The organism is Nostoc sp. T09, from assembly GCF_002154695.1.
Classification (GTDB): Bacteria; Cyanobacteriota; Cyanobacteriia; order Cyanobacteriales; family Nostocaceae; genus Aulosira.
Genome location: NZ_MTAV01000201.1, coordinates 1 through 46,273 on the forward strand (window position 1 = coordinate 1; position 46,273 = coordinate 46,273).

36 protein-coding genes, 1 tRNA gene and 2 pseudogenes are annotated in these 46,273 nt (G+C 43.3%); 26 read left to right on the forward strand and 13 right to left on the reverse strand.

Annotated elements, in window-relative coordinates:
* Positions 1 to 2,303 (reverse strand): annotated as a pseudogene (locus tag BV372_RS30920) (hypothetical protein); the annotation flags it as partial.
* 260 nt (positions 2,304 to 2,563) lie between these two features.
* Between BV372_RS30920 and BV372_RS30925 the strand changes: the two are divergent.
* From BV372_RS30925 to BV372_RS30935, 3 genes are all read left to right on the forward strand, one after another.
* Positions 2,564 to 4,435 (forward strand): ArsA family ATPase, encoded by a 1,872-nt coding sequence (locus BV372_RS30925; RefSeq protein ID WP_086690756.1) that lies wholly within the window; start codon positions 2,564 to 2,566, stop codon positions 4,433 to 4,435.
* A 45-nt stretch (positions 4,436 to 4,480) separates the two neighbouring features.
* Entirely contained in the window at positions 4,481 to 4,765 is a 285-nt protein-coding gene (locus BV372_RS30930; protein WP_143845402.1) for a hypothetical protein, read from the forward strand.
* A 127-nt stretch (positions 4,766 to 4,892) separates the two neighbouring features.
* Positions 4,893 to 5,480: a DUF1877 family protein gene (locus BV372_RS30935; protein WP_086690760.1), complete on the forward strand. Its 588-nt coding sequence runs from the start codon at positions 4,893 to 4,895 to the stop codon at positions 5,478 to 5,480.
* Positions 5,481 to 5,673: 193 nt separating this feature from the next.
* On the opposite strand, the gene BV372_RS30940 is transcribed toward BV372_RS30935, so the two are convergent.
* The 3 genes from BV372_RS30940 to BV372_RS30950 form a co-directional block, all read right to left on the reverse strand.
* Positions 5,674 to 6,075 (reverse strand): hypothetical protein, encoded by a 402-nt coding sequence (locus tag BV372_RS30940; protein ID WP_086690762.1) that lies wholly within the window; start codon positions 6,073 to 6,075, stop codon positions 5,674 to 5,676.
* 12 nt (positions 6,076 to 6,087) lie between these two features.
* Positions 6,088 to 6,396 carry a hypothetical protein gene (locus BV372_RS30945; RefSeq protein ID WP_086690764.1) on the reverse strand — a complete coding sequence of 103 codons (309 nt, stop codon included), beginning with the start codon at positions 6,394 to 6,396 and terminating at the stop codon, positions 6,088 to 6,090.
* Between the two features lie 87 nt (positions 6,397 to 6,483).
* Positions 6,484 to 6,732 (reverse strand): gas vesicle protein GvpG, encoded by a 249-nt coding sequence (locus tag BV372_RS30950; RefSeq protein ID WP_086690766.1) that lies wholly within the window; start codon positions 6,730 to 6,732, stop codon positions 6,484 to 6,486.
* 212 nt (positions 6,733 to 6,944) lie between these two features.
* On the opposite strand from BV372_RS30950, the gene gvpN reads away from it, so the two are divergent.
* The 19 genes and pseudogenes from gvpN (at position 6,945) to BV372_RS38025 (ending at position 31,008) form a co-directional block, all read left to right on the forward strand.
* Positions 6,945 to 8,114: a gas vesicle protein GvpN gene (gene gvpN / locus BV372_RS30955; protein WP_086690768.1), complete on the forward strand. Its 1,170-nt coding sequence runs from the start codon at positions 6,945 to 6,947 to the stop codon at positions 8,112 to 8,114.
* Positions 8,111 to 8,458 (forward strand): gas vesicle protein, encoded by a 348-nt coding sequence (locus BV372_RS30960; protein WP_086690770.1) that lies wholly within the window; start codon positions 8,111 to 8,113, stop codon positions 8,456 to 8,458. The genes gvpN and BV372_RS30960 overlap by 4 nt, the downstream gene beginning before the upstream one ends.
* The gene (locus BV372_RS30965) at positions 8,445 to 8,879 is read left to right on the forward strand and encodes a gas vesicle protein K (protein WP_086690772.1); all 435 of its coding nucleotides are present in this window, start codon (positions 8,445 to 8,447) and stop codon (positions 8,877 to 8,879) included. Before BV372_RS30960 ends, BV372_RS30965 begins: the two co-directional genes overlap by 14 nt.
* Before the next feature lie 41 nt (positions 8,880 to 8,920).
* On the forward strand, positions 8,921 to 9,691 hold the full coding sequence (locus BV372_RS30970; protein ID WP_086690774.1) for a GvpL/GvpF family gas vesicle protein: 771 nt from the start codon (positions 8,921 to 8,923) through the stop codon (positions 9,689 to 9,691).
* A gap of 222 nt (positions 9,692 to 9,913) precedes the next feature.
* The gene (locus tag BV372_RS30975; protein WP_086690775.1) at positions 9,914 to 11,737 is read left to right on the forward strand and encodes an AAA family ATPase; all 1,824 of its coding nucleotides are present in this window, start codon (positions 9,914 to 9,916) and stop codon (positions 11,735 to 11,737) included.
* Positions 11,738 to 11,870: 133 nt separating this feature from the next.
* A complete protein-coding gene (locus BV372_RS30980; RefSeq protein WP_086690777.1) occupies positions 11,871 to 12,560 on the forward strand; it encodes a GvpL/GvpF family gas vesicle protein in 690 nt (229 codons plus the stop codon).
* Between the two features lie 241 nt (positions 12,561 to 12,801).
* Positions 12,802 to 13,023, forward strand: coding sequence for a gas vesicle structural protein GvpA (gene gvpA, locus BV372_RS30985; protein ID WP_073640805.1), 222 nt, complete (start codon positions 12,802 to 12,804; stop codon positions 13,021 to 13,023).
* 208 nt (positions 13,024 to 13,231) lie between these two features.
* Positions 13,232 to 13,912, forward strand: a complete 681-nt coding sequence (locus BV372_RS30990; RefSeq protein ID WP_086690779.1) for a gas vesicle protein GvpC — start codon at positions 13,232 to 13,234, stop codon at positions 13,910 to 13,912.
* A gap of 445 nt (positions 13,913 to 14,357) precedes the next feature.
* Positions 14,358 to 15,569: a response regulator gene (locus tag BV372_RS30995; RefSeq protein ID WP_086690780.1), complete on the forward strand. Its 1,212-nt coding sequence runs from the start codon at positions 14,358 to 14,360 to the stop codon at positions 15,567 to 15,569.
* Between the two features lie 190 nt (positions 15,570 to 15,759).
* A complete protein-coding gene (locus tag BV372_RS31000; protein ID WP_086690782.1) occupies positions 15,760 to 16,122 on the forward strand; it encodes a response regulator transcription factor in 363 nt (120 codons plus the stop codon).
* A gap of 14 nt (positions 16,123 to 16,136) precedes the next feature.
* Positions 16,137 to 16,670: a chemotaxis protein CheW gene (locus tag BV372_RS31005; RefSeq protein ID WP_086690784.1), complete on the forward strand. Its 534-nt coding sequence runs from the start codon at positions 16,137 to 16,139 to the stop codon at positions 16,668 to 16,670.
* A 51-nt stretch (positions 16,671 to 16,721) separates the two neighbouring features.
* Entirely contained in the window at positions 16,722 to 21,968 is a 5,247-nt protein-coding gene (locus tag BV372_RS31010) for a GAF domain-containing protein (protein WP_086690786.1), read from the forward strand.
* A gap of 15 nt (positions 21,969 to 21,983) precedes the next feature.
* The gene (locus BV372_RS31015; RefSeq protein ID WP_086690788.1) at positions 21,984 to 25,136 is read left to right on the forward strand and encodes a hybrid sensor histidine kinase/response regulator; all 3,153 of its coding nucleotides are present in this window, start codon (positions 21,984 to 21,986) and stop codon (positions 25,134 to 25,136) included.
* Between the two features lie 39 nt (positions 25,137 to 25,175).
* On the forward strand, positions 25,176 to 25,553 hold the full coding sequence (locus BV372_RS31020; protein WP_086690790.1) for a four helix bundle protein: 378 nt from the start codon (positions 25,176 to 25,178) through the stop codon (positions 25,551 to 25,553).
* A 96-nt stretch (positions 25,554 to 25,649) separates the two neighbouring features.
* Positions 25,650 to 26,663 (forward strand): chemotaxis protein CheW, encoded by a 1,014-nt coding sequence (locus tag BV372_RS31025; protein WP_086690792.1) that lies wholly within the window; start codon positions 25,650 to 25,652, stop codon positions 26,661 to 26,663.
* Positions 26,664 to 26,692: 29 nt separating this feature from the next.
* Positions 26,693 to 27,937 carry a GAF domain-containing protein gene (locus tag BV372_RS31030; protein ID WP_086690794.1) on the forward strand — a complete coding sequence of 415 codons (1,245 nt, stop codon included), beginning with the start codon at positions 26,693 to 26,695 and terminating at the stop codon, positions 27,935 to 27,937.
* Positions 27,938 to 28,086: 149 nt separating this feature from the next.
* The gene (locus BV372_RS31035; protein ID WP_086690796.1) at positions 28,087 to 30,324 is read left to right on the forward strand and encodes a hypothetical protein; all 2,238 of its coding nucleotides are present in this window, start codon (positions 28,087 to 28,089) and stop codon (positions 30,322 to 30,324) included.
* An 81-nt stretch (positions 30,325 to 30,405) separates the two neighbouring features.
* Positions 30,406 to 30,684 (forward strand): annotated as a pseudogene (locus BV372_RS31040) (TCP-1/cpn60 chaperonin family protein); the annotation flags it as partial.
* Positions 30,685 to 30,885: 201 nt separating this feature from the next.
* Entirely contained in the window at positions 30,886 to 31,008 is a 123-nt protein-coding gene (locus BV372_RS38025) for a hypothetical protein (protein WP_256973566.1), read from the forward strand.
* Here the strand turns inward: BV372_RS38025 and BV372_RS31045 are convergent.
* The 4 genes from BV372_RS31045 to BV372_RS31060 all read right to left on the reverse strand — a co-directional run bounded on the left by BV372_RS31045 (position 31,005) and on the right by BV372_RS31060 (position 33,424).
* On the reverse strand, positions 31,005 to 31,187 hold the full coding sequence (locus BV372_RS31045; RefSeq protein WP_086690798.1) for a hypothetical protein: 183 nt from the start codon (positions 31,185 to 31,187) through the stop codon (positions 31,005 to 31,007). The two genes, BV372_RS38025 and BV372_RS31045, sit on opposite strands and share 4 nt — an antisense overlap.
* Positions 31,188 to 31,190: 3 nt before the next feature.
* Positions 31,191 to 31,721, reverse strand: coding sequence for an isoprenylcysteine carboxylmethyltransferase family protein (locus BV372_RS31050; protein WP_218776791.1), 531 nt, complete (start codon positions 31,719 to 31,721; stop codon positions 31,191 to 31,193).
* A gap of 85 nt (positions 31,722 to 31,806) precedes the next feature.
* Positions 31,807 to 33,039: an RNA polymerase sigma factor gene (locus BV372_RS31055; protein ID WP_086690802.1), complete on the reverse strand. Its 1,233-nt coding sequence runs from the start codon at positions 33,037 to 33,039 to the stop codon at positions 31,807 to 31,809.
* Between the two features lie 25 nt (positions 33,040 to 33,064).
* Positions 33,065 to 33,424 carry a YciI family protein gene (locus tag BV372_RS31060; protein ID WP_086690804.1) on the reverse strand — a complete coding sequence of 120 codons (360 nt, stop codon included), beginning with the start codon at positions 33,422 to 33,424 and terminating at the stop codon, positions 33,065 to 33,067.
* 200 nt (positions 33,425 to 33,624) lie between these two features.
* On the opposite strand from BV372_RS31060, the gene BV372_RS36815 reads away from it, so the two are divergent.
* Positions 33,625 to 33,771, forward strand: a complete 147-nt coding sequence (locus BV372_RS36815; protein WP_179198295.1) for a hypothetical protein — start codon at positions 33,625 to 33,627, stop codon at positions 33,769 to 33,771.
* 52 nt (positions 33,772 to 33,823) lie between these two features.
* On the opposite strand, the gene BV372_RS31065 is transcribed toward BV372_RS36815, so the two are convergent.
* Positions 33,824 to 35,152: a hypothetical protein gene (locus tag BV372_RS31065; protein ID WP_086690805.1), complete on the reverse strand. Its 1,329-nt coding sequence runs from the start codon at positions 35,150 to 35,152 to the stop codon at positions 33,824 to 33,826.
* Positions 35,153 to 35,312: 160 nt separating this feature from the next.
* Here BV372_RS31065 and BV372_RS31070 point away from each other — a divergent pair, with 160 nt between their 5' ends.
* The 3 genes from BV372_RS31070 to BV372_RS31080 all read left to right on the forward strand — a co-directional run bounded on the left by BV372_RS31070 (position 35,313) and on the right by BV372_RS31080 (position 39,822).
* The gene (locus tag BV372_RS31070; RefSeq protein WP_086690806.1) at positions 35,313 to 35,687 is read left to right on the forward strand and encodes a hypothetical protein; all 375 of its coding nucleotides are present in this window, start codon (positions 35,313 to 35,315) and stop codon (positions 35,685 to 35,687) included.
* A 24-nt stretch (positions 35,688 to 35,711) separates the two neighbouring features.
* The gene (locus BV372_RS31075) at positions 35,712 to 36,608 is read left to right on the forward strand and encodes an alpha/beta fold hydrolase (RefSeq protein ID WP_086690808.1); all 897 of its coding nucleotides are present in this window, start codon (positions 35,712 to 35,714) and stop codon (positions 36,606 to 36,608) included.
* Between the two features lie 724 nt (positions 36,609 to 37,332).
* On the forward strand, positions 37,333 to 39,822 hold the full coding sequence (locus tag BV372_RS31080; RefSeq protein WP_086690810.1) for a tetratricopeptide repeat protein: 2,490 nt from the start codon (positions 37,333 to 37,335) through the stop codon (positions 39,820 to 39,822).
* A gap of 98 nt (positions 39,823 to 39,920) precedes the next feature.
* Here the strand turns inward: BV372_RS31080 and BV372_RS31085 are convergent, their stop codons facing one another.
* The 4 genes from BV372_RS31085 to BV372_RS31100 all read right to left on the reverse strand — a co-directional run bounded on the left by BV372_RS31085 (position 39,921) and on the right by BV372_RS31100 (position 45,642).
* Positions 39,921 to 40,421, reverse strand: a complete 501-nt coding sequence (locus BV372_RS31085) for a hypothetical protein (protein WP_086690811.1) — start codon at positions 40,419 to 40,421, stop codon at positions 39,921 to 39,923.
* Positions 40,422 to 40,690: 269 nt separating this feature from the next.
* Positions 40,691 to 40,762 (reverse strand) — tRNA-Gly (locus BV372_RS31090).
* A gap of 64 nt (positions 40,763 to 40,826) precedes the next feature.
* On the reverse strand, positions 40,827 to 44,057 hold the full coding sequence (locus tag BV372_RS31095) for an efflux RND transporter permease subunit (RefSeq protein WP_086690812.1): 3,231 nt from the start codon (positions 44,055 to 44,057) through the stop codon (positions 40,827 to 40,829).
* Between the two features lie 91 nt (positions 44,058 to 44,148).
* Entirely contained in the window at positions 44,149 to 45,642 is a 1,494-nt protein-coding gene (locus BV372_RS31100) for an efflux RND transporter periplasmic adaptor subunit (protein WP_256973568.1), read from the reverse strand.
* Positions 45,643 to 46,273: the final 631 nt, after the last annotated feature.

Here is a 46,273-nt window from a genome sequence, read left to right on the forward strand (position 1 = left end):
CCATCAGGGCTAAAGGCGACAGAATTGATTTCTTTTTCATGCCCGCGCCAAGGTTGACCGATGGGGTTACCTTCCATATCCCACAAGCGGACTGTCGAATCATTGCTGGCACTGACAATCCACTTGCCATCAGGGCTAAAGGCGACAGAATTGACCCAATTCTCATATTTGCGCTGTGATCGCCCGATGACCCGCTCTTGTAGTATTTGATTTAGCTCCCACAAACGCACAGTTTTATCGCCACCACTGACAATCAGCTTGCTATCGGGGCTAAAGGCTAAGGAATTAACCTGTCCTTCATGTCCCCGCCAAGGTTGAGTGATGGGGTTGCCTTCAATATTCCACAAGCGTATTGTGCGATCGCAGCTACCACTAATAATAAACTTACCATCAGGGCTAAACGCTACAGAATTTACACGTCCTTCATGCCCACGCCAAGGTTGACCGATGGGATTACCTTGGATGTCCCACAACCGCACTGTAGAATCACTACTACCACTAACAATAAACTTGCGATCGGGGCTAAAGGCGACGCAAATAATTTTTGCCTCATGTCCGTGCCAGGGTTGAGCGATGGTGTTACCTTCTAGATCCCATAAACACACCGTTCCGTCAAAACCTACACTGATAATGCGCTCGCTATTTGGACTAAAGGCGACGGAAATAATTCCTTCCTTATGTCCGCGCCAAGGTTGAGTAATGGCGTTACCTTGTAAATCCCACAAACACACTGTTCCGTCAAAACCAACACTGACAATGCGTACCCCGGAGGGGTTGGCGCAGCCATCGCCATTGGGGTTAAAGGTGACGGAAATAATTCCTTCCTCATGTCCCTGCCACGGTTGAGTAATGAGATTACCTTGTAGATCCCATAAACACAAAATTCCGTCAATACTACCACTAACAATAAACTTGCTATCAGGACTAAAAGCTACACAATTAACCTCTTGCTCGTGTCCCAACAATAATTGAGCAGTGGGATTGCCAATGATATTCCACAAGCACACCGTAGAATCACTACTGCCACTGGCAATAAACTTGCCATCAGGACTAAAGGCTAGACAATTAACCTCTTGCTCGTGTCCACGCAAGCAATTTGCCTCTATAGGTGTGTTCGTTGCTTCCTTTAAGCTTCCCAAAACAGAAGCTAGAAGCTGGTTTGGGTATTTCTCTAGATTCTCACCCATTGTTTGAATTGCCAGCACCAAACCCTCTAGCGGTTGGACAGGAAGTAAATCCAAAACCTTGGCAGATTGTTCGCGCAGTTTTAATTCAGTTAGTGCAAGGTTTAACTTTTGAATCTCTTGTTCCTTTTCTCTCAAATGGCGATCGTGCCATCCAAGACTAGGATGAATAAATTGATTAGTTTGTTTGCTTAAATAACCAAATAATATTTGCTCTTTTAGTTCTTTATAAGTCTTTATTTTCAGAACCCGGTTTTGAATATTTTCGCTTTTCCACAGTAAATCCAGAGTATATTCCAGAAGTGGTAAAGAATCATCTTGTTGGTGAAAATTATCAATAATTTGCTCAATTAGTCCTTGTTCAAAGGTAACGCCATTTCTAGCAGCAGGTTTAGCGATCGCTAACTTTAATTCATCATCGCTCATTCTAGTGAGAATACAACTATAGCGGTCGTGGAGCTTCGCAAGTTGCGTATACTCACTAAATCTATCCAAAAAATTAGATCGCATTGTTAAAACAATTTTGACAGAGCTATCCTGTTGCTCGATCAGTCGAAAGAGACTAGCAACAAATTTGTCACGTTCCGGCTTTTGAGTTTCCGTAAACAGTTCTTCAAATTGGTCAATAAAAATCAGAACATACTGATAATTTTGTTTGATAAATCTGACAATTTTAATTAGTGTATCTTCTTTGATATCTCGACTGCTATCCGCTATTTTTGATTGTTTTTCATAGTTAAAATTAAGACTCTCATAAAGAGATGTAAAAGGATTTTTATTTGGTTGAAAATTTATGCTAATTAAGGAATTTTTACAAAATACTAAATAAGGAATTAAACCTGCCAGAATCAATGATGATTTGCCACTGTATGCTCCTCCCAAAAGCAAGAGTACATCATCTTGTTTTAAGCGATCGCTAATCTCAGCGATCCACTTCTCCCGGCCAAAAAATTTGTCTTTATCTTTAATTTCAAAAGTTTTTAATCCTAAGTAGGGAGAGTCTATTTTTAGTGGACGACGATAAATGTCCTCAAACTTACTGTCAGAAAACAAGTTGTATTCAGAAATACCTTGGACATGAGATCCAATATTTATATCGCCTTCAGAACTGTTAACCATCTTATCTCCTGACCTTTGGACACCCCTGGCTAATTCTTTCCCTCAGTTATAGTTCCTCGACTAATCTTTGTAAGTACCTCAACAAAATTAATTACACATTCTCTTGTGAAGCTTTTCCTGTCGCCGCCGTATATAGAAGTTTTGTAAATCCCATCTGCGAAAAATTAAGGTTTTAAATATATTTATTCAGCGAAATTACATAAGGCACTTTTAAAAATATGTAGTAAATTTATCCTAAAACGCCGGAAATGACAAACGGGATGGAACTTTTTGATAACCTACACCTTGCTATGTTTAGCGGCAAAGGTGGAGTCGGAAAAACAACAATCTCCTGCACCTTTGCATGTCGTTGGGCGCAGAAATTTGTCAACGAGCAAATTCTTTTAATCTCAACCGATCCGGCTCACTCTCTTGGAGATGTCTTACAAGTTAGCGTTGATGACATTCCTCGTCCCATAGCGGAACTACCTAATCTACTAGTAAGGGCGTTGGATGCAAAGCTTCTGCTACAAGAGTTTAAAGAACGTTATGGTCAGGTGTTAGAACTGCTAGTGGAGCGAGGTAGTTTTGTTGAGGGAGAAGACTTGCATCCAGTTTGGGATTTAAATTGGCCTGGTCTGGACGAGTTGATGGGCTTGTTAGAGATCCAACGTCTTTTCAACGAGCAGCAGGTTGATCGAGTAGTAGTTGATATGGCTCCTAGCGGTCATACTCTCAACTTGTTTGGATTGATGGATTTTTTAGACACTTTCCTCCACTCTCTGGAACTGTTTCAAGAAAAGCATCGGTATATTAGCAAAACCTTCGCTGGGAGCTACACACGCGATCGCGCTGACGAATTTTTGCAAACCCTGAAAGCTGAACTATCGCAAGGTCGTCGTCTACTTCAAGATCCTACCCATACTGCTTGTTTGTTAGTTGCGATCGCCGAACCAATGAGTTGGTTGGAGTCAAAACGATTCCTAGAAGCCTTACAAACCATGCAGGTTCCTTGCGGAGGGTTGTTTGTTAACCAAGTTCTTGCCAGTGCGACTGACCCAGATCGTTACCAAGAACAACAACCACTGATCGGTCAGTATACGGCTCTTGCTAACGGAAAGCCGATTTTTATCGTGCCACAGCAATCTCAGGAGCCTTTGGGAATTGTAGCCCTCAGCCATCTGATCGACCAAATCCATGTTCCTCAGCTTGAACCGCTATCTCGTATTGATCTACTCCCAGTTCAATGGCCTGAAACAATTCCTCCTAGCTTTGGAGATTTTCTCAACCAAGGTCGCCGCCTGTTACTAATTGGCGGTAAAGGTGGAGTAGGAAAGACTACAGTAGCAGCTGCCATTGGTTGGGCGATGGCTCAACAACATCCCGATCGCAAAATTCGCATGGTTTCCATCGATCCTGCTCATTCCTTGGGTGATGCCTTTGGTCTGAGTTTAGGACACGAACCGTATCAAATAACTGCCAATCTTCGAGGTCAGGAAGTAGATAGCGATCGCATTCTCGATCGATTCAGAGCCGATTACCTGTGGGAACTGGCCGAAATGATGAGTGGCGAAACCCAAACAAGCGAAGCTATTGAAATGGCATACGCTCCTGTTGCGTGGCGCAAAATTGTCGAGCAAGCTTTACCAGGGATTGATGAAATGCTTTCCCTGTTAACAGTAATGGAATTGCTAGAGCAACAAGAAGAAGACTTGATTATTTTAGACACTGCTCCTACAGGTCATCTTCTGCGTTTTCTAGAAATGCCAACTGCACTAGCAGACTGGTTAGCTTGGATTTTCAAACTCTGGATCAAGTATCAAAATGTTCTTGGTCGTACAGAGTTTATGGGGCGTTTACGAACTTTGCGACAGCGCGTAGTCAAAGCCCAAAAAGTGCTAAAAGACCCACAGCAAGCAGAGTTCATAGGGGTTACACTTAACCAAGCTAGCGTACTTGCCGAACAACAACGCCTGTTCAAATCTCTGCAAGAAATAGGTGTAAGCCAGAATTACCTTGTTCTCAACCGCTTTACTTCTACAGCAACCATTAATTGCGATTTTCCAGGTTTGACAATGGTTCGCTTACCAGTGCTTCCTCGCTCAGTTCAGCCTTTAGAACGCATCCAAGCAGCCGCCTCCTGTTTATTTTAAGTGCTAATTAAACTAAATACTTTCATACCCAAAGAGAAATTTATTATGCATCGCACTCCAAATCGCGGACAAATTCAAGCCAAACTTAGCTCAATGCCTCCTCAACGTTCACAAGCAAGAGTTTACTTAAATGCTTACAAAATGATGTTGGAAAAAGAGCGTTTAGAGCAGGAATTACAGAAACTCGAAGCACGCCGACATCAGATTCAGCAGCGCCTTGCTATTTTAAATAGTCAAATCATTGCTGAAGAAGACATCACCCATCAGCAAGCAAATACTGATTTAGAGGAAAATACACCAAAATTCAACACCATAACATTGGAATATTAAGTACTAAGATTTGAGATGCCTATTCTTTGCAACTTCCTTGCGCGATAGCCGGGAATATGGGGGAAGATGACATTGGGGTAACATTGCTTAAATTTAAACATTCAGCTTTTAGTATTTAAGAGGATTAATGTCTATTGAACTAAGTCTTCTAAAAATTGATTATGACAAACTCAACGACATTGAATCAAAATTGATTCAATGGGATGAGAATTATGAGGGTGAAGCCGATGACTCCTTTAGTCTTGAAAATGGTCTGACAGAGGTATTATATTTTCTGCTTACTGGTTTAACAGACTTTTCAGCAGCATGGTTCAGTGAGTCCAAGTTCTTAGTTGACGAAATAGCAATACCCAACTATGGAAACGTGCTGCTAGTTGATGCTTTAGCTGGCGGAACATGGTTGAAATCATTACGTTCTCATGGACTCATAGCATCTTTTTTGACAGTTGAACAGGTTAAGGAAGTTGCTCAGGCTTTGTCTCAAATTGCCCAAGAAGATTTAGTATCACGTTGGGATGCTTTGACACAATTCGCTAGTGCAGAGCGCCGTAAAATCATTGGTGGTTTGGAGAAATTGCAACCAAACTTTAGGAGATTGGAACAGGCTGTGGAGAATGTTAACGAGTTCTCAGAAGATTTTGTCAATGAGTTTGTTGCCTATTATATTGATGCTGCTGAAAATAATATGCCAATTGTAATTATTGACTGTACTTAGCTTTTGTTTTGTAGTGGGACTATCGGCAGAGAGTTCTTAGTGCATTACTGCGGTTATAGTTTGGAATTTCAATCTTTGCGATACCCCAAAGGTGAGCAACAAAGCCTACCTCAAACCCTTAGATATTCAGCTTTGCGCTAGGCACGAAAATTCGTTGCTTAGTTATTTCTTACTTCTACTTAATTCCCTAAAATTATCCAGATCGCTTCACAAGTAATGGAGAATCGACATCTAAAAGCCAATTCTCATCAATAAATTCTAGATTTTCATCATAAACAAGAACCAATTCACCAAGTTTTTGAGCATTGCTACTTGTAGTTTTCGTATTATCAACAGCATCAGCTATGAGCAAAAACTTTAGTTGTAAAAAACGTTCTTGGTGAGTAACGCCTATTGAACTGCTAACTAATTCAGTTTCTAGGGTACGAGGTAACGTAATTTGCTCATAATATTCATCTTGTTCATCCCAATAGCCACACACTTTATAATCACACTGATCAAGATGTTCTTGAACAAGAAGATTAGCATCTAAACTTTGTAATATTTCAGTTAAATCTTGCCAAACTTGATGATTTTTTAGTTCGAGCCTTGTCATAGTTGTGTGTGTTTAATGTTCTGTTACCAAACCAGGGAAGTGCAATATACCATCAATAAATTTTGCATGAAATCGGCGGTCGCCACCTTTACCTAAGACTTTAGATTTCAAATCGTAGCCAGATTCTTGGGAAGCCACCAACCCAACATTACTGCGAGGAGGTACAAGCCCTTTCTCAATGGCTTTTAAATGTTTCCCCTTTTGATCGTATTTTAATCCCAGCTTTATTTGTTCGCTGCCAAATGAAACTAGCAGACCACTGATTGAAAGATATACAGTATCAGGTTGAATATCTGCCCAATTATCGGGTAAAGTTTCCATTAAATTAAACTTGTATAGTACAAGCCTTTTCCTCTCTGCGTCTCTGCGCCTCTGCGTGAAAAAATCATCCCGCCTTTATACAACGCCCTATTCCCTATTCTCTGTTCCCTGCTTTTCTGCTTCCAGAATCGCTAATAAAAGAGCTTCCTCCTGAATTTCAAACTCTTCTTCCGCAATTTCTCCCATATCAAAAGCAAGTTGCAGTGCAAGAAGCTGCTTGCTGAGATTTTCTTTATCATCAATTTCAGTACTCGCTTGTTCTAAAATTTTTTCTCCAAGCCATGTTACCCCCATTAATGGGCCGGTAATCGGTAATAGTAAAAAGCGCAGAACCATATCATTTTACACTCGTGTGGATTTATTAAAGCTGTCCTCGCAAGACCGTAATCATGCTGATGACATAGATATTAAACATTACTAGTCTTGTGTTGATGACAAAATTCTTTGGATTTGAGTCCAGTTAAGGCTTATTGACATCCGTATTTTATATATCTGATGTGCAAAAAATTACTTTTTTAGAAAATTACTATTTAGGAGGTACTTAGAGCTTGACAACAGTATTAAATGCATCTCCGCAGCGATTTGTCAATACCCCTGCTGTTCAACGCGTCGCTCAACGTGCTTTGCGCTATCTCCAGTCAGGTTTTTCAGTACATTTACGTGGTGCGGCCGGAGTCGGAAAAACTACTCTGGCAATGCATCTAGCTGATTTGCTCAACCAGCCTATCATCCTCTTATTTGGAGATGATGAGTTTAAAACCTCAGACTTGATTGGTAATCAGTTAGGCTACACCCGCAAAAAGGTCGTTGATAACTTTATCCACAGCGTTGTTAAAGTTGAGGATGAACTGCGACAACACTGGGTTGATGCCCGATTAACCCTAGCTTGTAAAGAAGGATTTACGCTGGTTTACGACGAATTTAATCGATCGCACCCGGAGGTAAATAACGTTTTACTCTCGGTACTTGAGGAGAGGTTGTTAGTATTGCCAACAAATCAACAGCGAGCAGAGTATATCCGGGTTCATCCTAAGTTTCGGGCAATTTTAACATCAAATCCTCAAGAGTATTGTGGAGTTCATGCAACACAGGATGCTTTGATGGATCGTGTTATTACCATCGATATGCCTCCACCTGATGAACTAACTCAGCAGGAAATTGTAGTTCATAAAACAGGCATAGATTCTGAGAAAGCAGACAAAATCGTGCGCTTAGTACGGATGTTTTGGAGTCGATCTGGCTCTGGACAGGGCGGTGGGTTACGTTCCTGTCTGATGATTGCTAGAATCTGCCACGAACACGAAATTTCCGTAAACTTTGAAGAGCCTAACTTCCAAGATATTTGTGCCGATATCCTGCTTACTCGCACGAATCAACCTCGCATGGAGGCGACTCGGCTACTGGAAGAGGTTTTGAGTGAATTGCATCGTAGTACAAACACTCAATCTCAGCCAGCAGAGATCATACCAGACAGCCAAAATCAGATTGTATTGGAACAACGAGTACCTTACGAGCATGAAGTTTACAACTACCTGTGCAAGTCTCCAGGAAGGCGTTTCTCTGATTTGGCAGCAGAATTAGGCATCGATCGCAGTCAAATTGTAGCTGCACTCAAGTCTCTCAGAGAACAGGGAGTATTATTGCAAATGCAGGGTAATGCTGAACTGCCAAACATATCACAAGTGGCTTTTGATTCTGGCCATTTAATAAACAAATGAGTACTCATACTAACCGGGGAGTTATTACATCAACTCAAGGTTCCACCTTGGCAGATATTCTCGAACGGGTTTTAGATAAAGGCATTGTGATCGCAGGAGATATTTCTGTTTCTGTCGGCTCCACAGAACTGCTCAACATCCGAATTCGTTTGTTGATTTCTTCTGTTGATAAAGCCAAAGAGATTGGAATTAACTGGTGGGAGAGCGACCCCTATCTCAATAGTCAAGCTCGTTCCTTATTAACAACTAATCAACAACTTCAAGAGCGTGTTGCCAGTCTAGAAACAGAACTGCGATCGCTCAAAGCACTCAATCCTATTAATCATCAGAATGCAGGCGATTAGCAAATCAAAAGGTTCCGATTCAGGTTTAGCACCGTTGTTACTGACGGTTGTTGAACTGATACGCCAACTCATGGAAGCTCAGGTAATCCGGCGCATGGATGCTGGCAACCTCAGCGACTCTGAGTTAGATCGGGCTGCCGAAAGCCTGCGACAGCTTGAAAAACAGGTTATTCAGCTTTGCGAAGTCTTTGATATTGACCCAGCCGAGCTAAATATTAACTTGGGTGAAATAGGAACTTTACTTCCCCAATCTGGAGGATATTACCCTGGTGAAACCTCTAGTCAACCCTCTATTCTAGAACTCCTCGATCGCCTATTAAATACAGGTGTGGTGGTTGAAGGTGACTTGGACTTAGGACTGGCTCAGTTGAACTTAGTCCATGCCAAGTTAAGGTTAGTACTCACCTCTAAACCCCTGTAACTTTTTTATCTACATTCTTCTTTTCTTGGTAATACATTCTTATGAGTTATGGCTTTTACATTTATGGAATTTTGACCTTGCCTGCTCCAGAAAATTTAAATTTAGAGGGCTTAGATCGGCAACCCGTACAAATTAAAATTTTGGATGATTTTGCAGTAATCTACTCCGAAGCACAGCAGGAGCGTTATTTGGCAAGCCGTCGTAACCTGCTAAGTCATGAGAAAGTCCTTGAGGAAATCATGCAAGCAGGCGATGTCTACGACGGGCTACGGCAACGCAATTTACTACCCGTGCAATTTGGACTTTTGGTTGCAAACTGGGAAACATTTACACAACAATTAATTCGTCCTCATCAAGAAGAATTGACGCAATTACTAGCAAAATTATCAGGTCGCCGAGAAGTTAGCGTCAAAGTTTTTTGGGATACCGAGGCAGAAATTCAGGGATTGTTAGCAGAAAATCCAGATATCAAAACCGAAAGGGATAAGCTAGCTGGTCAACCTCTGAATATGGAGCAGGTAATCCAAATAGGACAAGCCATAGAACAGGGAATGAGCGATCGCAAACAAGGCATCATCAATTTATTTCAAGGCACGCTCAACTCCATTGCGATCGATGTGGTGGAAAATAATCCCCAAATGGACACAATGATTTACAACGCAGCCTACCTAATTCCTTGGGAAGCAGAATCACAATTTAGCGAACAGGTAGAAGCACTCGATCGCCAATTTGAAGAACGTTTGCGAATTCGCTACAACAACTTCACTGCCCCCTTTAACTTTGCTCGTCTGCGATTATTCAGTTCCAACTAAACAGCAATAAAAATTGAAAATCAAAAATTATTAGACCTCTTGCAAAAGTGCTAATTTAAAATTTTCTCTCTGTGCGATGCCAGATGCTTCAAGTCGGGAAACCCGCCCAACGCACTGGCTCCTCTGCGCCTCTGCGTGAGATAAAAAAATGCTTGTTTTCCAACATTCGTGCAAGAAGTCTATTGAAATTTTTCTTCTCTGTATTTTATTTAACTAAAATCAATGGACGACATATTTAAAGGATTTGAACAGCTATTAGAAATTGCCAAAGCTTTAGAAGAAAAAGCAGAGAAAGGCGAGTTAAAAACTTCTATTCAAATTCGCTCTCATAATCTCAGTAGTATTCCCCGACAAGGCAATATTCCGAGAAAAAGTAGTTCCAGCCGAGTCCGATCTAATTCCAACGATGCAGCGACACCAATGGATGATGCTGAAGTCACCCCCCCATCACCTCGGACAAACTCAAAAACTTCTTGGCAAGATGTCGGCGGCTTGGGTGATGTTCTCAAGGAAATCAGAGAGTTAGTTGAAATTCCCCTAAAACGTCCAGACTTATTAGCAAAATTAGGGTTAGAGCCTCCGCGTGGAGTTTTGCTAGTTGGCCCGCCCGGAACGGGAAAAACTTTAACAGCCCGTGTTTTGGCAGAAGAGTTAGAGTTAAACTACATTGCCATCAATGGCCCAGAGGTGATGAGCAAGTATTACGGGGAAGCAGAAGCTCGTTTGCGAAGCATTTTTGAGAAAGCAACTCGTTCTGCTCCCTGTCTGATATTTATTGATGAAATTGACAGTCTCGCCCCAGATCGCAGCCAAGTAGAAGGTGAAGTTGAAAAAAGACTAGTAGCGCAGTTGCTTGGGTTAATGGATGGGTTTGCCAAAACCGAGGGCGTACTCGTACTAGCAGCAACAAACCGTCCCGATTATCTCGATCCGGCACTGCGTCGTCCGGGACGCTTCGATCGCGAAGTTCATTTTCGCGTTCCCGATCGCAATGGACGATTGGAAATTCTCACGATTTTAACAAGTGCCATGCCCTTGGAGACTGCGGTTGATTTAGGAGCGATCGCAGATTTGGCCGTCGGTTTTGTTGGTGCAGATATCAAAGCTCTTTGTCAAAAAGCAGCCTACATTGCCCTGCGTCGTCAAGTCCCCTCGCTCAACAGTCCCGTTCCTGAGAACATGACTATCATGCAGCAGGATTTTCTCGAAGCAATTAAGGAGATAAAACCCTCAGTTCTCAGGTCTGTAGCAGTTGAAGCACCTAGTGTAAGTTGGGATGATATTGGTGGTTTGGATGATGTGAAACAAAAACTTCAAGAATCTGTAGAGGGCGCACTCCTCTATCCCGAACTATACGAACAAACCAAAGCCAAGCCTCCCCGTGGGATTCTGTTGTGGGGTCCGCCAGGAACGGGAAAAACATTACTTGCAAAAGCGATCGCTTCCCAGGCTAGAGCCAACTTTATTGCTGTGAATGGCCCGGAATTACTCAGCCGATGGGTAGGAGCCGCAGAACAAGCAGTTAGAGAACTCTTTGGCAAAGCTCGGCAAGCAGCGCCTTGCGTTGTGTTTGTAGATGAAATCGATACCCTAGCACCAGCACGGGGAAGATTCAGTGGTGATTCTGGAGTTAGCGATCGCGTTGTCGGTCAACTGCTCACCGAATTGGATGGGTTGCATGAATGCCCGAAAGTATTGTTAGTAGGAGCAACCAATCGTCCAGAAACCCTCGATCCTGCCTTGCTCAGAGCCGGAAGATTGGACTTACAAATCAAAATCGATCTACCAGATCGAGCCAGCCGATTAGCAATTTTACGAGTTCACAATCTAGATCGTCCCTTGGTTGATGTCGATTTAGAAACCTGGGCGACAGTTACCGAGGGTTGGAATGGCGCAGACTTGGCTTTGTTGAGCAACCAAGCTGCTTTAAGCGCAATTCGTCGATACCGCGCTCAGGGATTGAGCGACTCTAGCCTGATTCAGATTACAAATGATGATTTTCAAGTTACATATCAGATGCTTGCCAATCAGCACCAATCTCAATAATGGTCTGTCGCATTAGTTATGAGGGCTTATAGATCCCCGACTTCTTAAAGAAGTCGGGGATCTGAACACCTGCAAAAAACACAGAAGTTCAGTATTTATACAGACTTAATTACTTAATAAATATCCCTAATTTATGTCAATATACGCCTATGCTCTTCTAGTACCGATCGCATCACCGCTTGTTCTACCTTTAGGGATGGAAAGGAATACTGAACTCGTTTACTCTTCTGGTTTAGCCGCGATCGTAGAGCCGGAAATCTCACTGGAAGCATTACAAGCAACTGATGAGCGTTTACTTCAAGCTGTATTAAACCACGATCGTGTAATTCGAGAACTTTTTCAACAAACTCCCCTTCTTCCCCTACGCTTTGGGAGCGGTTTTAACTCGCAAGAAACACTGCTGAATCATCTAGAAAAACACCAACAGCAGTATCTAGAAACCCTAACTCACCTAGCAGACAAAGTTGAGTACACTTTAAAAGCTACACCCTGTAATTTGCTTGACGAGTCTGACACTATTGATGCTAGGGGGAAAGCCTATTTATTAGCTAAAAAACAACGCTACCAAACCCAGCAAGCATTTCAAGCACAACAATCCGAACAGTGGGAACTCCTGAACCAGTTAATTCTCAAAACATATACAAATGTTATCTGTGAAACTCGACAGTCAGATGTGCGGCAAATCCACTTTTTAGCACAGCGCAACAATTCAACGGTCAGTACGCAGCAATTTTCTCTTTGGCAAGTACAATGCTCGCACTGGCAATTGGCACTGAGCGAACCTCTACCACCCTATCATTCTCTCAAAAATCCTCTTATATAAATTTATAAAAAATAATATTTAAAGTTTGTCAAGAAAAAATAAAGACGAGATGATTTTTTCTGTTATTTTTTTGTCTAAAAAAAAATTGTTAACTTTTTAGTATTTTTTTATTTCCTTTTATTTATCTTATGTTTTTGGGAACAATAAATCTAGGAAGAATAAAACACATTGTGTAAGTTTTACCTACTGCTCGCGCAGAGCAAGATGAAACCAATAATTAGATTTATGTGAGGAAAATAAAATGGCTGTTGAAAAAGTTAACTCATCTTCAAGTCTGGCTGAAGTTATTGACCGCATTTTAGACAAAGGAATTGTAGTTGATGCTTGGGTGCGTGTTTCTTTAGTTGGTATTGAACTGCTAGCAATCGAAGCTCGGATTGTCATTGCTTCAGTTGAAACTTACTTAAGATATGCTGAAGCAGTTGGTTTAACGTCTCAGGCTGCTGTTCCATCTGCTGCTTAAAACACATTAGAAAAAGGGAGTTTTCATGGCTCCCATTTCAATACGGTACGGATAAGCATTTTGCGCTAAGAATTGGTTTGGGGAAAAGGTTAAAGGGTAAGGGTTAAAGGTTTTTTCTTTCCCTTTCCCCCTTCGCCTTTACCCTTTAACCAAACCGTATTGGCTCCCATTTAATGTTTCTAGTTAACAAAATAGGAGATTTCAGCTGATGGCTCTCAAAAATTTATGGGAACAAGAGCGATCGCAGCGATTGCAAGTAACTGCTGAACGCCGCCAACAAGTTAACCAGTGGAAACAGCTAACTCAACAAGAACTTCAGCTGCAAGCAGATCTGCTTCATCAAGAATTGAACAGTTCTGTTAGCAGCCTTCACAACAACAGAAACTTACAACAGCAGCAATTTCAGCAAGAGATTGTAGAGAGGCAATTGGAAATATTGCAAATAAAAACAGATGTCTCGCAACGCCAGCAAGAATACCGCCAACAGCGGGCAGCAAAGGCTCAGGCATTATTCCAAGATTTGCAAAATTTTCGAGCAATTTTACATAACAGTGTTTGGGGCAATCGCACTCACGAACAAGCAGTTTCCCCGCCTCCTGCTAAAACAGAGAAATTAGTTGCAACAGTTCCAAAATGGTCAATCTCCCGTTCTTCAATTAAAGCCACTGGTTTTCGTCCTGCCGTCAATACCATGACTAAGAAAGTGCCTGCATTGAATGCAGATACTAAATCTAAAGTGCAGCAATATATTCAGCAGGCTGAAGGAGCTACTCTGATAGAAATTGAAGAGGTGATAGGCTTAAGCCGAGTGCAAACGATAGATATCCTGCGCTCCTTAATCAAACAAGGAGTACTAGAACAACGCGATCGCCAATACTTTATTCGGTAATAAGCAATTTCTTGACAAACTTGATTCAAGCTCATTTTTTGTAATTGCAGACTAGCGGCTCTTGCGATCGCTTGTGTCTTTTGTCTGAAGTCGACATAGTACGCAATTGATAAGCATTAAAGCTGGTCTATGCTTTGTAATATTCAACATTTCCATCTTTTCAAGGTCTGTATTGACAAGCAATTGTCTCAGTATATGTAACGTTGCAAAAGTAATATAGATAACTTAGTTCTAATTAAAAAAAGAGCTTAAATTTTTGTTCGAGCTTCCGGCTTTGAACTTTAAAAATGTCCGGATTGGAAAGGGATATAACAAGCTGAGATAGCTCAATCGAGGTTTTGACCTGTGCTATTGGCGATCGCACGATGAGGTTAGTAAGCTTGATTGTTTGAGGAATTCTAATGTAAATGCAAAATTCAAGATATATAAGGAGGTGCGATCCTTTGTGAAGCAATTGATCGAGCAACTTCAAACTAAATTATTCACAGGCAAGCTGAATCTTGGAACAAGAGACGGGCCGACTTGGACGCTATATTTTCGTTTAGGACGATTAATTTGGCAGGCCGGCGGTTCTAATGCCGATGAACGATGGCGACGATACTTGTCGCAATACTGTCCTAATCTGGATGTGACAAAGTTGGAGGGGCTTGTCTCTCCCCAGGAAAATTATCGCGAGTATTGCATTCTTGCTAAGTTGCGAGAACAAAAATTAATCGAACAACAACAACTTGTTAGCTTAATTACAAGCTTAATAGCTGAAGTCCTGTTTGATATAATCCAGTTCGTTGAAGCCAAAAAAAATGGCAACAATCCAGCAGGGCAGTTGTCACTTACTACCGTTGTTGGTGAAGTTCCTGGGTTTCTCCTAGCTGTAATACCAACTGAGGAAGTCTTAAAACAGGCTACACAAGCCTGGCAAGAATGGCGAGATGCAGGACTGGCAAGTTACTCGCCTAATTTATATCCTGTCATTCAAAAACTTGAGCTACTCCAAGGACAAGCATCCTCTAAACTGATTATTTCTCTAGTTGATGGCACAAAAACTTTACGAGGTCTAGGGCAAAAAATCGGCCGGGATGCCTTAGCTTTGACTCGGGTATTGATGCCATTGGTAAAAGCAGGGGCGATCGCTTTTTCACCCACCCCAAGCCCCAGAAAGGTTGGGATTAGTCAAGAAACAGGCAACCCCTCCAGTGCAGTTAATAATCCCAATTCTTCACTGAAGACAGAAGAGAAAACTGTTATACAAACTGCCCCCCCAGCGGCTAGCAAAGCAATTATTAATGTCTCAAGACCTTTAGTAGCCTGTGTAGATGATAGTCCGACGATCTGTCGCAGTTTAGAGGAAATTCTCAGCCAACAAGGTTACCGCTTTGTTGGCATTCAAGACTCTTTGACGGCAGTTTTAAAGCTAATTAAAAGCAAGCCCGACTTCATTTTTTTGGATCTGTTAATGCCAAAAGTGAATGGCTATGAAATTTGTTCTCAAATCCGTAAAACTCCAAGTCTTAAAGATGTGCCGGTTGTCATCTTAACGGGGAAAGATGGAATAGTAGATCGGATGCGAGCAAAATTAGTAGGCGCAACTGACTTTTTGGGTAAACCCGTAGAGTCAGAAAAAGTACTCAATGTGCTGCACAAGTATTTAAGCGTTTAGGTTGAAGTGCCAGGTTCCCCTACACCCATTTTCAAAACAGCTATTCATGCACAGTTTTGGCACAACTAAAGTATGAAAATTCTTAAACCTGCCTTCTGGAGACAGCGCGTTGCGGGGGTTCCCCCCGTTTTAGCGACTGTCGTCCCTCTGCCTTATTTTGAAATTCTGAATTAAATACTTAGGAATAAAAATGAAAAAAGTTCTTTTAGTTGAAGATAGCCTCACAGAAGCCGAAAAGATGACACGTTACCTGGAACAAGGAGGATATTCAGTTTATGAAGTTCGCAGTGGTGAAGAGGCTCAACTACGGTTAAAACAACAAAAACCTGACTTGATCTTACTGGATTTGATTTTGCCAGGTCAAAGTGGATTTGAGTTTTGCCGCAAGTTGAAAGGCGATCCGACAACAAAAGCAATCCCGGTAGTGATTTGCTCAACTAAAAACACAGATGTTGATAGAACTTGGGGCAATATGAGTGGTGCTGATGCCTATTTAGTCAAACCTGTAGATGAAAATACCTTGCTCCAGACTGTTAGTAAATTTATTCGCTAAAGGAAGCTGGGGCAATGGTACAGAGCAATGATAGCTTTAGAGCACTACCTATTAATAGCCAATTTCCACTTGAAAACTCTCCCCAAGGAAACAACCAGAGGTTTTTAAGATTTCCGTTAAATGGAAAGGTAAATGGGTTACTCCCACTAGCTAATTTGCGGGGAGTAATTCAAGTTGCACTCACAGAGATTTTACCAGTACCGCAGGTAGCAGAATTCTTGTTAGGCATCATGAATTGGCGGGGAGAAGCTATCTGGATTCTTGATTTAGCAGGTTTACTGGGAGCAACACACTGGTGTCGGCGAGAAAATGTACGCAACTCTGGCATGGCGATGCTTGTTCAAGTCCAGAATCAAACTGTCGGGCTATTGGTGGAGCAAGTCAATACCATTGAAGTTTACGATTCCCAAGAGCGGTTAGCGATTTCGGCATCGATGTTACCCGCCCGATTCAAATCGTTCTTGCAGGGTTACTTTATGGATGCTCAAGGTAGCCCTTTGATGTTAGTTGACACCTATGCTGTGATTCAAGCCCTTCAGTCTATTTAAAACTCTGCATTCTACTTATTAACTCCGACAACCTTAATAGCAAGAAAGATTATGGTAACGCAACCCAATCTTACACCCAACCAACCACACTCAAATTTCAGTAACGGTCATAAGGATACCGGTAACGGGCATACCGTTGACGTACTAGCAAAACAACAAATCACCTCTACTTTAGAAGAATTGCGAGCTGAACTGGATCAAGCTGATTGGGTGGAAACAGGGCCATTGCGAGACAGAATCCGCAAGTTAAAAGAACTGGTAAGTGTGTTGCCATATCAAGACGGAGGAGATGGATTCGAGGTAGAGCAAGTACAGGCGATCGCCAGCAAAATCCGCCAATTTTCCGATCTAGATACCTTGCTTGCCACTGCTGTCATAGAGGTACAAAGCGCCCTGCAAGCCGATCGCGTGGTGCTGTATGAATTTACGAATCCGACGCTGGGGATAGTTGTTGCGGAGGCGATGAGGGATGGCTTTACCCCAATGCTGAAGGAAAAACTGCCTGCCGTCACTTTTGGTTTAGGTTCTGCCAAGCTTTATCAACAAGAAAAATTAGCAGCGATCGCGGATACCTACACTGCTGGCTTGTCTCCTTACCAAAAGCAGCTCGTAGATCGGTTTCAGGTAAGAGCTTGTGTGAGTTTGCCGATCTTAGCGAAAGATGGGGTTTGGGGTTTGTTGGTAGTGCAGCAATGTACTGCACCTCGCCAGTGGCAGAATGCTGAAATTAAGTCACTAAAATTGCTCGCCCAGGAATTAGAAGCGCAACTGCAAGTTGCCGCGATTCAAGCTACATTGCAACAAGAAGTGGAAAAAGACCAAATCCTTACTGGTGTAGCAAATAAAATTCTCCAGTCCAAAGATGTAGATACCATCTTTCGCGTTGCCACCCAAGAAGTGCGACAGTCACTAAAATGCGATCGCGTGGCAATTTATCGTTTCCAGCCAGATTGGACTGGGGAATTTGTTGCTGAATCTGTTGGATCGGAGTGGGTTTCTCTGTTAGAAGAACAGCGAAACAATCCAGCAATTGTCAAGAACGTTAACTATTGCAGTGTTAGGCAACTTGCAGACGAAGGGGGATTGGCTGGAACAACAGGGCGATCGCACAGTGCAGATAGCTACATCCAGCACACCCAAGGCAAAACTTTCCATCGCGGACAGGTCTATCGAGTCACTAATGATATTTACAGTGCTGGTTTTTCTGACTGCTATATCAAAATTTTAGAAGCCTATCAAGCCAAAGCATATATTATTGCTGCCATCTTCCAGGGAGAAAAGTTGTGGGGCTTGCTCGCAGCCTATCAAAATTCTCAGGCTCGTCAGTGGAAAGATAGTGAAGTTCGACTAATGGTGCAGGTTGCATCTCTGTCTAGTATTGCTATTCAACAGTTGCAATATCAGCAACAACTTTATAACCGCTCTGAAGAGTCAGCCAAACTTGTTGAACGAGAACGTACTGTTTTCGGCATTATCGGAAAGATTGGGCAAGCAACGGATCTTCGCACCCTTTTCCGCACTGCAACCCAAGAGTTGCGCCGATTTTTAAAATGCGATCGCGTTGTCGTTTATCAATTTCATCCAGATTGGAGTGGAGAAGTTATCGCTGAATCTGTGGCTGCTGGTTGGTCGTCCCTGTTGGAAATGCAGGAACAAGACGGTATTTTAAAAACAGGTCTGATATCTTCAGAGCGTTGCAGTGTTAAGGAGTATGGCTCTGCTATTAAACCAGATACCGATACTTATCTTAAGGAAACGCAGGGTGGAATGTATACCAAAGGAACGCGCTTCCGCAAAGTCAACGATATTTATGCTGCTGGTTTTTCACCTTGCTATTTAGAAGCATTAGAGAAGTTCCAAGCCAAAGCGTACATCATTGTTCCCATTTTTCGCACTGGTAAGCTTTGGGGTTTGTTAGCAGCCTATCAAAATTCTGATGTCCGGAAATGGACTGAAGAAGAGACTGGCGCTTTGTTGCAGATTGGCGAACCGTTGAGTATTGCCCTCCAGCAAGCTGAATATATCGAACAGCTACGGTTAAAAAATATAGAAATGACCCAAGTAGCTGAAGTAGAAAACGCCATTGCGCGAATGGCGGAGAGAATGCGTCATTCCCAACAGGCAGAAACGATCTACCGCACTACCTTGGCAGAATTGCGGCAGTTGTTCAAATGCGATCGCCTGGCAATATATCGCTTCAACTCTGACTGGGGTGGTGAATTTATTGCTGAATCTGTAGGAAGTGACTGGGTGCCTTTGGTTGGCCCCGATATCAAAACCGTATGGGAAGACGAACACCTACAGCAAACCCAAGGCGGACGCTATCGCCACAATGAAACTTTTGTCGTCAATGACATCTATACTGTTGGTCATGCCCAGTGCCACATTGATATACTTGAGCAGTTCCAAGTTAAAGCCTACACCATCGCTCCTATTTTTGCTGGCAACAAACTTTGGGGTTTGTTAGGAGCTTACCAAAATAGCGGGTCGCGCCAGTGGAATTCCGAAGAGGTGCGATTACTGACCAAATTGGGCATTCAGTTGGGATTAACTGTGCAGCAAGCCGAGTATATCGAACAACTGAAAACGAAGAATGCTGAATTGGCGCAGGCAGCAGAAGAGGAACAAGTGCTGACAGGGATGGTGGAAAAAATCCGTCAAGCCCAGGATACAGATACAATTTTCCGGAATGTACTGCCAAGTTTACGCGAACAACTACAGTGCGATCGCCTAGCAGTATTTCGCTTTAATCCCGACTGGAGTGTGGAGTTTGTTACCGAAGCCGTCAAAAATCAATGGCTGTCTTTGGCTGGTTCCGACATCAAAACGATTTGGATAGACGAACACTTGCAAGAAACTCAGGGAGGACGCTATCGCAATCATGAAACCTTTGTTGTCAATGATATTTACACTATTGGTCACGTTCAGTGCTACCTAGAGATATTAGAAAAAATCCAGGCCAAGGCTTACACGATTGCTCCTATCTTTACTGGCAGTAAACTCTGGGGCTTTTTAGGAGCATACCAAAATACTGGACCTCGGCAGTGGAAATCCAAGGATGTGCAATTGTTGCGAAAACTAGCTCTGCAAATGGGTATAGGCTTGCAGCAGATTGAGTATATCGAACAGCTTAAGAAGAAGAATGCAGAGTTAGCGCGAACCGCAGAAGGGGAACGAGCATTGACACGGTTGGCAGAAAAAATCCGCCAAGTTCAAGAGCTAGATACGATTTTTCGCAATGCCCTACCAGAATTGCGATCGCACTTGGAATGTGATCGTCTCGCAGTGTATCGCTTCAATCCAGATTGGGGTGGGGAGTTTATTGCCGAATCCGTAAGTCGTGAATGGGTGGCTTTGGTTGGCCCCGATATCAAGACTGTATGGGAAGACGAACACCTACAACAAACCCAAGGTGGACGCTATCGCAACAACGAGACCTTTGTGATTAATGACGTTTACACTGCTGGTCATGCCCAGTGCCACTTAAAAATTTTAGAGCAATTCCAGATTAGAGCCTATATCATTACCCCGATTATTGCCGGAAACAAGCTCTGGGGTTTGTTAGGAGCATATCAGAATAGCGGGTCGCGGCAATGGCAAGATAATGAAGTCAACTTGGTAGCGAAAATCGGCACGCAGTTTGGGGTTGCCGTCCAGCAATCGCAATACTTACAACAAACCTTAACCAAGAATGAGGAACTGATCAAACTGGCAGAACGGGAAGTAGCAAACGCCCGATTTTCCTATCGCCTGCCAAGTCGGTTAACAGAGATGGCTCAAAGTCATAGTAATGTTCTGGAATTTGTCCAGTTTGCCACCCTTGAACTTCGTCAGCTACTCAAAGTAGATCGAGTTGGAGTTTACCGTTTTGAGCCTGATTGGTCTGGAGAATTTGTAGTTGAGTCTGTGAGTGGGGATTGGCCTAAGCTGGTGGGAACTAGCCTTGCCAGAGTTAGAGATACCTATCTCCAGTACAACAAAGGAGGGCGTTATGCCCGCAAAGAAAGTTTGCGGGTTGACAATATCTATACTGTCGGTCATGACGAATGTCACATTCAATTATTAGAAATGTGGGGAACTAAAGCCTACATGATTGCTCCGATTTTTCAAGAAGATCGGTTATGGGGGCTGATGGGAGTTTATCAAAATAGCGCACCCCGCCAGTGGGAGCAATCAGAGGAGGATGTTCTCAATCAAGCCAGCGTCCAGATTGGTATTGCCCTCAATCTTGCAGACTACTTAAAACAGGTGCGTACTCAAGAACAGCAACTAGCAGAAGCAGCAGAGCGCGAACGCACTGCTCGAGAAAAACTGCAACAAGGAGCAATCCGCGTTCTCATGGCTTTGGAACCATCCTTCAGGGGCGATCTCACTGTTCGAGCTCCCCTATCTGAAGATGAAATTGGGACGATCGCCGATGGGTACAATACTACAATCCAAAGCTTGCGAGATTTAGTCCGACAAGTACAGATTGCTGCCAGCAAGGTGAGTGAAAATTCCAGTAATAACACTAACTCAGTAGTGAAACTATCTGACCAAGCTCAACAGCAGTTAGAGCGGCTCGAACGCGCTCAGGAACAATTACAAATGATGGTATCTTCCACCCAGGTAGTTGCTGCTGATGCCCAAAAAGTAGGGCAAGCGGTTCAAGAAGCTAATAAAACCGTCCAAGCTGGCGATTCTTTGATGGAAAGAACCGTAGATGGCATTTTGGAGATTCGGGAAACGGTGTCCGAAACAGCGAAGAAGATTAAACGCCTGGGTGAAGCTTCTCAGAAAATCTCGAAAGTAGTGAGTTTGATTGAAAATTTTGCCACTCAAACTAATTTGCTGGCACTTAATGCGGCGATCGAGGCTACCCGTGCCGGAGAGTATGGCAAAGGCTTTGCGGTGGTTGCAGATGAAGTTCGTTCCCTGGCTTATCAGTCGGCTAGTGCCACCACAGAAATTGAGCGACTCGTGCAAGAAATTCAAAGTGGCACCAATGAAGTTACCGAAGCAATGGAAGTAGGGATTACCCAAGTTGTCCAAGGCTCGAACTTGATCGATGAGACTCGTCATTCCCTGAGTGCGATCGTGGCAGCCACCAACCAAATTGGTGGACTGGTGCAAGGAATCACTCAAGCAGTTTCCACTCAAAGTCAGCAATCTCAGATATTGACAGAAGCGATGGTGGATGTTTCTGCGATCGCCCGCAAGACTTCACAAACTACCATCCACATTTCCGAGTCTTTTGAGGAACTACTGATGACTTCACAACAACTGGAAACCAGCGTTAGCCAGTTCAAAGTTGATTAATCTCCCAAAACTGCTATGAACCCCGATCCCAGTAATCAAGAGCAGCTAGAGCAGGCTTTTCTGGCTGAAGCGGCAGAGTTGTTGCAAACCATTGAGCAGACTCTTATCGGTCTACTTGATGAAAAAACAACAGAAAAAGTTCACGCCTTGATGCGAAGTGCCCATACTCTCAAAGGGAGTGCTGCCAGTGTTGGACAGGAAACGATTAAGACAATTGCCCATCATTTGGAAGATGTATTCCAGGCGTTATACCCTCCAGAACTGGAAATCGATCCAGAATTGGGTGCTTTGCTTCTAGATGCTTATGAGTGCCTGCGAACTCCATTGAGTGCAACCTTGATGGGCTTAACCTGCAATGAGGCAGAAATACTCGATAAAACTGCCTCAATCTTCGCACAACTCCAACATAAACTAGGCGACTTTTTTGGTCGTGAGGCTCCGCTTCCCAGTTCGGAAGAACTTGGCTTTGATGTGGTAGAGTCAATCTTTTCGGGGAGTGTAACCCAGGATTTGCAACAGCTGGAAACTGACATTCAAAGCCAAGATCCGCAACAAATTCAGACAACACTCAACTCTCAAGCAGAATTTTTTGCCGAACTAGCAGCATCTTATAGCTTATCTGGATTGGAAGAAATTGCCCAGGCGACCCTAAACGCGCTCAAAGCACATCCAGACAAAGTACTGCAAATCGCTCAGGTGGCTTTAGAAAATTTTAAAGCGGCTCAAGCAGCAGTACTTGCAGGCGATCGCATTCAAGGGGGAGAGATATCTCCACAATTGCGAGAATGGGCAGAAATAACTACTCCTGTCCCAGAACCGCAAGGGCAGCCAGTTTCCATAGCTGCCCAACCAACACAAACGACTACAACTGAGAATCAGCCATCTCCTCTCCTCAATGCGAGCGAAGCGGAATCAATTTGGTCGTTTTTCCCGAAGCGGACTGATAACTCCGTACCGAAAGCACCGGAGGTACTCGAACCAATTTCTCAGGATTCGGTAGTACCCCCCTCTCCCATAGATCGGATTTTACAGTCAATCTGGATAGGAGATCCACAGACATCTTGCCGCTACTCAGATTCAGAGCGGCCGGCTTCTCCACCACCAGCACCAAGCCTCCAGGCTCAGTCATCAGCATCACTTCCCAGTATCCGAGTAGCGATCGAACAACTAGATCGCCTCAGTCACACGATTGGGGAATTGCTCATCAACGAAAACCAACAAAACCTACAATCTAATCACATCCAGAAAGTAGCTCAAGAGACTCTACTACAGTTTTTGCACTGTCAACAACAACTTAGTAAAGTTTCTACTTGGTCAGATCGACAACTGCTTCCCGAACGCGCAAAGCAGCGATACCCACGCTGCTCAATTGTCCCTGCTTCCCCAACTACCCAGGCACAATCTAATTTTGATGCCTTAGAAATGGATAGCTATAGCGAATTGCACATTCTCCTGCAAAATCTGACAGAAGATATGGTGCAATTAGGAGAACGGATTGAGGCTTTTAATGCCTTAGTCCAGCAATCTCGCTTGAGTCTCGGAAAGCGCAAGCAATTGCTCTCAGGAGCGCAGGAAGATTTGCTGCAAGCCAGAATGGTGCCACTGGGAACAGTGTTGAATCGCTTTCCCCGCCTCTTGCAACAGATGGTAGCAACTTATCATAAGCCTGTTGAACTCAAACTTGGCGGCACAAAGGTACTGGTGGATAAAGCCATTTCCGAGCAGCTGTACGATCCCTTGCTGCACATGATTCGCAATGCCTTCGATCACGGTATTGAACCAGTAGAAACCCGTAGACAGCAAGGTAAAGCAGAAACCGGAACAATTACAATTCAAGCCTATCATCAAGGCAACCGCACTACTATTGAGGTAAGGGATGATGGTCGAGGCTTTAACTGGGAATCCATTCGGCAGAAAGGTATAGAAAAACACCTGTTGACTCCCGAACAAGCCGCCTACGCCTCCGAAGACCAACTAGCAGAGTTATTATTTGAACCGGGCTTTTCTACTGCTAACCAGATTGGTGAGTTATCTGGCCGCGGTATCGGCTTAGATGTTGTTCGCACTCAATTGCAAGCTTTACAAGGTTCGATTGTGGTGCGATCGCTTTCAGGTCAAGGAACCACCTTTATTCTGCAATTGCCCCTGAGCTTGACAACAGCACGCTTGCTCGTTTGTCAATCTCAAGGTATTACTTATGCCTTGCTGTCTGAAGGAATTAGCCAGGTTTTATTACCGCAGCCAGAGCAGATTCAAGTCCAGCAATCTTTACACGGGCAAGGCAGCCAAAAATTCTGGCAGTGGGGAGATGGGCAAAGTCAGCAACTAGTTCCCATCCGCCCGCTTGCGAATTTGCTGGATTACAAATATCCTTTATTCACCCAAGACCACAATTTAAACCTAAGTCCTTTTCCAGTCAAACAACGGAACACCGTCGAACCTCTGCTGCTGTTGGAAACAGAGCAGCAATACCTGTGTTTGCAAGTCGATCAGATTTTGGTCGAGCAGGAATTAGTCATTAAATCCCTCGGCAGAGTCCTGACTTTACCTAGTTACATCCAAGGCTACAGCGTGTTGGGAAATGGTAGCCTCACCCTAACCATTGACCCATTGGAGTTAGTTCGTCAAACCTGGGAGACAGATATGATGCCGACTTCCCTGGTATCAAGTCTTAGAACTAAACTATTGCCCGCACCTGAACCTGTTCTTACTCTAGAGGGGCAGCAATCCGAGCTAACGATAACACAACCGCAACAACAGCCAATAGAAGTTAATACAGTCGTTGCTCAACCTAACCGAGTGGCGGTGTTAGTGGTGGAAGATTCGGTTGTACAAAGGCAAAGTTTGGTGCAGACGCTCCAGAAAGCCGATTATCAAGTGTTGCAAGCAGGTGATGGTCGAGAGGCGATCGCGCAAATGCTTCAACACGGTAATGTCGCTCTAGTGATTTGTGACATTGAAATGCCTCGGATGAATGGATTTGAGTTCTTAGAACACCATCGCCAAGACGAGCGTTTGGCGGGGATTCCTGTGGTGATGCTGACTACCCGTAGCGGCCAGAAGCACCGCCAATTAGCTTTAGCTCTAGGGGCGAAAGCTTACTTGAGCAAACCCTATTCCGAACAGAACTTCCTAGCCACCATCGGCGAACTAGTTAATAGGTCTTAGGGGGAAAGGGTAAAGGGTAAAGGGTAAAGGGAAGGAAGAATGGAAAGGAAAAAAATTGAAACTTTTGAGGATTTAAAAGTATGGCAAAAAGGTATTGATTTAGTTAAGCAAATATACTTAAGGACTAAGGAAGGTGAACTGAGTAAAGACTTTGGTTTAAGAGATCAGTTAAGACGTGCATCCGTATCAATACCTGCAAATATTGCAGAAGGATTTGAACGATATTCTCGCAAAGAATACTTAAACTTTCTAAATATTGCTAAAGGGTCTGCCGGTGAAGTTCGCAGTCTTTTAAGAGTAGCGTTAGAAGTGGGCTATCTAGACCAACCAACTTATACACAACTTTCTAATCAAGCTATGGAGTTGAGCCGTATGCTATCTAATCAAATTCAATCTATAAATCAGTCATTAAAATAATAAATCTTTACCCCTTCCCCTTTCCCCTTTACCCTTTCCCCTTTCCCTTTTACCCCTTCCCCTTCTTCATGAGTTACGAATTACGAATTGATATTTATGCTTAACACTCCCTTTCCGTTTAAGCGATTATCTGGCACTGTGAGCGAGAGCGACTCATTACGAGTCGTTGTTTTTGCGATCGCAGACTATTTATTTGCCCTGCCAGTTGGTGCAGTTCTCAAGGTGATTGCTTGTCCCCCTATTAGCAGTACGGTTGAAAGTGGGATCGGGATGGTCGATTTGGGAGCGCAAACTATTACGATTGTGGACTTGCGCCAGAAAGTACAACCCCAACAAAGGCACCAAGTTCTCTCTGGAGTTGACACTTCAGGACGCTTTTTACTTCTGACTCAAACGCGAACTGGAGAAATTTGTGGCATTCCTGTGGACAAGCCCCCTGCTTTAATCGATATTCCTTTGGAAGCTGTGCGTCCGGTGCCGTGGTCTTATCGGCAAGTAGCGGAGTTAAACTTTGTTAGCCACATGGCTGTCTTATCTGTAGCACCAAACGAGGAACCACTCAAAGTCCTGCTTCTAGGCATGAACCAGATATTGGCTGATAAGTTGGGTTTACCTGGAACAACCCCAACCTTGGCTCCTGGGCTGACATCATGCGAACAACGGCAAAGATTTCTGCGTTTTTCCTTGGGCGATCAAGGAAGTGGATTGCTACCATTCCACTCAGTAGTGGACATGATTCATATCGCTAGCCAAGAAATTTCCCCAGCCCCGGCCTTACCAAGTTGGATTTTAGGTTTCTATAATTGGCAAGGACAGATGCTGCGGCTGGTTGACTTAGAACATTTGCTTGGTTATGCACCGCTTTTTAAGCGGCAGTCACGACCAGAAAAGCCAATAGTTCTAGTTGTTGAGCTTCAAAATCAGGTAGTCGGGTTTTTGGTCGCTCATGTCTACGATGTAGAGTGGCAGGATTTACAGCAAGCGCAATCAGCACCAACCGACTTTTCCCCCAACAAACTACTAAATTTTGTTCGAGGTATTCTACCAGGCGATCGCTGGATTTTAGACACCAAAGCCATCGCCCAGACATTGCAATGGCAAACCCACTGATTTAACTTGATGCTGCCAAGGAGTTTTCTGTGACGATCGCAACCTTAGATACTAATTTTGAAAGCCAGCCTGTTGACAATCAAATTCCGATAGAAGAAATTTTGGCTAATGTGGCTGTACTCAAAGCAGTCTTTCAATCTGCTAAGGGGCCAAAGGTCGCTCAATTGCAGCACAAGGTAAGTCAAATCGAAGCTTTTATCCAAGCTTTGGCTAAGGATTCGCCCAGTGGCAATGATGACAATGTGCAAAGGGCTTTTCAGTTCCAGCGAGAACAACTGGCGGCAATTGCTCGGCAAATGCAGCAAGCAAAAGGCCAAACCGCACTTTTGCAGGCTACAGTCACCGCCCTGCGAGATGTTCTCAACGCCGATCGCGTCCTGATTTATCGTTTTGAGGAAGATAATCGCAGCCGGGCGATCGCTGAAGCTATACAAGCGGGTGGGACATCCTTGCTCAACCAATCTCTACCGATAAATTTGTTAGTTAGTACCGATGTTGGTAACGGAACTGAAGTATTAGAATTAACTCCGCGCCAACAGCAATTTTGGCAACGCTTTCAGGTACAAGCTAGCCTGTGCTTGCCCTTGATTGTCAAACAACGGCCTTGGGGTTTGTTAGTTATTCATCATTGCCTTGCACCTCGACAATGGCAGGAAGCAGAGCGCAGTTTGCTGCAACAAGTAGGAATGATGTTGACAATTAACTTGCACTCGGCTGAAATAGTAGCTCCACCTGCTCAACAGCTTTCATCGCCTCCCCAAAAGGCTGAATCTTTCGATCGCTCACAGTTACTAGTGCCATTGCAGCAGGTGAGCCAGTCCGTACAAGAAGGAGCAAGAATTGCCGAGCAAGAGCGCGAGTATTTAATGTCTATTCAAGATACTGTTGCCTTTACAAATAAACAGCTGCAATACCTTTGTGAATTTTGCCAGCAAGCTTCTGGCTTTGTTGGCCTTGTGGAAGGCTTGAGTACCAAAATTCAGATTTTGTCTTTGAATACAGCCATCGAAGCAACAAAAGCTGAGCAAGAGCTAAGTTTGCTAGCTGCTGCCGAACAGGTGGAAATTCTCGCCCGTCAAGCCCGTGAAAGCACCTTAAATATAGAAGAATGGTTTCAAGAACTCCAGGTAGCAACAGGAGATGTAGCTTCTGCTATCGAACCGTGCGATCGCCAAATCAGTGCGGGGTTGGAGTCAATCGCGCAAATACAGGAGCAATTCAGAGCGATCGCCGAGATTGTTGCTTATACCCTCAAATCAATGTCGAAGCCATAAAACCTCTTGCAAAAGTGCTTTTTGCAAGAGATGGGAAAAGGGTAAAGGTTAAGGGGGAAGGGCAAAATACAGAACCTTTCCCTTTCCCCCTTCCCCTTTTCCCGACTTCTGCAAGAAGTCTATAGAATTGTCACAAACCAGGAGTTTCGATGAGTACCGATTTTGTCCCCCAACCGCAGAACGACGATTGCTTTCTAGAAGAAGCGATCGATTTGTTACTGTTCTTGGAGCAGGAGTTGCCTAACTATACAAAAGACAGTAACCCCGGTACAGCTTTGGCTCTCATGGAAGCTGCTGGCTCTCTGCATTCTATTGCTATAGCAGCCGAGCTAGATACCATTGCCATAGTTGCGGCTGCACTAGAAGAGATTTTTCAGCTTTTGTATCAGTATCGGGCAACTATCGACGCTCCAATCGCCTCCCTTTTGTCGGAAGGATTAGATTGCTTACAAATGCTGCTGATGGCATTTTTAACAGCCTCGAAAATTGACGAAGTAGAAATTCTGGAGCGCATGTCTGCTATTGTTGCTCGCCTGCAAGCAGAGTTTGGCGATTCCCAGGAAACAAACCTTGAGACATCGGTAGAGCAACCGCAGGAACATCAATCAGTTATTCAGTTTGGCGATTCCTTGACTGAGGTAGAATCTTCTGCATCTCTACCAGAACAAGTTATGGTTAAAGACAAGGAAAGTCTTGACAGGAAACTAATAGATGAAACTAGCCCCCAGTCTGGCAGCCTTTGTTACGTAGATACCGAGCAGCTTCCCGTCAAGGTAGGGGAACTAGCAAACTTGGAGGATTATGGGGAAGAAGATTTCCAAGCTTGGTTGGGGGATTTTTATCTGCCTGCTGAAAAATCTGAAGCATCCCTAGTTAAATCTTTGAGCGATCGCGATCCACTCTCTTTGCAAGAATTCATTCCCACCGTTGTTGCAACCAGTATTCCAGCCGCCACACCGATCAATATTCAGCATCTCGAACAACTAAACGCGCTGATTGCAACATTACTAATTAACTATAATCAGCAAGCTTATCAGGAAGAACAACAGCAACATACCATCGGGCAGTTGCTTCGACAAGTTAAACGATTACAACGCCTGTTGGACAATCTACAGGAATGGTCAGGACGTTTAGCAGCAATTTCAGATACCCTTTCCCCTCTAGCTGCTTCTCGCTCTCAGCAATTGTACAGTACTCTGCAATCTGTTTTAGCTGAAGCGTCTGTTGTGGCATCAACTGTTCATTCTCTGAATAACGATCGCCACCAACTCAAACAAGAACTCATACAGCAGGAAAAGTTACTTAACCGTTCTGCCGATTTAGTCAAAAAAGTTACAACTATTCCTTTAAAAGTAGCCTTAGAACCGTTGCATCGGCTTTGGTCACAGTTACAAGCTCTACAAGATAAGTCTGCTAGACTACATTTACAAATTAGCGATATCCAAGTCGATCGCGCGTTTAGCGATCGCCTCCGTGTCCTTCTGTTGCATATAAGTTGCTATCTGCTAGAGCAAAGTATAGAGTCTTGCCAAACACGCCAACAGTTAGGTAAAAATAGCAACGGTATTATCGAAATTCAAGTTTACCAGCAGGGAAATCAACTAATTATTGATGGCTGTGATGATGGTGCAGGGCTTAACTTATCTCAAATCTATCAACAGGCTTTAGCCCAAGGACTCGCCCTGACAAAACCAGGGGATATCTTACAAGTGAGCGAGCTGATACTTGAACCAGAGGTTTCATCTGTTTTGTGCGATCGTGCTGCCTTAGAGTTAGGAGCAGAATTAACTGAAGTTTGCAAGCAATTAACAGATGTTCAGGGAAGAATAGTATTGAAGTCTAAAACTGGACACGGTACAGCCTTCTCGCTGCAAATTCCCCTGGAGCAAAAAATTGCTCAACTGATCGTCTGTCAAGCTAACTCTAGACTCTATACATTTGTTGCCGATTCCGTAGAGCAGATTTGTTTATCCCAGTCCGAACAAATTCTCCAAACTCAAGCGGGACGCATGTTATTTTTGCAGTCTTCTGGCACCAGTGGCTTGCTTCGTGGCGATCGCCAGCATCCAACAACAGAAATGCTCGTTCCTATCCACTTATTGACTGATGTGCTGATTTGTCCTAATCACCTTCCCACCCCAGTTACCACTTACAGTACAGATACACTAAATGCTTTCAAGCAGGATAAGCCGTTATTAGTATTTCGTTACTTAGACAAACTATGTGCTTTAGAAGTAGATTGCATCATCGGCAAGCAATCCTCTGCGATCCATCCTCTAGGGGAAGCAATTCCAGTCGCTCCTTATATCCTAGGAACTAGCGTTCTTGCCAATAGGCAACTTAGCCTTGTTTTGGATGGTCGCCTTTTCACAAAATCTCTAACTTAAACTGTATTGATCTTTAACCTCCATGAAAGGACTTGCAAACAATAAAATCAGCAGTTACAAGAATGATAATAATTATTATTCATAGAACTAGAAGATCACGTTGAAAACACAGGTGTATCTCTAATTCGTCAAGCCGCTTCTAAAACTAACGATGCTGCTGGAGACGGGACTACAACTGCAACTGTTTTGGCTCACGCCATTGTCAAAGAAGGATTACGGAATGTAGCTGCTGGTGCGAATGCCATCGAAATCAAGCGTGGTATCGACAAAGCCACAGGTTTTCTCGTGGACAAAATCAAAGAACACGCGCGTCCTGTGGAAGACTCCAAAGCGATCGCCCAAGTTGCTGCCATCTCTGCTGCTCCTGTTGCACCCGGTGGCGGCGGCTTAGGTGGATATTTGTCAAAATTCCGTTCTACCATTTTTTTGACACCAAGTTAATTTTACGGACAGGTCTAATGTGCGATGGGTTGAACGGTACAGCCTGCGAGCGCGCAATTCTGCCAATGCCTTACCTGCTTCAAAAAACGCTTGTTCTACCTTGCGTTCGAGATGCAAGCGATGTCTACGACAAGCCGCTTTGCGTCTACGCTCTGTTCTTCTGGGGTTAATTCTGGAACTTCACCAGCAGGTGCTAACTGTGGGATATATTCTAAACGCGGTTTCCGCGATCGTTTTTCCTAGGCAACGATGAGAGTAGCTACATCTGCGGCTGATGATATAGCATTATCGTCTGGAATGGCATAGTTGAGGAAAGGAATGTCGTTAGAGCGAGAGAAGGTGGCGAGAAATGAACCTATTTGTTCGGTGTCGTGTTGATAGCTGGCTGTAATCCGCAAGTATGACTGAATGCGCGATTCCATAACTCAGAAATACCTTCTTACTTGATTGCAATACTCCAAATATTCCTTGCCGTAATGCTTCTTCAAATAGTCTTCCTCACGTAATACTTGACGATGCAACAGCCATGTAGCTGCACCGATATAGAGCAGAAGTATGAAGTTTGAGAATATCAGGAATTGACCAAGCAAGATAAACGCAAATGCCACATAAATCGGATTGCGGCTAAAAGCGAAAATGCCTGTCGTTATCAGTTTGTCAGGATGGTTTATATCGATGCCAACACGAAAACTCTGCCCAAAAGAAACAAGACTCCACAACAACAGCAATAACCCTACCAGGCAAAAAAACGCTCCGACCCAGGAAACTACCTCAAAATGAAAAAATTCTTGTGTGCTTACAGTAGGAAAATTGAAGGCAGCAGCAAATACGATATAGAAATAGAAAAGGACAAATGGCGGAATCAAGAAATCTGTCCGATCTATTTTGCCGAAATTCATTGCTTCTATCCCTTTTGTTTTCATCAGCAAAGTTCGGGTCAATACCATTGCGAGCATTAGTACAATTGTCAGTACTGCGAAATACCTTGGCATAGAATTCTCCACTCATAATCAGGTTTTTGGTTGCTACATTGAGTCATATCTACTCACCTAATAGAAGCGACTGATGAAGCAGGAACTCGCGAATTGCAGCGTCTTCGGTTAAGGCGATCGCTCGTAAATAAGCTTGCTGAGCTTCCGAATGATAGCCTGAGTGCTTGAGTAAGTGAGCTTTCAGCGCCCAATAAGGTTGGTAGTTTTTCACAGCTTCGATTGACAGTGCATTGAGCTTTACTAAACCCTGGTTTAGTCCTTTGGCTTCGGCGATCGCAGCCGCCTGACTCACTAATGCACCGATCGTCGGTGAAAGCTGAACTAATCCCTCGTACAGCAATGCCAATACCTGCCAATTCACCTGCCCAGTGATGGCACGCTGAGCATGAACCGATTGAATGGCAGCTTCAAGCTGAAATCGTCCCAATTGATTGAATGTCGCTGCCTGCGTTAGTTCTTGTTCTGCTTCGTCGATCGTCGGCTGTAACCAAAGCCTTGTATCCTGCTGCAATAGGGGAATGTAGTCACCGTTAGCGGCGCGTCGAGCATTGTGTCGAGATTCGCAGTAGAGCAGCAGAGCTAGCAAACCGCGTGCTTCTGGTTCTTGAGGCATGAACTCAACGCATAAACGAGCTAGCCAGATTGCTTCTTCTGTTAATCCTGGATGCCGAGAATCACTGCCATCGACAGTTTCCCAAGCAGTGGTGTAAGCGGCATAGATTGATTCGAGGACGGCGGCTAATCGAATTGGTAAGTCTTTTGCGTCTGGTAGCTCGAAGGCGATGCCAGCATCTCGGATTTTTGCCTTTGCCCGCACTAAGCGCTGGCTCATCGTGGTGGGCGCAACTAAAAATATGGAAGCAATCTCAGCCGCATTCAAACCGAGTACTGTTTGCAACATTAGTGGCGTATGAATAGCGGGATTAATCGCGGGATGGGCACAAACAAACAGCAGTTTTAAGCGTTCGTCTGGAAAGTTCACCGCATCGAAAATGGGTTCAGTTTGGGATTCTAGTTCATTCCATTTGAAAGCATTGAGGACTTGATCCTGAACTTTCGTGCGTCGCACAACATCAATGAGCCGATGTCGTGCAGTCACAAGTAGCCATGCTTCAGGATTTTTGGGAACTCCGCTTTCCGACCAAGTTTTCAAGGCGACCAGGAAGGCATCGCCGAGGGCATCTTCGGCAGCCATCACATCCCTGGTTTGGGCTGTCAAATAAGCAACCAACCGTCCATAAGCGCTCCGGGCTGCCAATTCTGCTGCTCGACGTGCATCCATCTTTCGCGCTTGCTTCCTCTAACAATTAGGTTTGGTGAACAATAGAACGAACTTCAACCCCAATAATCGGACGAACTTCGACACCTGCTAAACTCGCGGCAGGATTCCGGGCTGCCCATTCCAGAGCAGTATCCAAATCGGGCACGTCGATGATATAAATACCACCCAATTGCTCTTTGGTATCAGCAAAAGGACCATCTTGCACGCTCCGCTGTCCGTCTTGGACGCGAACGGTTGTAGCAGTCCGGGTGGGCTGAAGTCCTGTGGCAGCAACCATTACTCCAGCTTCAGACAGGGCTTGGGCATAGGCAGCGAATGCCGGAGGATGGATTTTGCCAGTTGCGTAATCGTGCTCGTTGGCGTAGTTGAGAATGGCGTATTTCATAATCTTTACCTGTTTTGGGTTGAAGTAGATGATGCCTTCTATAACAATGACGAACAAGACACCGACATTTCGACAGGATCTAAAATTTTTTGAGAGTGATTTTGAAATAGGTTGATAGTAGGCTGGTGATTTTAGCTAAACAGCGATCGCTCATTCGTCCATTGCTGAAAACTTGAGCCGTATAACGACTAAGATCAGCGGTGGTGAGTAAACTTCTCGACCGTCCGCAAATCGACTTGTTTGATCGCGATCGTCACAATCGACTGACTAGAAACGAACATGGCCTACCTGCACAATCATCCGTTTTAGAGGACGCAAGATTGGATGCCAAGTTTAAGCATCACTAGTTAACTGCAAATATACACTTTTGATTAGTGCAGTACTCAACTTCAAAGCACATTAATTATCAGTTTCAGACAGCTTCAGATTTTCCACAATCGTTTTTAAGTGAGGTTCAAACTGCTCCAGGCTGCCAAGGTCTTTGAATATATGACTTTTTGCCGCTGGATCATAGCTTGTAGTAATAATGTACAAATTCCCATTAAATGCCATATAACTCACATACTTTTCGCGCACCTGCCCTGAACGATCTATGCTCTTAAAGCCATACTTTAATCCTGGCAAAGCTCCAATCTTGACTGCTTGTGGTTGTTCCACCTGAACTTTATAGGCTTTGCCATAAGTCGAAGTACGAGCTTTTGTAATCGCTTGGTAGTAATCTGCAATTACAGCTTTTAATGCAGTCATTACCTTAGCTTTATCATTAGGATTGCTATAGGTGATTAGTCCTGGGACTAGCCCAAGTTTTTCAAATTGTGTTTGCAAAATCGGATAGTCTGTATACATCCTGCGTTGAAGTTCGACGCTTCCCAGATCGAGTTTGTTGCGATAAACGCACAGGAAGGGTTTTTGATAATGGCAAGGGCTGACACTCCATCCCGCAGGAGAAGAGGTTTTACCTAGAACCGATAGCCACGGGTTGCCTAATTCTTTTTGAGTATCATACAGAGGAGTACCGTCGGTCGCTATCACCACATAGCGATACTGATGGAAGGCAGTTTCTAAATATGGCTTGAGTTGGGTAACATCATTAGCATTACGAACTGTGACTTCAAAGTAGCCGCTCTCCGGCACCCAACCAATCCACCAACCTTGGTTGTATTTGTCATAGCCAACTTTTCCCCAAAATTTGAAGCGTGCTTTGCGCTCATCTTCGGGATGTATACTCTGGTTAACTTTGCGCCAAATCGGTTGTCCCGAATTACGTAAAGCATCGCGTAACATGGGCAACGGCATCTCAACCGGAGGGCGATTGAGATACCAACCATAGCGATCTCGCTCAGTCTTCAGATGAGTACGAGTACAGCCATCATACTGAGCCGAAACCAGTCGCTCATCAGCAGTGTAAACTTCGTAGGTTGAACCGTCTAATTGTAAAGTATTGAGAACTTGTTGTTTCTCGATTCCCGTTAAACGATCAAATTCCACAGTCAATGTGATGCGGCGATTTGCGATCGCATCCAACATCTTCTTTCCAAAAAACTGATTGGGATCGTTTTTGAGTTGGTTTGCACGTTGTTGTACCTCAGGATTCACTTGTTCTGGCGGACGAGCAAAACCTGGACAGTTTGCCTGGGCTGGATGTGCCCCCATCCATACATAAGCGGTGAGTAATATAACTGGAAACAAAGAGTGCAGTAAGTGCGATCGCACTTTGAGTTTCAACATAATTCTTTAGTCAACAATTCCATCAATAGATGCCACTGTATATACCTTCATTAGAATTCAATCGATTTACGCTGTTATTGCAATCTTCATCTGCCCCACCGATGGAATTTATATTTTAAAGTAGAAAATAGTTTGATCAACAATTGTTGTTAACAAACCAATGAAAATCTTAAGCTTAGTTGTACCTGCTTTGTTATTACTCAGCACGCCTGCTATGGCAGTTGAATACAAAGGGCATTCCATTGATGGTCAAAAGCTGCCTGCTAGAGCTTACTATTATGCAACTGGTGGAGCCTACAACGTTCAGGCCAGCTTTCACAAACAACGAGCCACCATTTACTTTGAAGACGGCAACCAAACGAATATACAGTTGAACAGCCAGGTAATCGCGGACGCAAAAAATATCGAAGGTTTTGGAAAACTTGGACAGTATCGGGTGAATAATTTCTTCAGTGTTGGCTTGATATATGGCAGTGATTGGCCTAGCGCCACCGATAATCAATTGCAACAGTCCAATCCACTAGAGGGTTTATAGAAAATTAGTTTGGATTGAATACCAATGCTTCCTAACTTTCTGCCATCACAAGTTAATCAAATAACAGATCCAAAAGCGATCGCCTTCATCAATAGTATTGAAAGAATTGCCCTTGTAACTTCCCTCAGTCAACAGCCAATCCTCACAACCTACATTCATAAAGGATTGGGAGGAACACCGATTCTGCTGCTGCACGGCTTCGACAGTTCCATCCTAGAGTTCCGTCTTCTATTGCCATTACTTGCTGCTCACAATCAAACATGGGCAGTAGATTTGTTAGGTTTTGGCTTTACACAAAGGCAAAAAGAAATCAAATACAGTCCACATACAATCAAAATTCACCTTTATGAATTTTGGGCAACTTTAATTAATCAACCTATCGTACTAGTAGGTACATCAATGGGAGGTGCAACTGCAATTGACTTTACTCTTACTTATCCTGAAGTCGTAAAATCGCTAGTATTGATTAATAGTTTGGGTTATACTGGTGCTCCCACTTTTAGCAAATACTTGTTTCCTCCTTTTGACTTTCTTGCTGTAGAATACTTACGTCAACGGCATATTTTTGCATTAAATATAGGCAGTATTGTAGCTAATTTAGCTCCAGAAATACTTTTGGCTATTCAGTGCGCGATGCTACACCAAGAAATGCCCCTTTGGCATGATGCCATGATTTCTTATGTCAAAACTGGTGGTTATAGTGACTTAGCGAATAGAATTGCCCAAGTTTATAAACCCACACTAATTTTATGGGGAGAAGCTGATGATATGCTCCCATCTGAAGATGCTGAAAAATTTCGGCAAGCTCTTGCCAATTCTCAGCTAATCAAGCTGAAAAATTGCGGTCATGCGCCTCAAATTGAACAGCCACAAATTACATCTCAACATATTTTGCATTTTCTGAGTCTTCACGATTTTTAATCATATTGGTCAATCTGAAGCCTTCGTCAAACTCTTTCAGGGAAATGCATTACATATGTTAATAGCCTATACAATAAACCAGAAGCGGCTTTTTTCTAATCAAATGTTCGTAGCTATTAACCAAATTTAAACTCACATATTGCTAATAAATGATATTTAGATTTTCAAATGAAGACAATTGAATCACTTCAGCTGGTTTGTGATTATCCAAGTCGCGTATTGAAGAAGAATACAGTATACAGAATTCAGAATCATTAATGGGGGATTCAACCCACCACTAATTAAAGACCGCTAAATTGAAAATTTAGCGTGGCGTTTCACCATGAATTCATCTATCAGCGATGCATTGAGCTTGTCGAAGTTTCGCGCAGAATTCAAGCCTGTATTATAGCTACTAATTCCTGAATTTTGCTAAAAAATCTAATTTTCAAACCTGTCAGATCAGAATTAGCTAATATACTTAATTTTGCTCATTGAGTTAGGAAATTAGGATTACTAATTGCCTAAAATTTCTGGCTGGTACTATTGAGAAAAATTTACTTGAGCGAATTAAACATTTCTGCGACTTTTGAGCAAGAATTAGGAATAAATTTAATAAAAATTGATACTTTACAAACATACCTTAGTTAAATGCTATGACACAAACGATGGGTTATATTAGCAATATAAGTGTAAAAGTAAAATCATACAGACTGTAATTCCTATAATTTATAAACCAAAGATTGTGATTGGTGTATTTTTAGACAGGCGTTATAAAATTATTAGCTTTTTGTCTGCTGGAGGATTTGGACACACTTATCTAGCGGAAGATACGAAGCGTCCTGGTAATCCTATTTGTGTTGTTAAACATCTCCGTCCCCCGGCTCAAGACCCTAAGACAATCAAAATTGCTCGTGACCTGTTTGCTAAAGAAGCAGAAACTTTAGAAAGCTTGGGTCAATACGCACAAATTCCCAGATTATTTGCCTATTTTGAACAACAACAAGAGTTTTATTTAGTTCAAGAGTTCATTCCTGGTTCTACTTTGGCAGCAGAAATTCAAGTTGGGCATCCTTGGGCTGAAGAAAAAGTCCGCCAACTCTTAATTGCAGTCTTAGAAATTTTAACCTTTGTTCACGAACAAGGAGTGATTCACCGAGATATTAAGCCTGCTAATTTAATCCGCCGCCAGTCTGATAACAAGCTCGTATTGATTGATTTTGGAGCGGTAAAAGAACTTGCTACACAAACCGTCAATTCTCAAGGACAGGTGATTTCAACAGTGGCAATTGGCACTAGAGGGTACATGCCGCTGGAACAATTGAATGGTTATCCCCAATATAGTAGCGATATCTACGCTGTTGGGATGATGGGGATTCAAGCCCTGACAGGTTTAGGAATCAATGACCTATTAAGGCTGAAAGACCCCGATAATCCTAGTGCTGGTGAGATTATTTGGCGCGATCGCGCTCAGGTGAGTTCTGAGTTTGCTGCTATTGTCGATCGAATGGTGCGTGTAGATTACCGCCAGCGATATCAGACCGCCGCAGACGCGCTGACAGTTTTGCGAGATACTGTGAAGATAGCAACCCGTCAACCTTCATCTTTGAGAGCCAAACAGTCGGTGAATGTCGCTCACCGCTTGCGCCAGTTCCCTAAGCGAGTCTGGTTGATGGTTGCTGGAGGGCTGAGTGTTGTCCTACTCAGTGGGTTGGGAATTGCATCCTGGCAGAATCATCAGCAAAACGCTCAAGCTTCAGCCCTTCTAGAACAAGCTAGAGCAAAAATTAACCGAGAAGATTATCAAGCAGCCAGCGCAGATTTAAACCAGCTCCTGCGGATTCAACCCGAAAATGGTGAAGCATACTTTTGGCGGGGATATAGTCATAGTAAATCTTTCGATTTAGATTCCACCAAAAAAGCGATCGCAGACTATACGCAAGCTCTACGTTACCTAAAACCTGTGACACCACAAGTTGGTATCCAATTTAGTATCGATCCCAACACCAAACTGCCAATCATTACCGATGTTCCTTATAAGTTGCCTGCGGCTCAAGCAGGAGTGAGACAAAACGATCGCATTTTGGCGATAGACGGTCAACCAACAGTCAATAAAACCGATACCCAATTACAGAAATTGCTCCAGGGTGAAGCTAATACACCCCTAACTTTACGGCTTGCTCGCAAAGAAGCGAGCGAATTTGAGTTAACATTCAAACGAGTGATGGCTCCTAATCAGCAGTTAGCAATGATTTACGGACAAAGGAGCTTGGCTCGGTGGCGAGATAAAGATTATGAAGGTGCGCTTCAGGATGCTCGCAAAGCCCAAGAGATTGTTCCTAATTCCAAATCCACAGGGTTGTTTCACTACTATGAGGGACTGGCTCTAGCTGGTCAAGGTAAGAAACAGGATGCACTTTCCGCATATGGAAAAGCCATTACTGAAGACCCGAAGCTGGAAAAGCCATACATTAAAAAAGGCGAAATTCTCCGCCAGTTAAATAAACCTTTAGAAGCAGTTGAAGTTTATAATCAAGCGATTCAAGTCAATCCCAACTTCGTAGAGGCTTATTCTGAGCGTGGTGAAACCCGTTTCAATTATTTAGGACAAAAACAAGCTGCTATTCAAGATTTCACCAAGATAATTCAGATCCACCCTGAAGTTCATTCGATTCTTGAGCCAAATTATCTGGCAAATGCTTATTTTCAGAGAGGTAGAGCCTATCTTGACTTAGGAAAGCCGCAAGCCGCGATCGCAGATTTTAATTGGCTATTAAATCAAAAACCTTTACCAACTAAAGACCTTCCCTACATTTTCCGAGGAGTTGCAAAAGACAAGCTCAAAGACTTTCACGGAGCCATTGCGGATTTTACAAAAGTTATTGACGACAATTCCTATTCCAGATACAAGCAAGAAGCTTATCACTTTAGAGGACTAACTTACGTTCATATCAAAAATATTCCCGGTGCGATTCAGGATTTTACTAAAGCAATTGAGGTCACTGAGGATGCAATTGAAAAGGCGAAATTCTCACGTTTTCCTGAGCTTTTGGACGACTACGATCCCAAAGCCTATCTTCCTAGTTACTATATGAGTCGAGGGCGTGCTTATGCCAATTTAGGCTATAAGCAACAGGCTATAGAAGATTTACAAAAGGCAGCACAACTTGCCTTTGAGCAAAAACAACTTGACCGATATACGACAGCTAACACTGAGATTCAAAAGCTACGGTAGAAGTAAATGCAGTTCCTAACTTTTTTTGCGAGTTGAGAAAAAATCATGATTCTAGAATTCACTATTTACCAAAAATATGGCAATAACTTATACCTAACTCATTGGATGTAACTATCGTAGCCGTGGAGCTCTTGCCGCAAAAATTTATCCTCAAATTGAATCCGTATAACCAGGATTATAGTTGAAACAATCGCTATTAGCGCCATTCTAACCACAGGGACATACCAAGCATCGTCAGAACGGCACCTGCATACATGGGATGTCGGACAACGCTCTCCAACTCCCTGATCAATCACTGTTTGTTGCAGATTTGCTTGATGTTTGACCGCAGTTGCTGCAAAGGTATTAACCTTAAAGGATAGGGAGATAATCCCCCAACCAATAATAAACAAGAGTAACCCCAACACCGAAGAAATCGCCTTTGGTGGAGCAAATAAGTGAAATCGGAAGACATCTAGGGGAATGAAGGCGACCAAACTCAGGAATGAGGCAATTAGTAGATTGGCAAGAATTTTGTCACTCAGGGGTTCTTTTTCTTGAATGGGTGGTTTGAGGCGTTCTTGCAATAAAGCATCATCATCTCGGAAAACGCCAATCATCGTCGCCACATGGGATAACAGGCGTTTCTAATTCACATCAGGCGTAAATTTCAAAATAAAGAGGTGGGTTGAAAGGAATGTCACCTTCCCAAATTTATTCTTGTAGTGACTGAATCCAAATTTGCATTGATAAATTCAAGTTCAGCATAGAATAAAAGGAAGTGAGTTGTTTAAGAGGACGTTAATTTGTTAACAGTGACACTAATTCGTTAAAAATGACATGAATCTGTTAACAGTGACAAATAATTTGGCAATCGACATGAATCAAAAGCGGGTGATGGGACTCGAACCCACGACGTTCACCTTGGGAAGGTGACATTCTACCACTGAATTACACCCGCAAAAAGCAGCTAGCCATTAAGCTATAGCTAGCCGCTATCATACCACAATTTGCCAATGCTGAATTTAAGAAGCAGATTTTTCGCGTTCTGATGGCAGGTTGATGACTTCATGTTCACCAGATGAATGGCGGGGTGGTTTTTTACCAAAGCCGTAGCGCAATGTATTGATGATCCAGTGTTGGAAGTTGTCAATATAACTAAATATCACTGGTACAACCACCAATGTCAGCAGAGTGGAAGTTGTGAAGCCACCCATAATGGCAATTCCCATCGGTTGGCGGACTTCTGAACCGACGCCAATTCCCAATGCAAGAGGTAGAGTACCGGCTATTGTTGCCATAGAGGTCATCATAATTGGGCGTAGCCGTGATACACCAGCTTCTATCAGTGCTTGACGTTGGCTTTTGCCTTCTTGCATGTTGATGATTGTATAGTCTACTAAAAGAATTGAGTTTTTGGTAACAATCCCTAACAGCAGAACAATCCCAATCAAGGCATAGAGTCCTAAGGGTTTCTGCACAAGCATCAAGGCTACAAGTGCGCCGCCTAAACAAAAGGGCAAGGCTGCCATAATCGATAGAGGATGGAGGAAGTTGTTATATAGCAGGACGAGAATTGCATAGATGCACAGAATTGCTAATCCCAAAGCGCTGCCAAAACCTCTAAATATGTCTTGCATAATTTTTGCACCGCCAGAAGGTTGCTGTACTACTCCTGGGGGCAAATTTTGCATGATGGGTAGTTTATTAACTGCTTGGACTGCTTCTCCTAGGGCGATGCCTTGTAAGTTGGCTTCTACGGCAACTTGACGGGCGCGATCATAGCGGTTGATGGTTGCAGGACCACTACCAAAACGGATATCTGCGACCGCGATCAGGGGAACTAAGCTGCCATTTTGACTTGGGACTTGGAGATTTTTAATATTGTTGATCTCTGCACGGGCTTGAGGATCGATTTGCACGCGAATCGGGATTTGCCGATCGCTTAAATTATATTTAGCTAAATTCGCGTCGTTATCGCCAATTGTAGCTAGGGAGGCTGTACGCGCGATCGCTTGCACTGTTACACCCAAATCTGCGGCACGTTGCGGATCGGGAATTACTAAAATTTCTGGTTTTACCAAACTGGCGCTAGAAGAGACTTCTACTAATCCGCTTAAGGTTCGCATCTGCTTTTCTAGTGCCTCAGCAGCTTGATTAAGGGCTTGGGGATTTTCACTTCTCAGAACTATTGATAAACCCTTACGGCTATCACCAGGCACTTGACTTTGAAAACTAATTCTAGCGCCTGGTATTTGTTGGAATGAGGGGCGTATTTGCTCTTCAAACTGTTTTTGGGAAATCTTTCGTTCTTCTTTGGGTTTAAGATTGACAGCAAGGTTAGCTGTATTCAAATCTTCAGTGGCTAGCACCTGTTCAACATAAGGGTTTTCTAAGAGGATATTAGTTGTCTGTGTAACTACCTGATTCATGTCTGCCAAGGTGGAACCAGGTGGAATTTCTATAGCTATGCTGGAAAGTCCGTAGTCACCATCATCAACGAAACCCTTGGGAATTAGCGGAACTAGCATCAGACTGGCAATAAAGAAAGCTAGAGCGATCGCTATTGTTGTTAATCTATGGCGTAATGCCCATTGCAATAGCGATTTATAAGGTTGAAACCTACGAGGCTTGACAGTAATGAGTTCTGAGTTGTGAGTTCTGAGTTTTTTAGTTCTTTGCTTGCTCGTTGGCAGTGTAAATTTAAAATGAAAGAATCGAAGGACTCTTGGCTGATTCTGTTCCTGCGTTTCCCTACTCCGATGCGTATGGTCTTTATCCTTGAGTAAATACGCCCCCATCATCGGGGTTACCATTCGGGCTACGAAAGTTGAGAAAATTGTGGAAATAGCAACGGTAAAGCCAAATGGTTGGAAAAATTGTCCCGGAATTCCGCCCATAAAGGCAACGGGCATAAATACGGCAATAATCGTTGCGGAAGAAGCCATCACAGCTAATCCCACTTCATCAGAAGAATCATAAGCCGCTTGCATAGCTGATTTGCCCATTGCCATGTGCCGTTCCATGTTTTCAATTTCGACGACGGCATCATCTACTAAGTTACCTACCGCTAGGGCTAATGCTAGCAATGTCATGTTGTTGAGGGTGTAACCCAATGCTTGCTGTACCGCAAAGGTAGGAATCATTGATAAGGGCAGGGCTACGGCAGTAATCAATGTTGCTCGCCAGTTACGTAAAAATAACATAATCACGATGACTGCCAGCACTGAGGCTTGAATCAACTCATCAATAGTGCTTTCGTAGGATTGGCGAACGACATCAGCCCTAGTAAAAATTAAATCCAGCTTTACATCTGGAGGTAGAGTTTTTTCCAGTTCTTTAACTGCGGCTTTGACTCCTGATTCCACAGTCACCATGACGCTGCCAGTACTGCGGAGAACCTGAAAAGCTACCACAGGTTTATTATTTAAGCTGGCAGTTTGCCGCACGTCGCCAAACTTATCTTCCACAGTGCCCAAGCTGGACAAGGGTACAGAACCGCCCCTTGGCAGGACGATTTCGTAGGTTTTCAAAACACCGACACTGGCAGCGTTACCTAAAGTCCGAATACTTTGTTCGCTACCACCTAATTCTGCACGTCCACCGGGTAAGTTAATGTTTAAAGCGCGGATTTGGTCGTTTACTTGAGTTGCGGTTATACCCAAGGATTGTAAACGATTAGGATCGAGGTTAATTCTGATTTCTCGGTCAACCCCACCCACACGTTTAATTTGGGCGACACCTTTAACTGCCAACAAGGCGCGGCTTATAGTTTGATCTACGAGGTTGCTTAACTCTTCTACAGAACGGCGATCGGATTTGACAACGTAGGTAATGATCGGGCCGCCAGCAAAGTCTAAGCGTTGAACGATTGGATCGTTGATGTCTTGGGGCAAACTTTGACGAATTTGGGCGATCGCATTGCGCACATCATTGGTGGCGCGATCGCTATTTGTCCCCAACAAAAAGTTAATTGTTGTTGTGGAATTGCCATCAGTCACCTTTGAAATCATGTTGTCGATATTGCCCAACCCAGCGACAGCATCTTCAATCTTTTTCGTCACTTGAGATTCAAGTTCCACCGGGCCTGCACCCGGTTGTGTGACTGTCACGGAAACTGCGGGAATATCTACATTGGGATTGGTATCAATTCCTAAGGAAATGAAAGAAAACCAACCGACTATCGTCAAAATTAAAAATAAAACTATCGTGGGAACAGGTTTTTTAATCGACCAAGCAGAGATATTAAAAGACATCAGAGAATTTTAGATTTTAGATTAATTGCAAAAAAGATAAAGGTGCCAATCCTGATTTCACCGCAGTGCATTTATATATGGATTTTTCCGTTCACTCTTCATCCTTTAGTGGACTTGTAACTACTAGTACTTTGTCGCCATCTTTGAGATAGCCTGCACCACTAACTACCACGCGATCGCCTAATTTCAATCCGCTTTTGATTGCCACCCTGTTACCGTTAATAGGTTCTCCTAGTTCTACTTTCTGGGCGCGAACAATGTCTTCACCCGATAGCATGAATATAATTACACTTCCATCTGGTTGGGCTTGTACTGCTTTCTGCGGTACTGTCATTCCCATCGCTGAGTTGGTGGTAATCGCTGCGCGGGCGAACATTCCTGGTTTCAGCAAATTGGTAGGTGGTAAGTCGATTTTTACTGTTGCTTCACGCCTTTGATCGTTGACTAGTGGTTGTATCTCTCTGACTTTTCCCTGCAACTTGACGCGGCGATCCAGATCGGAAGTAACTTCTACATTTACACCAACTTTTACCAGGGGTAGTTGAATTTCAGGAAGTTTTGCTTGCAGTTCTAACTTGCGATCGCGAATAATCGAAAACAGCTTTTGCGTACCACCGACAATATTGCCTACCTGAGTTTGCGGTGGTACACCTGTGACATCTCCAACTCTTGCCAGTTTTTCGGCAATAATTCCCGAAACAGGTGCAATCACCAATGTTTGTCCCAATTGAGTTTGCAACTGTCCTACCTTCGCCGCACTACTACGTACATCAGCCCTGGCTTTGTTGACATTCGCTTCAGCAATGCTGATATTTGCTTGACCACCACCAACGTTTGCTTGGGCGCTACGGATATTTTCTTGGGCAAGGCGCACAGCTTCTATGGCAGTTTTTACAGTGTAGGAACGAGTATCGAGTTCTTGTTGACTAATTGCACCTGACGCGGCAAGTTTTTCATAGCGTTGAAAATTCTTTTCGGCTTCTTCTAGCCTCGCCTGTGCTTGCGCTAAATCTGCTTGCCTTTGCTTGACAATCGCCAGATTTGATGACACAGTTGCCTGCTTAGATGTCACATCTGCTTGCTTAGATTCCACATCTGCTTGCTTGGATTGCACATCTGCTTTAGCTTGGCTAATTTGAGCTTGCAGTATAGAATCATCTAGCACCGCCAGCACTTGACCTTTTTTGACGAAGGCTCCTTCTTTGACATTGTCGGGAATTTGTTTGATTTGCAACCCGTTTGTCTGCGGTAAGACAGGAATTAAATCAGATGCGGCTATAGTACCTGTAGTATTAAGAGTCTGAGCAATACTAGCAGGTGCTACAGATGCGATTGTAACTGTCATAGCTGGTTTAGCTGGCGATGCTGATTTATTCGCTACAGTCTTTTGTTGAGGATCTGCATGATTTTTGAATGCACCTACACCACCAAGGGCGATCGCAAAACCTAAACCAGTCCCTAGCAATAACGGCATCAACCACAGGCGAGTTTGTCTATCATCTAATTTTCTGTTAAAGCCAGCATCCTCAGTCCTTAAAGGTTCTTCCATCTCGACTTCTGATGGACTTTCGTCACCCACAGTCATACCTGTACCTCCTATGCATATAAAATACTCTACTGAGATTTTCTTAAGAAAGGTTGAAATTTATTAATGTATATTAAATATGACACCTTTTTTCAGACTCTGGCTGTCATTGTTCCCAGTATATAAACATGACGGAGGTCATATTTTTATTACCATAGAAGAATATTCGCAATATATTCAGATTATTCTATTATTGTCAATAAGTATTTGCACTAAATTAATAAATGTTTTTAAGTATTAAAATATTATAGGCTGGGATTGCTGATAATATTAAGGAATGCTTGTGCATCTCACCAAAACTTCCAGCAATTGTCATTTTTCCCCTCAGAATTAGGAAATTTTAACTATTATTACTTGAATCTGCAAATATATAGTTTAATATTGCTACGAATTGTCTGAAAAATTGATAATCCTATATCTAAGATTAGTTACTAATCAGTCTGATTCTCTAGCAACATCACTTTGATTTATGTTACAAACCCTTGAGATCTAGATCGCTACTGCTTAAAGAATAGATGTTAACAACTAATGAGGCTAAGGTATATCTGTACAAATGTGAATAATTTGTGGCAATATATAGCAATCCTAAATGGTTTATGAGAAAACACCATATTCATGAAGTTTAGGGAAG

Excerpts from the sequence above, each read along its gene's own strand:
- BV372_RS30960 (WP_086690770.1), top strand. The coding sequence starts at position 8,111 with ATGAGTACTCATACTAACCGGGGAGTTATTACATCAACTCAAGGTTCC.
- BV372_RS31070 (WP_086690806.1), top strand. The coding sequence starts at position 35,313 with ATGAAAATCTTAAGCTTAGTTGTACCTGCTTTGTTATTACTCAGCACG.
- BV372_RS30965 (WP_086690772.1), top strand. The coding sequence starts at position 8,445 with ATGCAGGCGATTAGCAAATCAAAAGGTTCCGATTCAGGTTTAGCACCG.
- BV372_RS30990 (WP_086690779.1), top strand. The coding sequence starts at position 13,232 with ATGGCTCTCAAAAATTTATGGGAACAAGAGCGATCGCAGCGATTGCAA.
- BV372_RS31055 (WP_086690802.1), bottom strand. The coding sequence starts at position 33,039 with ATGGATGCACGTCGAGCAGCAGAATTGGCAGCCCGGAGCGCTTATGGA.
- BV372_RS30980 (WP_086690777.1), top strand. The coding sequence starts at position 11,871 with ATGTCAATATACGCCTATGCTCTTCTAGTACCGATCGCATCACCGCTT.
- BV372_RS30975 (WP_086690775.1), top strand. The coding sequence starts at position 9,914 with ATGGACGACATATTTAAAGGATTTGAACAGCTATTAGAAATTGCCAAA.
- BV372_RS31065 (WP_086690805.1), bottom strand. The coding sequence starts at position 35,152 with ATGTTGAAACTCAAAGTGCGATCGCACTTACTGCACTCTTTGTTTCCA.
- BV372_RS30950 (WP_086690766.1), bottom strand. The coding sequence starts at position 6,732 with ATGGTTCTGCGCTTTTTACTATTACCGATTACCGGCCCATTAATGGGG.
- BV372_RS31005 (WP_086690784.1), top strand. The coding sequence starts at position 16,137 with ATGGTACAGAGCAATGATAGCTTTAGAGCACTACCTATTAATAGCCAA.
- BV372_RS30940 (WP_086690762.1), bottom strand. The coding sequence starts at position 6,075 with ATGACAAGGCTCGAACTAAAAAATCATCAAGTTTGGCAAGATTTAACT.
- BV372_RS31035 (WP_086690796.1), top strand. The coding sequence starts at position 28,087 with ATGAGTACCGATTTTGTCCCCCAACCGCAGAACGACGATTGCTTTCTA.
- BV372_RS30970 (WP_086690774.1), top strand. The coding sequence starts at position 8,921 with ATGAGTTATGGCTTTTACATTTATGGAATTTTGACCTTGCCTGCTCCA.
- BV372_RS31095 (WP_086690812.1), bottom strand. The coding sequence starts at position 44,057 with ATGTCTTTTAATATCTCTGCTTGGTCGATTAAAAAACCTGTTCCCACG.
- BV372_RS31060 (WP_086690804.1), bottom strand. The coding sequence starts at position 33,424 with ATGAAATACGCCATTCTCAACTACGCCAACGAGCACGATTACGCAACT.
- BV372_RS31010 (WP_086690786.1), top strand. The coding sequence starts at position 16,722 with ATGGTAACGCAACCCAATCTTACACCCAACCAACCACACTCAAATTTC.
- BV372_RS31020 (WP_086690790.1), top strand. The coding sequence starts at position 25,176 with ATGGAAAGGAAAAAAATTGAAACTTTTGAGGATTTAAAAGTATGGCAA.
- BV372_RS30935 (WP_086690760.1), top strand. The coding sequence starts at position 4,893 with ATGTCTATTGAACTAAGTCTTCTAAAAATTGATTATGACAAACTCAAC.
- BV372_RS30945 (WP_086690764.1), bottom strand. The coding sequence starts at position 6,396 with ATGGAAACTTTACCCGATAATTGGGCAGATATTCAACCTGATACTGTA.
- BV372_RS31025 (WP_086690792.1), top strand. The coding sequence starts at position 25,650 with ATGCTTAACACTCCCTTTCCGTTTAAGCGATTATCTGGCACTGTGAGC.
- BV372_RS31000 (WP_086690782.1), top strand. The coding sequence starts at position 15,760 with ATGAAAAAAGTTCTTTTAGTTGAAGATAGCCTCACAGAAGCCGAAAAG.
- BV372_RS31085 (WP_086690811.1), bottom strand. The coding sequence starts at position 40,421 with ATGATTGGCGTTTTCCGAGATGATGATGCTTTATTGCAAGAACGCCTC.
- BV372_RS31075 (WP_086690808.1), top strand. The coding sequence starts at position 35,712 with ATGCTTCCTAACTTTCTGCCATCACAAGTTAATCAAATAACAGATCCA.
- BV372_RS30925 (WP_086690756.1), top strand. The coding sequence starts at position 2,564 with ATGGAACTTTTTGATAACCTACACCTTGCTATGTTTAGCGGCAAAGGT.
- BV372_RS31015 (WP_086690788.1), top strand. The coding sequence starts at position 21,984 with ATGAACCCCGATCCCAGTAATCAAGAGCAGCTAGAGCAGGCTTTTCTG.
- BV372_RS38025 (WP_256973566.1), top strand. The coding sequence starts at position 30,886 with ATGTCTACGACAAGCCGCTTTGCGTCTACGCTCTGTTCTTCTGGGGTT.
- BV372_RS31100 (WP_256973568.1), bottom strand. The coding sequence starts at position 45,642 with ATGACTGTGGGTGACGAAAGTCCATCAGAAGTCGAGATGGAAGAACCT.
- gvpA (WP_073640805.1), top strand. The coding sequence starts at position 12,802 with ATGGCTGTTGAAAAAGTTAACTCATCTTCAAGTCTGGCTGAAGTTATT.
- BV372_RS30930 (WP_143845402.1), top strand. The coding sequence starts at position 4,481 with ATGCATCGCACTCCAAATCGCGGACAAATTCAAGCCAAACTTAGCTCA.
- BV372_RS31045 (WP_086690798.1), bottom strand. The coding sequence starts at position 31,187 with ATGGAATCGCGCATTCAGTCATACTTGCGGATTACAGCCAGCTATCAA.
- BV372_RS31050 (WP_218776791.1), bottom strand. The coding sequence starts at position 31,721 with ATGCTCGCAATGGTATTGACCCGAACTTTGCTGATGAAAACAAAAGGG.